The sequence below is a fragment of the Streptomyces ardesiacus genome (assembly GCF_003112575.1).
Taxonomy (GTDB): Bacteria; Actinomycetota; Actinomycetes; order Streptomycetales; family Streptomycetaceae; genus Streptomyces; species Streptomyces ardesiacus.
Map to the genome: position 1 here is coordinate 1 of NZ_BEWC01000013.1, position 54,606 is coordinate 54,606.

The following is a 54,606-nucleotide window of genomic DNA, read 5'->3' on the forward strand; positions in this document are numbered from 1 at the left end:
GAGCAACGTGGTCGGTCCTCACGGGGGTTGGCCACCACGGTGACAGGGGGACCACCATGCCGCTCATCGCCATCGTCGTCGCGGCTCTGGCCATAGGGTTCGAGCAGCTCGTGCAGTGGAAGTACGGACCGATGGGCATCATCGCGTTCGTCGCGCTGTCCGTCGGCATCAAGGCGAAGAACACCATGATCGGCGGTGTGGGCGCGGTGATCCTCGTGATGCTGCTCGCCCAGTCCGGCTGAACCGACGTACCGCGGACCGGGCCCCGTTCCGGAGGGGAGCCAGGAGCCCGGCCGGCGGTTGCACCACGCACGACGCACCACGCACAACAACCACAACCACAACTGAAGAGCACGTCACACGCACGTCGACGTGCACGCGCTACGGATGCGCACGTCCACCGTCACCGGCGGAAGGGAGTCACCTCAGAACATGTCCGGGCACCAAGGCCGCCTGGACGTACGCAGCAGGGCGTCGACCACACGGGCGGCGCCCGCTCGTTCTTCCCGCACCCTGCCGAGCGCGGCCAGCCGTACGGCCGACGCGTCGCCGAGCCACAGCGCCCCCAACTCGCCCACGTCGAGCACGAGGTCGGCGCTCTCGGCGCTCGGCGCGCAGGACGCCCCGTCCGGTCCCGCCTCCAGCCGCCACCGCCCGCCGGTGAGCCCTCCCCGGTCCACCACCTCGAGCACGACCGAGCCCCGCCCGTCGTAGGTCCGCGCCTCCAGCGCCGCCGCGACGTCCAGGATCCGCACCCACAGCCAGTCGGCCTGCGTGGTGATGCGGGCCGCACGCGGGTCCGGCAGGAGGTGCGGGAGCAGGTCGTCGGGGGAGCGCCAGCCGCTCTTCACCGTCTGGACCCAGTCGATCGAGCACAGGTAGTGCCACAGCGCGCGCTCGGCGGCCGGGGTCACGCCGATCAGCCAGTCCACGGTCGCCGTGTTCAGCGGCTGCTTGGCGTCGCCCCAGTGCGTGTCGGCCCGGTACGAGGCCAGCCCCTCGACCTCGCCGTCCGCCGAGCGGTACAGGGCGTAGTACGGCTCGGTCCAGGGCGTGCCGTTGGTGTTCACGACGCCGGTGCGGGCCTGCCACCACAGCTCGGTCCGGCTGACCGCGCCCGGCTGGGCCCGGCGCAGCCGCTCGTGCAGATCGGGGCCGAGCTTGCGGACGTCCTCGCCGTCCACGAGGTCGATCCGGCCGCCGTCCTCCGGGGCCGCCCAGCGCGGGTCGAGACCGGCGCGGGGCACGTCGACGGCCCACTCGGTCATGGTGGTGGCGGGGCCGAAGCCGTACCGGCCGTAGATCGGGTACTCCGCCGCGATCAGCGTGGCGACGACGTCCCCGCGCTCCTTGGCCGCGGCCAGGTCCTGCGCCATCATCCGGGTGAGCAGGCCCCGGCGGCGGTGGGTCGCGGTGACGGTGACGTTGGAGATCGCGTCCGCGCGCACGGGGCGGCCACCGACGGCCGTCAGCTCCTGGTCGAAGGAGCGGAAGGTCGCCACGCACCGGTCCCCGTCGAAGGCGCCCAGCGACCGGCCGGGCACGAACATCCGGCGCCGGGCCTCCACCTGCTCCCGGGCCACCAGGGGCGGCATCAGGAACCCGGTGTTCAGGGCCCGGTTCCAGTCGGGGAACTCGTCGTCGGTGAGGGGGCGTACGTCTATGTCGGTGCGGCTGCTCATGCGCTCACGGTAGGACGGTGCCCCCGCCCGCGTCGCGGGGATTACCGGGGGCCGGGGCTCAGAACGACGCCCGGATCTCCCCCACCTCGCGGCCGCCGCCCAGCAGGGGCGCGCGGCCGATGCGCCCGACGACCGGGCCCTCGACCCCCAGCAGCGTCAGGGCGCGGGCCAGGACCGGGCCGAGCGCCCGGGTCGCGCCGTCCTCGATCTTGAAGGCGAGGGCGCGTCCGTCCGGCAGGGCCACCGCCTGCACGGCCTCGGCGCCCATCTTGGACAGCGTGCCGGGCACCTCGCGCATCAGCCAGGTGTCCGCGCGGCGGCTGCCCGCGACGTACTCGGGGTGGGCGCGCATCGCGTCGGCGACCCGGCGCTCGGGCGAGCCGGGCTCGGCGGCGACGAAGGACCGGAAGGCGCGGGCCAGGCCGACCAGGCTGATCGCCATGAGCGGCGCCCCGCACCCGTCCGTGCCGACGGAAGCCACCGGTTCGCCCGCCGCGTCCTCCACGACCTTGTGGATGGTCCGCTGGAGCGGGTGCTCCGGGTCGAGGTAGGTCTCCAGCGGCCAGCCCCGCTGCGCGCAGACCGCCAGCATCGCGGTGTGCTTGCCGGAGCAGTTCATGGTGACGCGGTCGGGTACGGCGCCCGACGCCAGGTACGTGTCGCGCTCCTCGGCGTCCAGCGGCAGGTCGGGCGGGCACTGGAGCTGGGCCGCGTCGAGGCCGTACTCGTCCAGCATCTTGCGGACCAGGTCGCGGTGAAACGGTTCTCCGGAGTGGCTCGCGGCGGCCAGCGCCAGCCGCTCCCCCGCGAGGTCGAGACCGGCCCGCAGGACGCCGGCCGCCTGCATCGGCTTGTTGGCGGAACGCGGGAAGACCGGTGCGGTCACCTCCCCCAGGGCCAGCTCCACGGCCCCGTCGGCGCCCAGGACGACCAGGCTGCCCCGGTGCCGTCCCTCGACGAAGCCGGACCGGACGACCTCGGCGAGGACGGGCGGCACGACGGGCGAGAGCGCGGACGTGGGCGCCTGGTTCTCGTACGACGGCTGCGACGACTGGGGCGGCTGCGGCTGCTGCGACGACTGGGGCGGCTGCGGCTGCTGCGGCTGCTGCGACGACTGGGGCGGCTGCGGCGACTGGGGCGCGGGCATCGGCGGTGGCCTTCCGGAACGGGCGACCCCCCGGCTGCGACGGCCCGGGATCACCGGGCCCCGGGAGCGGCGCGGAAGGCCGCCCCCGCGTCACACCAGCAGGTCGTCGACGTGTGCTTCCCCTTCACGGTACCGGCGGGCGATCTCCGCGCCGCAGCCGTCCGCCGTGCGCTGGAGCCGTTGCCGGCTGCGGGAGACCTGCTGTTCGTAGCGCACGAGCCGCCCCATCCCGGCGGTCAGCTCGCCGTCGGTGCGGGCCGTCAGGTCGGACAGCTCCACCTCGCCCAGCATCTCGGCGGCCAGCCGCCGGCACTCCTCGCTGCGCGGTGTGGCCAGCGTCACGTGACGGGCCGAGGAGCGCTGCCGCGCCGGCGCGTCGGCGAGGATCTCCGACAGCCGCTCGACCACGGACCCCGTCGCCGCGGTGGTCACCACGGACGACGAGGCGGTCGACCCGCGCTCCGCCAGCTCCGCGCGCAGGATGTCGATACGGCCCTGCAGCAGCCGCCGCACGTAGCTGAGGTCGGCCTCCTCGCGCTGGGCGTCCCGGCGCAGCGCGCGCAGCTCCGGCAGGCTCAGCCCGGTCAGGTCCCGCTCCGGGGGATCCACCGGCAGCTCCGGGCTGTCCGTGCGCTGCACGGGCGCCCGGGGCGCGTCCGGGCCACCGGACCCGCCCGGACATGTCAACGCGGCGGTCCCGAAGGACTGCCCCGTACTCGGTGTGCTCATGTGCCTCAACCGTCCCCTCGCCCGGCGTCTGGGAGCATCGTGCCACCCCGCGTGGCCACTTTGTGACCGAGTGCCCCCGATCAGCCCCGATCGGCCCCGGATGGGGGGTTGGGGAGGGAAAACCGGGCCCCTGCGGGCCCGCCCGTCCCCACCCCGGGGGCGCACGGCATCATGACGGGATGCGTGCAGTGGTGCAGAGGGTGGACGGCGCGAGCGTCGTCGTGGACGGCGAGACCGTGGGCGCGATCGACGGCGAGGGACTGTGCGTCCTGGTCGGGGTCACCCACGAGGACACCAAGGAGAAGGCGGCCCAGCTCGCCCGCAAGCTCTGGACGGTGCGGATGCTGCACGACGAGAAGTCGTGCAGCGACCTCGACGCCCCGCTGCTGGTGATCAGCCAGTTCACCCTGTACGGCGACGCCCGCAAGGGCCGCCGCCCCACCTGGAACGCCGCCGCGCCCGGCGACGTCGCCGAACCGCTGGTCGACGAGGTCGTCGCGCGGCTGCGCGCACTGGGCGCGACGGTGGCGACGGGACGTTTCGGCGCCCGGATGCGGGTGTCGCTGACCAACGACGGCCCGTTCACGATCCTCGTGGAGGTCTGAGGCGGCCCCTACGGCTCGACGACCGTCTCCTGCGCGGCCGCCGTGTCCTCGGCCGTCAGCCGGGCGTCCACCGGTACGTTCCGCTTGACCAGGGCGAGGGCGACCGGGCCCAGCTCGTGGTGGCGCACGGACGTGGTGACGAAGCCGATCTTCCGGCCGTCGGGACCGTCGTCGGCGAGGCGGATCTCCGCGCCGTGCGGCGGCAGGTGGACCTCGCTGCCGTCCAGGTGCAGGAAGACCAGCCGGCGCGGCGGCTTGCCGAGGTTCTGCACCCGGGCGACGGTCTCCTGCCCCCGGTAGCAGCCCTTCTGGAGGTGCACGGCGGTGCCGATCCAGCCCAGCTCGTGCGGGATGGTCCGGTGGTCGGTCTCGAAGCCGAGGCGCGGGCGGTGCTGCTCGACGCGCAGCGCCTCGTGCGCGAGGATCCCCGCCGCGGGCCCGGCCTCGGCGGCGAACGCCTCCAGCTCCTCCCGGGGCAGGAACAGGTCACGGCCGTACGGCGTCTCGCGGACGGCGGCGGAGGCGGGGGCCCGGGTGATCGACCCGGCCGGCAGGTGCACGACGGCGGTGTCGGCGGTGCGGTCGGCGACCTCGACCCGGTAGAAGAACTTCATCGACTCCAGGTAGGCGATCAACGCCTCCTGGGTGCCGGGCTCGACGTGCGCCCAGACGGTCGTGCCGTCGTCGACGAGGTACAGGGCGTGCTCGATGTGGCCATTCGCCGAGAGGATCAGGGCCTCGGTGGCCTGGCCGGCCGGCAGGTCGCTGACGTGCTGGGTGAGCAGCAGGTGCAGCCAGCTCAGCCGGTCCTCGCCGGTGACCGTGACGACGCCGCGGTGGGAGAGGTCGACGAAGCCGGTGCCGTCGGCGAGGGCACGCTGCTCGCGGAACAGGTCGCCGTAGTGGGCGGCGACGCCTTCGTCCACGCCCTCGGCGGGAACGGCGCCGGGCAGGGACAGCAGGGGGCTCTTCATACGCCCAGCCTACGACTCGCTCACACCGCGTCAGCCGCGCCCTTCGCGGAACAGCTCTCGCACCGGCCGAAGATCGCGAAGTGCTTCATGTCGGTGTCGAAGCCGAACTGCTCGCGCAGCTTCGCGGTGAAGTCGGCGGCCACCGACAGGTCGGCCTCGATCACGTGGGAGCAGTCCCGGCAGACCAGGTGGATGTGGTGGTGCCGGTCGGCCAGGTGGTAGGTGGGCGCCCCGTGCCCGAGGTGGGCATGGCTCACCAGGCCCAGCTCCTCCAGCAGCTCCAGGGTGCGGTAGACGGTGGAGATGTTGACCCCCGACGCCGTCTTGCGCACCTCGCCGAGGATGTCGTCCGGGGTCGCGTGCTCCAGGGTGTCCACGGCTTCGAGCACGAGCTGCCGCTGCGGGGTCAGCCGGTAGCCACGCTGCCTGAGGTCGCTCTTCCAGTCGGTGCTCACCACAGGGCCAGTGTAGGAGTGCGGACCACCGTCATGGGCGCGGAGGGCTGAGGGGGAGGCGATCGGACAGGAGCAGATCCGCCAGGGTCTCGCGCAGATCCGCGGTCGCGCGGACGACCTCCTCGTGGGCCCTGATCTTTTCGTCCACCGCACGCAACGCCGCCCCGATCTCCTTCTGCCGGTCGGCGGTCGGCACAGGCACCGGCAGATCCTGCAGGGTGCGCAGGGTGATCGAGCGCATGCCGGTGGTGCCCGCGGCACGGCGCTCCAGCCAGTCCCGGGAGCTGTGGTGCGAGAGGCGGGCGAGCAGGTAGGGGGCTCGCAGCGGGTCCTTCACACGTACGCGGAACAGGTGGGTGTTGTACAGCCACCCGCTCTCCCGCCCGGTCACCAGAGCGACGCGGCCCACCGTGCCGGTGCGCGTCACGAGGATGTCGTCGGCGAGCAACCGGTACTTGCCCCACCCACGTGCCCGCTCGGGGTCGACAAAGGTCATCGCCGGCCCGGCGGAGATCCTCTGGTGCCGGAGATCGGCCGGGCGGACCAGCGGGACGCCCTCCGGCACCTGCTCGGCGGCGCGAACGGCAGGGCCGCCTCCCTGGACGTCGCAGATATCCCCGAGGCGCACCCGGCCCCAGTCCCCGGGGCGGTCCGGCGCAGGGCCCCGCTCCTCGACGGATTCCGCAGTCTCACCACTCACAGTCCGTACTCCTCCAGCATGCGCTCGACCGCGACGTCCGCTTCCCGGGCCCGCCTCTGTGCCTCGGCAAGGCGTCCTGCCCGAGCGGCCAGGACCGACGCACCCCCGGCCGGGACATCCGGTCGAACGCCCGGTACGTACAGGGCGGGGCTCAGCAGGTGGCCCTGTTCCCTGATCCGGTCGAGGGACACGGCTTCACTCAGCCCCTCGGTGCCCGAGAAGGGGCGTCCCCCGGCCCGGTCCGCCAGCCAGCGCCGGTACTCCGCGAGGAGGCGCTGCGCGTTCGGGGGGGTCAGCTCTTGGCGCACTCGCGAGACCGGCGTGCCGAGCCCGCGGGCATCGATGAGGAGCACTTCGTCGCACCGGCCCTCCGGATACCGCAGCAGCCAGACCGTGACCGAGATCCCGGTGGAGGTGAAGAGCTGCGCGGGCAGCGCGACCAACGCCTCCACCGCTCCGTCCTCCACCATCGCGGTCCGGATCCGCTGTTCCCTCGGATTGGCGGAGAACGCCGCGATGTCCGGCATGACGACGGCGGCCCGCCCGCCGGGCTTCAGGCTGGTCACCGCGTACTGGAGCCACGCGAAGTTGGCGTTGTGCCGGGGCGGTGGACCGTAGCGCCACCGCCGGTCGTCGACGGATCCCGTGAACTTCATGTTGAACGGGGGATTCGTCACGACACGGTCGTACCCGCGATCCTCTTCCGGACCGGGACCGGTCGCGTCCGACGGCGCGGCGCTTCCGGTGTGCAGAGCGGCGCCGGGCACCCCGTGCAGAGCGAGGTTCATCCCCGCCAGCATCAGCGGGTGCTCACCCACACCCGCACCGCTGGCCCCGACCCGTTCCCGCCCCTCGGTCGCCGCTACGGCACTCCATGATGCCGACAGCAGCTCGCCCGCGCGGACGAACGGGTCGTGCACGTGCCGGACGCCACGACCGTTCTCGGCCACCAGATCCGCGACGACGTCGACAACCGCCCGGGGGGTGAAGAAGTCGCCCGCTCTCTTGCCCACCAGGTCGCCGTAACGGGTCAGCAGCCTTTCGCAGGCTTCGGCGTGCTCCTTCAGGTCGACGGGACCCGTGTCGTCCAGCTCCCGTACGGTGTCGGCCAGCGGGACGTCCCGCACATTGCGGGACAGGGCGTCGAGCAGGGCCCGGTGGGCGGCGCCCAGGCTGCCCCCCACCGCTTCCGCCACCAGCCGCACGATGAGCGCGCCGGTGTGCGGGAAGCCCTTCCGGACCTCCGCCCTGATCTGCTGCCACGCGTCGGGGAGGCCGGCCCGGACGTAGAGCAGGGACAGCAGCAGGGTGATGTAGTCGGTGGGGGACAGCTCACCGCGGAATCGTTCCGCTTCCCTGTCCAGCAGCCGGTCCACCGTCTTGACCAGGAGCCGTGACCGCGTCCCGCCGAGCGAGGCGCGGAACCGGTCGCCGTAGGTGGTGCCCTCGGGCTCCTCGGGCTGTCTGGCGTTCGCCGGAACGGTGCGGAGGTCCAGCCAGGCCAGTACGTCCGCCGCCGAGAAGACCTCGACGTCTCCCGGCAGACCGGCCGGCCGTTCCACGGGAACGGGAAAGTCCGTGTGGCGGCGTTCCCAGTTCGTCACCGCAGGCCGTTTCACCCCGGCGGACCGCGCGATGTCGGCCCGGGTGACGAGGACGCCCTCGAAGTCGCTCACCGTTCCCCCCACACGTCAGAACCGGGGCGTGCGGGCGCCGCGCAGTGCGTCCGGCCTGCTTGCGAGAACGCTCGGGAAGCGGTCCATGGACCGGGCCTCCTTCGCCAACTCGGGATCGATGTATCCGAGCATGCGGTAGATCTTGGCATGGTCGGCGGCCAGGTCCCGGTGGTGGACCGGTTCGTGGTGCATGATCCGGTTGCGCAGCAGCACCAGCGACCACAGACCGTCGTACAGGGTGTCGCGCCGCCCCGAGTAACACGGAAACGCCTTGTGCGCCGTGGGCACCCAGAACAGCCGGTCGTATCCGGATCCCCCGCTCACCAACGACGCCCAGAAACCGAACGACAACTCGGCCACGATGTCGTCCGGCGGCGCCGGGACGGGCCGACGTCGTTCGCACTTGGCGCGTGCCTTGGCCACGAGCCGCTGCCCGTTCGGATTCAGCGGAGCCACGGCCCACCAGTCTCCGCGGCCGTAAGCCCAGGAGAGCTGCCGGTGCAGCGCGTTGCGCAGAGCGAGTTCCAGGCAGTGCAGCGGGCCGTACAGCGCGGCCGAGGCCTCCACGTTCCACCAGTACAGCCGCTCCGCCGCCAAGGCGTTGCCCCGCGCCGCGCGCAGGTAGCGAGCAAGGCGGAGCCTGGAAAAGGCGCGGACCATCCACTCGGGCAGCTTCTCGGACATACCAGTCCCCCCACAGTGACCGTGATAAAGTCGTAAGCGAACGCTCCGGCCCGCCTCTGCGTAGCACGCCACCCGGAGCACGGCTTGGAAACCCCCGCCGCCCGTCAGGGCGCCGGGGGTTTCTGTTTCCCTGCGCCCACAGTAGCCACGAGAACCACCGACTGCAACCGCAGTGCACTGCGCTATGAATCTGTTAACCCCACTCGGAGCATGAAACAGGGCCCCGCGGACACGCCGCGAGGCCCACTGTGGTCGGGCCGGCCCTACTTGAAGAAAGCGATCCCGTCGTCCGGCATGTCGTCCGGCAGGGCCTTGGCCCAGCGCTCGACGTCCTCGGGGGTGACGACCTTCTTCAGGTGCGCCGACATGTACGGGCGCAGCTCGACCTCGGGGGTCTGCTTCTCGCCGACCCACATCAGGTCGCTCTTGACGTAGCCGTACAGCCGCTTGCCGCCGGTGTACGGCCGGGAGGCCGCCGTGCGGGCGACCGCGTCCGTGACCAGGTCGATCTGGGGCTTCTGGTCGGCCATCTCGCCGTACCAGATCTCGATGACGCCGTCGTCGCGGGTCATCGTGACCTCGACCTTGCGGTTCGCGTCGATGCGCCAGAAGCCGTGCTCCGACTCCAGCGGGCGGACCTTGTTGCCGTCGCTGTCCAGCACCCAGGTGTGCGACTGGTACTCCAGGAAGTCCCGGCCGTCGTGGGTGAAGGAGACCTCCTGGCCGAAGTTGCACTTCTCGGCACCGGGGAAGTCGTGCACGCCCGCGCCCGCCCAGTTCCCGAGGAGGAAGGCGAGGGGGACGAGGTCCTTGTGCAGGTCGGACGGGATCTCGATCATGAGCGGACTTACTTCCTGGCGTCGGTGATCAGCGCTGGCCCTGGTACAGCTTCTTCACGGTCAGACCGGCGAAGGCGAGGACGCCGACGCAGACCAGGACCAGCAGGGCTTCGAAGAAGATCTCCACGGGGTGCTCCTTGAGCGGGGGGCATAAACAGGGCCGACCTCAGCTTACGCGGCCCTCCCCGGCTCTTCTCGCCGGACTCCGTCCAGGAAGGCGGCCCACACGGGAGCGGCGAACAGGAGGGCGCCGCGAGCGGGGTCCTTGCTGTCGCGGACCGGGACGAGGGAGGGGAGGTTGGGGGCGACCTCGACGCACTCGCCGCCGCTCGTGTTGCTGTAGCTGCTCTTGCGCCAGTCGGCGGCGCGGAGGAGATCGTCGGAGACCTCAACGCACTCGCCGCCGTCCTGGTTGCTGTAGCTGCTCTTGCGCCAGGTGACCGTGCTCAGATCGATGGCTCGCATGGCGCTTCCTCCAGCATCCGCTCGATGAACTCCCGCGACGCGCCCGGAGACAGGGCCATGTCGCGCACCCGATCGTATCGGAGCTGAAGCTGGTCGACTGCCGTGGATTCCTGGACCAGTTCGCCCGAGTAGCCCGTCTCGACCCAGGCGACGATCCGTCCCGCGCCGTGCAGAAACATGGTGTGGGTGTTGGTCAACGCGTGCAGCCCCGCCGCCCAGGGGACCACCTGAATGCTGATGTTGGGGCGCTCGCCCATCGCGACGAGATGGCGCAACTGCCCACGCCACTCAGCCGCGCTCCGCAGCGAACTGTGCAGCACCGTCTCCGAGAGGATGGCCCGAAACTGCGGCCCGCCCTCGGCCAGCAGCGGTTCACGGCGGCCCATGCGCGCCGCCACCTGCTTCTCCAGCTCCACCCCCGTCAGTCCACCCTGGCTGAGCAGCTCCGGCGTCTGGAGCAGGCCCGGCACGATGCTCGGCGAGTACTGCCACATACTCACCGCCTCGGCCTCAAGAACCATGTACCGGCGATACCGCTCCTTGAACTGCGTCGGATCCGCCACCGCCAACTCCCACAGCGTGAGCAGCATGCCGCCCGTGCCGTAGTACTGGTCCAGCGCCTCGACGATCTCCGGGCCGCCCAGCGTGTGGCCGTTCTCCATCTTGCCGAACTGGGAGGCGTCCCAGCCCACCACCTCCGCGACGCCCCGCAGGGACACGCCCCGCCCGTGCCGGAGCAGCCGCAGCTCCTCCGCGAACCGCGCCCTCGGTTCCTGACTGCGACCGGTGATCGCCCTCCGCTGCGGCACCGCACCCCTCCCGGCTGTGGAATGTGTGGAATTTGGAGCGCCCCTTGTGGCACTAGCGGCCGTTCCGGGCTTGGCGACCCCCGTCGTGGGTCATGCTCGCACTGCCCACCACTACGCAGAGTAGGGCAACTGTCGCATTCCGTACAGACGTTGACGTAAGGGAGCGGACCCGTGAGAACAGAACCGGCCACCTACGAGCCCGGCACCGTGCTCTACGACACCGCCGCCGCGAAGGTCGGCGAGTACCGGGGCCGCAGCGGAGCGCGCGTGATGCTCCGACCCCTCGGCGGCGGCCGGGAATGGGAGGCGGAGCCGGCCGCGCTGCGCCCGGCGACCGACCGCGAGCGCCTCGGGGCGAGCCTGCGCGCCGCGAACGCGCGCACGTTCGCCACGCCCGCGGCGCCCGGCGAACCGGACCGGCCGCCCCTGCCGGTGCCGGGCTGCGACGCGTGCGCCTGGCTGGCCGACCGGCGGGAGGCCGCGCGGGCGGCGTTCGACCACAGCGCGGTGACGGACGCGAACGTCCTGCTGCGCCAGCACCGGCGCAAGGAGCACGAGGGATGACGTACGACGGCGGACTGCCCTACGAGGAGTGCCGGCGGGCGCAGCGGCTCGCGCCGCGACGGGACCGCACTCCCCTCTCCCCCGGCTTCGCGATGCCGCCGTTCCACCCGGACCATCCGCCGGGGCCCGCGCCGAAGCACAAGGCCCGGTCCCGGCGGCGGGCCAGGCTGGACGGGGCCGCGGTCAGCGGCCTGCTCACCGTCCTGTGTGTCGCGACGCTGCTGGCGACGATCGCCGTCGCGTACTGACGCCGCCCCCGCGGGCTACGCTTCCGGCATGGCGAAGAAGCTCGTGATCAAGGTGACGGCGGGGGCCGATGCCCCCGAGCGGTGCTCGCAGGCGTTCACCGTGGCGGCGGTGGCCGTGGCCAGCGGGGTCGACGTGTCGCTGTGGCTGACCGGGGAGTCGGCCTGGTTCGCGGTGCCGGGGCGCGCGGCCGAGTTCGAGCTGCCGCACGCCGCGCCGCTGCCCGACCTGCTGGACTCGCTCCTGGCGGGCGGCCGGGTGACGCTGTGCACCCAGTGCGCGGCCCGGCGCGAGCTGACCGAGAAGGACGTCATCGAGGGCGTGCGCATCGCGGGCGCGCAGGTCTTCGTGCAGGAGGCGCTGGCCGACGACACGCAGGCCCTCGTCTACTGACGGCGGCGGCCGGCGGGGCTCACTGCCCCATGACGTAGGCCACGGTCGGGCCGGTGGTCCAGCCGCCGTCGACGGCGAGTTCGGCACCGGTGACGTAGGACGCGGCGTCCGAGAGAAGGAAGACGACCGCGCCGGCGATCTCACCGGGTTCGCCGACCCGGCCCATGGGCGTGTTGGGGTACTTGCCCTCGCCGCGTTCGATGCCGGTGGCCGCGGTCATCGGGGTGTACGTCATCCCGGGGTGCACGGAGTTCACGCGGATGCGGGCGGTGCCCAGCTCCACGGCGCCGATCTTCGTGAGCCCGCGCACGCCCCACTTGGAGGCGCCGTACCCGGCCGTGAGGGCGAGGCCCGTCAGCCCGGCCGCGGACGAGATGTTGACGATGGATCCGCCGCCGGCCTCCTTCAGGGCGGGGATCACGGTCTTCATGCCGATGAAGACGCCCGTGAGGTTGATGTCGAGGACCTTGCGGAAGTGCGCGACGGACTCGGACTCCAGCAGGCTGCCGGTCGAGATGCCGGCGTTGTTCACCAGGCCGTGCAGCGCCCCGAACTCGGTGACGGCGAAGTCGGCGACCCGCCGCCAGTCCTCCTCGGAGGTCACGTCGTGGTGCAGGAAGCGGGCGCGGTCGCCGAGTTCGCGGGCCGTGCGCCCGCCGTCGTCGTCCAGGACGTCGGTGATCAGGACGTGGGCTCCGGCGGCGACCGCCTGCCGGGCCGCCTCGGCGCCCAGGCCCCGGGCGCCGCCGGTGATGATCAGGTTCTTGCCGGTCAGGTCGTGGGGGGCGGACTCGTGCATGGGGTGCTCCTCTCCAGGGGCGGGTGGGTGGCCGGGGATCAGAAGTGGGTGCCGCCGTCGACGCGGATCTCGGTGCCGGTGATGAACCGGCCGTCCTCCGAGGCCAGCATCGCGACGACCGACGCGACCGTCTCCGGACCGGCGAAGCCCTCGCCGAGCGCCGGGGAGAGCTTCGCGAACAGGGACATGTCGGCGTCCTCGGGCAGGCCGGGGCCGACGCTCTGCCCGCTGGCCCCGCTGCCGTCGGTCATGCCCGAGGAGATGGAGCCGGGCTGCACGGCGGTGAAGCGGATGCCGCGTCCCGCGTACTCGGCGGCCAGGGCGTGGGTCATGGACTGGATGCCGCCCTTGCTCGCCGCGTAGGCCGCCATGTAGGGGTGCGCGAACGCCGCCGAGGTCGAGCTGAAGTTGACGACGGCCGCGTCCTTGCCCTCCAGGAGCGCCGGGATCACCTCGCGGATCACCAGGAACGTGCCGACGAGGTTCACCGTGAGGACCCGCGTGAAGTCGGCGAGGGCGGTCTCCTCGGTGTGCGAGGAACGCAGGATGCCGGCGGCGTTGACGAGGACGTCCAGTCCGCCCAGGGCGTCGGTCGCGGCGCGGACGCCCTCGCGCACCGAGGTCTCGTCCGCGATGTCGACGACGAGCGTGGTGAGCCGGTCCGCGTGGGCGCCCGCCTTGTCCCGGGTGTCCTTGAGGCCCGGCTCGCTGACGTCCGCCGCCACGACGGTGCCGCCCTCCGCGAGCAGCCGCAGCACGGTGGCCTGGCCTATGCCCGAGCCACCGCCGGTGACCAGGGCGCGGCGGCCGTCGTAGCGGAGGGAGGGGTGGGGGTGGGTGCTGTGGGTCATGTGCGCTCTCCTACTCGGCCCGCCGACGGCGCCGGCCGGGCGACTTCCCCTTCACCGTACGCCTGGGTGGCACGTTTTGCCATCACGTCACGCCGTGCCGCCGGGTGGTCGCAGGCCGTACGCTTCTGGGGTGAGCACCGAGCCACCGCCCCCGTCGTTGACCGAACGCCGCAAGGCCGCCACTCAGCTCGACATCGCGCACGCAGCGGCAGAGCTCTTCGCCACCCGGGGCCCGGAGGCCACGACGGCGGAGGAGATCGCCCGGCGGGCCGGAGTCGCACTGCGCACCTTCTACCGGTACTTCCGCTCCAAGCAGGACGCCGTCGGACCGCTGCTGACGGTCGGCGCCGACCGCTGGCGGGCACTGCTGGCACAGGCGCCGCCCGGTGCCGCTCCGGGCCCGGCCCTGCGGGAGGCGGTGGAACAGGCGCTGGCGACGCCGGACCCGCAGGCCGTCGAGGCACTCCTGCAGACCCGCGGCCTGCTGCGCGCCGCCGCGGACGACCCCGCGCTGCGCGCCGTCTGGTACCGCGTGAACCAGGAGTCGGAGGAGCTGCTCGTCCCGGTCATCGCCCGGCTGACGGACGGCCGCCGGGAGCCGCTGGAGGTGCGGCTGATCGCCGCCGCGGCCACGGACGCCATCCGGATCGCCCTGGAGACCTGGTCCGGCACCGAGGCGGCGACCGAGGGCCCCGGCTCCCCCGCCGACCTGGCGGTGCGCTGCCTGCGGCACCTGCTCGGCACCGCGGGCGACACCCCTTAGCGGCGCTCCTTCAGCGGCGCCTCTTTCCGCTCTTCCCGTCGAGCTCGTCCCACCACTCGTCGGACTGGGAGTCGCCCGACGGGTCGTCCCACCAACGGTCGTCCGGGCCGCGCCGGTTGGCGACCATCGCGGCCACCGGGGGGATGAGCATCGCGAAGACACACAGGCCCACGGCCGCCGGGACGGACCAGAGGCGCACGACTCCCCAGGCCAGGACGAAGAGCACGATGCACGTGCCCATCATGGCGAAGTAGACGTGCCGCCGCCTCGCGTACATACGTCCAGAGTAGGCCGAAATCGGGCCCGACCATCTCTTTGTCGTAACGAAGCGGGCAGCATCGCGCTAGCAAATAGCAAATATATGCGCACGCAGGCGGGCGCGAATGATCATCTTCTCGACAAAGCGTCCGTCTGACATGTCGGTCACCTGACGAGAACGGCCACAAGTCCGTTGACGGGACACGCTCCGCACCCCTCGGCGCACACTCATGACGGCTCAAAAGAGCTGTACGGTGCCAAACGTTTGCAGGCTCAAATGGCCTGCCTCTCAGTGAACGCTCCCGGCCCGGTGACGAGCCGGCACCGGGACGGAGCCGAGGGTCGCCGTGCCGGCCGGCATGGCGGAGGCCGCCCGCGACGCCCGGCTCCACGAGTGGAAGGAGGTGGCGCGTGTGAACGGAATGGAGACAGCCCAGTTCAGCGCCCTTGTAGTCGTGGGTCTGTTGGTCTTCTTCTACGGAGGGACCTTCCTGATATCGACCCGCATCGGCAAGAAGGAGGAGAACGCCGACGGGTACATGACCGCCGGCAACAACATCGGTTTCGGAATCTCCGCGGCCAGCATGACGGCGACCTGGATCTGGGCGTCCTCGATGTACGCGTCGGCGACGTCCGGCTACACCTACGGCATCTCCGGCCCCATCCACTACGGGCTCTGGGGCGCCCTGATGATCCTCTTCATCTACCCCTTCGGGAAGCGGATCCGTGCCGTCGCGCCGAAGGCGCACACGCTCGCCGAGGTCATGTACGTCCGGCACGGGCGCTCCAGCCAGTTGATGCTGGCCGGCTCGAACATCGTCGGCAGCCTGATCAGCCTGATGTCGAACTTCATCGCCGGTGGCGTGCTGATCTCGCTGCTGTCGCCGTTCACGTTCACCCAGGGCGTCTTCGCCGTCGCCGCCGGCGTCCTGCTCTACACGCTGTGGTCCGGCTTCCGCGCCTCCGTGCTCACCGACTTCGTGCAGGTCGTGGCGATGCTCGGCGCGGTGGCCGTCATCATCCCGGTCATCTTCTTCGCCGCCGACTTCCCGGCCGCCTTCGAGTCCGGCGCGGGCAACCTGACCGCGCAGCAGGGCGACTTCTTCTCCAGCACGGCCTTCATGGAACAGGGCGCCCCGTACATCGCGGCGGTGCTCGCCTACGCGATCGGCAACCAGACCATCGCGCAGCGGCTGTTCGCGGTGAAGGAGAACCTGATCAAGCCCACCTTCATCACCGCGACCGTCGGCTACGGCGCGATGGTCATCGGTGTCGGCATGCTCGGTGTGCTCGCCCTCTACCTCGGCCACGAGCCCGCAGGCGGCGACCTGAACAACATCATCCCGGGCATGGCGGCCGAGTACCTGCCGCCCGTGCTGCTGGCCCTCTTCTTCGTCATGATCGTCGGCGCGCTCTCCTCGACGGCCGACTCGGACCTCGCCGCCCTCTCCTCGATCATGATGGCCGACGTGTACGGCCAGAACGTGGCCGGGAAGGGGAAGGCCGACCCGAAGACCATGCTGCTCGTGGGCCGCATCACGATGGTGGTGGCGACCGCGGCGGCCGTGGCCTTCGCCAGCCTGCAACTGAACATCCTCGACCTGCTGGTGTTCGTCGGCGCGCTGTGGGGCGCCCTCGTCTTCCCCGTCCTGGCCAGTTTCTACTGGGACAAGGTCACCGGAAGGGCGTTCACCACCTCGGTGCTCGCGGCGCTCGCCGTGTTCCTGCCGGTCCGCTTCTCCTGGATCCCGGTGGACGGCTTCTTCGGCATCGTCGTGGACGTGCTGGCGGTCGTCGGTGTCGGCGTCGTGCTCGGCCTGATGGTCTTCGGCTTCCTCGGCGCCCGCGCCGCAAAGATCGCCGGTGCGGTCGCGGTCGTGGCGACCGCGCCGTTCGCCGTCGGCTCCCTGCACGAGTACGCCACGCTGTGCGGCTCGCTGGTCGCCTACTCGGTGTCCACCGTCATCTGCTGGGCCATGTCCGTGCGCCAGAGCGAGGGCTTCGACTTCGCCGTCATCGCGCGCCGCACCGGTGACTTCGACAGCGGTCCGACGGCGGCCGCCGACACGGACGGCACGGACGGCACGGACCCGCAGGACACCGGCCACGGGCCGGACAGCCGAACCGGCTCCGGCACCGTCACCGTCGCCAAGTGACCCCCGAGGAGGCATCGTGAGCACCGCAGCCCTGACCGTGTACGTCCTGATGTGGCCGGCGATCGTGGCCGTCGTCCTGTTCGTGATCAGCCGCGGCTTCTACCGCGAGTGGGCTCAGGCCCGCCGCGACGGGCAGGACATCATCTGACCCGGCGCCGCCCGTCCGCGGACGACGGCAGAGGGGCCGCACCCCAGGTGTCCAACCCGGTGGGTGCGGCCCCTCGGCCGTGCTGTCCGCCGTCAGACGGCGATCGCGACCTCCGCCAGGCCGCCCTGCTGGGCGACGACCGTGCGGTCGGCGGAGCCGCCCGGGACGAGCGCGCGTACGGTCCAGGTGCCCTCGGCCGCGTAGAAGCGGAACTGGCCCGTCGCGGAGGTCGGGACCTCCGCCGTGAACTCGCCGGTGGCGTCCAGCAGACGGACGTAGCCCGTCACCGGCTCGCCGTCGCGGGTCACGTGGCCCTGGATGGTGGTCTCACCGGGCTTGATCGTCGAGGCGTCGGGGCCGCCGGCCTTCGCTCCGCACATGTCGTTACTCCTGAGGTGTAGGGAAAGGTCGGCCGGATGCCGTACCCGTGTCGCTTACTTCGCGGCGCCGAGCTCGATCGGCACGCCGACGAGGGAGCCGTACTCGGTCCAGGAGCCGTCGTAGTTCTTGACGTTCTCCACACCCAGCAGCTCGTGCAGGACGAACCAGGTCAGGGCCGAGCGCTCACCGATGCGGCAGTAGGCGATGGTGTCCTTGGCCAGGTCGACCTGCTCGTCGGTGTAGAGCTGCTTCAGCTCGTCGTCCGACTTGAAGGTGCCGTCGTCGTTGGCGTTCTTCGACCACGGGATGTTGCGGGCGGACGGGACGTGGCCCGGACGCTGCGACTGCTCCTGCGGGAGGTGGGCCGGGGCGAGCAGCTTGCCGGAGAACTCGTCGGGCGAGCGGACGTCGACCAGGTTCTGCGTGCCGATCGCCTGGACCACGTCGTCGCGGAAGGCGCGGATCGCGGTGTTCTGCGGCTTGGCCTTGTAGTCGGTGGCGGCGCGCTCGGGCACGTCGTCGCCGGGGACCAGCTCGCGGGCGTCCAGCTCCCACTTCTTGCGGCCGCCGTCGAGGAGCTTGACGTTGTCGTGGCCGTACAGCTTGAAGTACCAGTAGGCGTAGGACGCGAACCAGTTGTTGTTGCCGCCGTAGAGGACCACGGTGTGGTCGTTGGAGATGCCCTTGGCCGACAGGAGCTTCTCGAAGCCCTCCTGGTCGACGAAGTCGCGGCGGACCGGGTCCTGGAGGTCCTGGGTCCAGTCGATCCGGATCGCGTTCTTGATGTGGTTCTTCTCGTAGGCGGACGTGTCCTCGTCCACCTCGACGATCGCGATGGTCGGGTCGTCCAGGTGGTCCTGCAGCCAGTCGGCGTCGACCAGGACGTCGCTGCGGCTCATGATTTCTCCTCCGGGGCAGTTGGCGGCGGGGCGTGCGGTGAGAGGGCGGGCGCGCTCGGGCCGTGCGGCGGCGCGCGGGTGCCCGGGGCAGGCCGGGGGGGACGAGGGGGACACGGACGGCGACGTCGCCGTCCGCCTCAGAAGGTGCGACAGAGCATGGCGGCAACGCGGCACAGGTCCACTGCCCGCCGCTTGGTGAGATCCGCCTGTTGCTTCATAGGTCCCGATCGTAGGGATTGAGGGCGGGCCGTGTCACCGGCGTGTCGCATGATGAGACGTCATCATCCGGAATGTGGGATGAACAGCCTCGTCGCCCTGACCCGCGGGCCGGGCGGGCACGGCACGGCCGCCCGCGCATCTGCGGTACGGACAGCGGCGTCTCGCCAGTCGGACGAGGACGCTCGCGTCACCGGTGCGCGGGGCCGCGCCGCCCCTCGTCCTACCCGGCCAGCTTGACGTTCGAACCCTTCACCGTGATCTCGACGCCGTCCTTCGCCGCCTCGACCTTGTCGAGCCTGATGCCGCCCGGCAGCTCGTCGATGGTCTGCTGGAAGTCGGTGATGGCCCGGATCCGGGACTCGGCGAGCTGCCGGCCGGCGATCTCCGGCAGGCCGTCGGCGACGACCTCGACGTCGTCGTTCTTGACCTTGACCGAGCTGAGCACCTCGATCGGCCCGGGCACCTGCACGCCGAGCACCGTGGCCTGCAGCGACACCTTGATCTTTCCGTCGCCGCCGTCGGCGAGGCCGACGACCTTGGCGGAGATGCCGGGCGCGATGTCGGTGGGCTGGGACTTGGTGGCCTTCATCAGCTCGTCGTAGCCGACGGTCGCCGTGCCGGTGGCGGAGGCCGCGGTGGCGGAGGCGTAGTCGCCGGAGAACTCGACGCCCTTCAAGCGCGCGTGCAGCTCGGCGATGCGGATTTTCTCGTCGCCCTTGCCGGTGGACGCCTCGTAGTCGTCGATGCCGACCTCCACGTCGTCCAGCTCCTCGGCGGCGGCCTGGGTGAGGAAGGGGAAGCCGTTGATGGAGACGTCCGGCGTCGAGGACAGGTTCTCGCTGCTGCGCAGTTCGTCCGCCGCCCGGTCCTCGGCGTAGTTCACGGCGACACGGTCGGCGATCACGAAGAGGCCGCCCAGGATCACGACGACGATCAACAGTATTCGCAGGGCGCGCATACGGTGCTTCACCAACCCGGACACTCGACGGCGGCGGACCCGACGACCGGCGGCCGTCCAGCGCGAGCGTAACGCGGGGTCCGGACGCCCCCCGGGTTTTGTCGAACACCTGTGACAGGGGGCACCGGCACCTGTGACAGCGCGCCGCCGGGGCTCAGGCCAGGGCCCGGCCCAGGACGTACACGGCCGGGGCCGCCGCCGCCAGCGGCAGGGCCACGCCCGCCGTGAAGTGGACGAAGCGGGAGGGGTAGTCGTAGGCCGCGACCCGCAGGCCGATCAGCGCGCAGACCGCGGCGCCCGCGCCCAGCAGCGCTCCCGACGCCCCGAAGTCCGTCACCGAGCCCACCGCGGCACCCGCCCCGGCCGCGGCCAGCAGCGCGACGACGACGGACGCCGGGGTCGGCAGCGGCAGCGCGCGGGCCACGGCGGCCACGGCCACCGCGATCCCGCCGACCGCCACCGCGTCCGCGTCGGCGGCGAGGTACCCGCCCGCGACGACGGCCAGGGCCGCCGCGGCGACAGTCGCCATCAGGCCGTACATCCGCTCGTCCGGGTCGGCGTGCGAGCGGAGCTGCAGGACCAGGGAGAGCAGCACCCACACGCCGAGCGTGCCGAGGATCGCCGCCGGGGAGCGGTCCGACACGAGCAGCGCCACGTCGGCGGCGAGCGCGCCCAGGAAGCCCAGCGCGATGCCCTGCCGGGCGGGCCACATGCCGTTCAGCCGGAACCAGCCCGCCGCGGTGACCGCCTGGAGGACGACGAGCGGGACGAGGAGGGCGTACGTGCCGAGCACCGCCGCGCCGGACAGCAGCAGCCCGAGCAGCGCGGTGAGACCGGCCGGCTGCATGCCCGGGTCGATGATCGGCGAACGCCCCTCGGCCCGGGCCCGCTGCGCGTCGGTGATCCGCGTGTTCCCGGCGACGGTCGCGGGGCCGTAGCCCGGCTCGTCGGCGGCGGCGGGCGCGGGGGCAGGAGCGGGAGCGGGAGCCGAGGGGGCGGGGGGCTCGTACGGCTGCGGCTGGGGCTGGGGCTGTGAGGCGTACGGCTGGGGCTGGTACGGCTGGGCCTGGTACGGCTGGGGCTGGGGCTGCGGGGTGTGCGGCGGCAGGTACGCCGTCTCCTCCGCGGAGACCGGCGGCTGCACCTGCGTCTCCCAGGTCTGGCCCTGCCACTGCTGCGTGTACGGACCGGCGTCCGCGCCGGGCTGCTCGTCGTACCCCGCGTACGGCTGCTGCCCGGGCCACGCCTGCGCGTCGTACCCCTCGTACTGCTGATTCTGGGCGTACTGCTGGTTCTGGCCGTACTGCTGGTACGGCTGGTGCGGCTGGTTGGTCATCGCTCACCCTCCTGCGAACGGCGGGAGCACCTCGACCGTGCCGCCCTCGGCCAGCCGTACCGTCTCATGCCCGCGCGTGCCCACGGGGTCTCCGTCGACGAGGAACGAGCAGCGCAGCAGCACGCGCGTGAGTTCGCCGGGGTGCCGCTCGCGCACCGCGTCGAGCGCGTCGGCGAGCGTCGCCGCGTCGTACGGCTCCTCGGCCACTCCCGCGGCGGCCTTCGCGGCGGCCCAGTAGCGCACCGTGACCTTTGCCATCTCGTTCCTTCGTCGTCGGCGATGAACAACGTCAGGCTAGCCCGCCCGCGCCACGGCCCAGTCGCCGATGCGGTGCAGCAGCGCCTCGTCCGAGGCGTTCTCGGCGTGGCCCATGCCGGGTTCCAGCCAGAGTTCGCCGTGGTCCCCGGCCGCCTCGGCCAGCATCCGGGGGTGGTCGAGCGGGAAGTAGCCGTCCCGGTCGCCGTGCACGACCAGCAGCGGCGTCGGCGCGATCCGCCCGGCCGCCTCCACCGGCGACAGCGGCACCGGGTCCCAGTCGCGGTGGTGGATGCGGGTGCGCAGGCCGTAGCGGCCCACCAGGCGTCCGGCGGGGCGCATCACCAGCCAGTGCAGCCTGCGCATGGGGGCCGTGCCCCGGTAGTACCACCGGGCGGGGGAACTGACCGACACGACGGCGTCCGTGCCCGCCGCGTCGTCGCCGGCGTACAGGGCCGCGTGCCGCAGGACCACCGAGCCGCCCATGGAGAAGCCGACGGTCACCACGCGCCGGTGCCCGAAGCCGCGCGCCCACGCGACGGCCGCTGCCAGGTCGAGCACCTCGCGGTCCCCGACGGTGGACCGTCCGCCGGAGGCCCCGTGGCCCCGGAAGGAGAACGTGACGACGGCACCGTGCCGCGCGAGGGCCGCCGCGATCCGCCGTACGTGCGGCCGGTCGGCGTCGCCGGTGAACCCGTGCGCGACGACGAACACCAGGTCAGCGGCGGCTCCCGGGGCCGCTCCCGGCTCGTGCACGGCGTCGACGAGGACGCCGTCGGCCGTACGGAGGAAGGTGCGCGCGGGCCCGCGGCGCGGCGCTCCCCGGGGTGTCTCGGGATGCGGACGATGGTCTGGACGGTGGGTGGAACGCGCCACACGACCCCCCGGTCGGTTGCTCATGTCGGCTATTCTGCTGGGCAGAGGACTCGGGCAACGTAGCCCCCGGGTCCTTTTGTGCTTTCGGGAGCGGTGCCGGGCGGTCGTCCGGCGTTCACCTCCCGGACGCACGGCGGGCCCCACGGGCACGGGGTCCGCACCTGTACGAAGCAGTGCCACAGACGTCCTCGCAGGGACCCAGGAGGAACCAGACGTTATGGGCGAGCGAACCGGGCACGACCACAAACCGTCCCAGGCAGGTGGGGCGCGATGAGTTCTCTGCTGCTCCTGACCAACGCCCTCCAGCCGTCGACGGAGGTGCTTCCCGCCCTCGGCCTGCTGCTGCACAACGTACGCGTCGCCCCCGCCGAGGGCCCCGCGCTCGTCGACACCCCGGGCGCCGACATCATCCTCGTCGACGGCCGTCGCGACCTCCCCCAGATCCGCAGCCTGTGCCAGTTGCTGCGCTCCACGGGCCTGAGCTGCCCGCTGGTCCTCATCGTCACCGAGGGCGGCCTGGCCGCCGTCACCGCCGACTGGGGCATCGACGACGTACTCCTGGACACCGCCGGTCCGGCGGAGGTCGAGGCGCGGCTGCGGCTGGCCACCGGCCGCCGGCAGCTCGGCGGCGACGACTCCCCGATGGAGATCCGCAACGGCGACCTGTCGGTGGACGAGGCGACGTACTCCGCCAAGCTCAAGGGCCGGGTCCTGGACCTGACCTTCAAGGAGTTCGAGCTGCTGAAGTACCTCGCCCAGCACCCGGGCCGCGTGTTCACCCGCGCGCAGCTCCTCCAGGAGGTGTGGGGCTACGACTACTTCGGCGGCACCCGCACCGTCGACGTGCACGTACGGCGGCTGCGCGCCAAGCTCGGCCCCGAGCACGAGTCGCTGATCGGCACCGTCCGCAACGTCGGCTACCGCTTCGTGACGCCGGAGAAGCCCGAGAAGGGCGAGAAGAGCGAGACGGCCGAGAAGCAGGAGAAGGCCGCGGAGCCCCGGACGGCGGCGGCGGAGCACGACGAGGCGGCCGGCGCAAGGTCATCCAAGGTGTGATACGCCCTGCCCGGGGCGGGTCCATCCGCGTAGACTCCGCGCGTGGCCAAGGTGACTCGGGACGATGTGGCGCGGCTGGCGGGGACTTCCACCGCCGTCGTCAGCTACGTCATCAACAACGGACCCCGGCCGGTCGCCCCGGCCACGCGCGAGCGCGTCCTCGCCGCGATCAAGGAACTGGGGTACCGGCCGGACCGGGTCGCCCAGGCCATGGCGTCGCGGCGGACGGACCTCATAGGGCTGATCGTGCCGGACGCGCGCCAGCCGTTCTTCGCGGAGATGGCGCACGCGGTCGAGTGGGCCGCCTCCGAGCGCGGCAAGATGGTGCTCGTCGGCAACAGCGACTACGTCGGCGAGCGCGAGGTCCACTACCTGCGCGCGTTCCTCGGGATGCGCGTCTCGGGCCTGATCCTGGTCAGCCACGCCCTGAACGACCTGGCCGCCGCCGAGATCGACGCCTGGGACGCCCGGGTGGTGCTGCTGCACGAGCGCCCCGAGGCCATCGACGACGTCGCCGTCGTCACCGACGACCTGGGCGGCGCCCAGCTCGCCGTACGCCACCTGCTGGAGCACGGGTACGCGTACGTGGCCTGCATGGGCGGCACCGCCGAGACCCCGTCCGTCGGCGACCCGGTCTCCGACCACGTCGAGGGCTGGCGGCGCGCGATGAAGGAGGCCGGGCTCTCCACCGAGGGCCGGCTCTTCGAGGCGCCGTACAACCGCTACGACGCCTACCGGGTGGGCCTGGAGCTGCTCTCCGGGCCGCAGCGCCCGCCCGCGATCTTCTGCTCCACCGACGACCAGGCGATCGGCCTGCTGCGCGCCGCCCGCGAGCTGCGCATCGACGTCCCCGGCGAGCTGGCGGTGGCCGGGTTCGACGACATCAAGGAGGCCGCGCTGGCCGACCCGCCGCTGACGACGGTCGCCTCGGACCGCTCGGCGATGGCGCGGGCCGCCGTGGACCTGGTCCTCGACGACGGCCTGCGGGTGGCGGGCTCCCGGCGCGAGCGGCTGAAGGTGTTCCCCTCGCAGCTCGTCGTGCGGCAGTCCTGCGGCTGCGCGTAGGCCACCGCCCCGGCGCCCGCGTCCGGCGTCTTTACATCGGGCATACGAGGTTCTGCCGGGCTTCTCAGGCGGCACTCAGCGCGCTCTCATCCGCGGACGGGAAGCTCATGGACATGACCGAGAGCCTGCGCCCGAACGGCGAGTACGAGCACGCGAACCCGTACCAGGGAACCCACCAGCACGCCTCCTCTCCCGGCAGCCCCGTCAACCCCGAGTGGCCGCCCCCGCCGGCGCAGCCGCCCCAGGCCCCCGCGCAGCCCCTGCCCGAACCGCCGCACGGCCGGCGCGCGGCCCGGCGGCGCGGCCCCGCCGCCCTCCTCGCGGCCGTGGCGATCGTCGCGGCGGCCGTCGGCGGCGGCACCGCGTACGGCATCCAGGAGCTGACCGGCGGCGACACCGTCGCCTCCACCTCCACCAGCACCACCGTGGTGCCGTCCAGCCAGAAGGGCACGGTCTCCGGGGTCGCCAAGGCGGTCAGTCCGAGCATCGTCGAGATCAACGCCACCTCGACCGCCGGCTCCTCCACCGGTTCCGGCGTGATCGTCACGAGCGACGGCGAGATCGTCACCAACAACCACGTCGTCTCGGGCGCCTCGTCCGTCAAGGTGACGACGAACGACGGCAAGCAGTACACGGCCCGGGTGGTCGGCACCGACAGCAAGAAGGACCTCGCGCTGATCAAGCTGGAGAACGCCTCCGGCCTGACGGCCGCGACCCTCGGCGACTCCGACGCCCTGGCGGTCGGGCAGCAGGTCGTGGCGATCGGCTCCCCCGAGGGCCTGACCGGCACCGTGACCAGCGGCATCGTCTCCGCGCTCGACCGGGACGTGACCGTCTCGACGGACGAGGGCCAGCAGCAACAGCAGCAGCGCGGCGACCAGTGGCCCTTCGAGTTCGGCGGCCGGCAGTTCAACGGCGACACCGGCTCGTCCACGACGACGTACAAGGCGATCCAGACCGACGCCTCCCTCAACCCGGGCAACTCCGGCGGCGCCCTGATCGACATGAACGGCAACATCATCGGCATCAACTCCGCGATGTACTCCGCGACCGACTCCTCCTCGAGCGCGGGCAGCGTGGGCCTCGGCTTCGCCATCCCGGTCAACACGGTCAAGGCGGACCTGGCGCAGCTGCGGGCGGGTGCGAGCGGCTGACGGGGTACGAAGACGTGCGACGCTGAAAGCGTCCGTTGACCGACCCGTTCCCCCACCGCACCCGAGGACCCGAGCCCATGAGCCCCGCAGACGGCGACCGCGACCGTGAGACCCAGCGCATCCTGATCGTCGACGACGAACCGGCCGTACGCGAGGCCCTCCGGCGCAGCCTCGCCTTCGAGGGGTACGACACCGAGGTCGCCGTCGACGGCGCCGACGCCCTGGACAAGGCCGCCGCCTACCGCCCCGACCTCGTCGTCCTCGACATCCAGATGCCCCGCATGGACGGCCTGACCGCCGCCCGCCGCATCCGCGGTGCCGGGGACACGACCCCGATCTTGATGCTGACGGCCCGCGACACCGTCGGCGACCGGGTGACCGGCCTGGACGCGGGCGCGGACGACTACCTCGTCAAGCCGTTCGAGCTGGACGAGCTGTTCGCCCGCATCCGCGCGCTGCTGCGCCGCAGCTCCTACGCGGCCGCCGTGGACGCCGTCGCCGAGGACGACGACACCCTCTCCTTCGCCGACCTGACCATGAACCTGGCGACCCGGGAGGTCACCCGGGCCGGACGCCCGGTGGAACTGACCCGCACCGAGTTCACCCTGCTGGAGATGTTCATGGCGCACCCGCGCCAGGTCCTCACCCGGGAACAGATCCTGAAGGCCGTGTGGGGCTTCGACTTCGAGCCGTCCTCGAACTCCCTCGACGTGTACGTCATGTACCTGCGCCGCAAGACCGAGGCGGGCGGCGAGCCGCGCCTCGTGCACACCGTCCGCGGCGTCGGCTACGTCCTGCGGCAGGGCGGCGCGGAGTGACAGGCCTCGTCCGCCGGGTCCGGGCGCTGCCCATCCGGGCGCGGCTGTCGCTGCTGGTGGCGGCGGCGGTGGCGTTCGCGGTGGCGGCGGCGGCCCTCGCGTGCTGGTTCGTGGTCAAGAGCGTGCTGGTCAGCTCGCTGGACGAGGCGCTGAAGGCCAACCGCATGGACAGGACCCAGGTCGGCCAGTACCTCGACCTGCGCACCGGCCTGTGCGCCCACGAACCCGTCACCCACGAACAGAACCCCTTCGGCTCCTCGGTGCAGCTCGTGGACCGGCAGGGCGGAAGCTGCCTGATCATCGGCACGCAGGAGGTCCCGCTCACCGGCGCCGACCGCGCCGTCGCCGAGGGCACCTCCGCCAGCGCGCTGCACGACGCCACCGGCGGCGACGGGGACCAGTACCGCGTCTTCACCTACACCGTGCCCGGGCTGTCCGGGGTGGCCGTCTCCGCCGCGCGTCCGCTGAGCGAGGTCAACAGCTCCCTCAGCAACCTCGCCCTGGTGCTCGTCTTCGTCGCGGGCGCGGGGGTCGTCGGGGCGGGCGCGGCCGGCCTGTGGGTGGCCCGGACCGCGCTGCGGCCGGTCGACGAGCTGACGCGGGCCGTCGAGCACGTGGCCCGCACCGAGGACCTGACCGTCCGTATCCCGGTCGAGGAGGACAGCGACGACGAGATCGCCCGCCTGTCCCGCTCCTTCAACACCATGACCTCGTCGCTGGCCAGCTCCCGCGAACTGCAGCAGCAGCTCATCGCCGACGCCGGCCACGAACTGCGCACCCCCCTCACCTCGCTGCGCACCAACATCGAGCTGCTCACCCGCAGCGAGGAGACGGGCCGTCCGATCCCGGAGGCCGACCGCAAGGCACTCCTGGCCTCGGTCAAGGCCCAGATGACGGAGCTGGCGGCGCTCATCGGCGACCTCCAGGAACTCTCCCGCCCCGACACCGGCCAGCAGGAGGGCCGCACCCGCATCCTGGCCTGGCACGACGTCGTGGAGTCGGCGCTGCGCCGGGCGCGGCTGCGCGGCCCGGAGCTGACGATCGCGGCCGACGTGCACCCCTGGTACGTGCGGGCGGAGCCGGCCGCGCTGGAACGCGCGGTGGTCAACATCCTGGACAACGCGGTGAAGTTCAGCCCGGACGGCGGCACCGTCGACGTGCGCCTCGCCGACGGGGTCCTCACCGTCCGCGACCACGGTCCGGGCATCCCCGCCGACGAACTCCCCCACGTCTTCGACCGCTTCTGGCGCTCCCCGAGCGCCCGCGCCCTGCCCGGCTCGGGCCTGGGGCTGTCCATCGTGGCGCGGACGGTGCAGCAGGCGGGCGGCGAGGTGGCACTGGCCCCGGCGGACGGAGGGGGCACGACAGCGGTGGTCCGACTGCCGGGGGCGCCCACTCCGCCGCCGGAGGTGCCGTAGGACGGCGGCCGGCTACCGCACGACGGTGATCCGGTCGGCGGCCGGCGGTGCGAGCGGGCTGCCGGCCGAGGAGTTGGCCGTCAGGTACTGCTCGAAGGCCGCGAGGTCGTCCGCGCCGACGCTCTCGTTGGTGCCCTCGCCCAGCGTGGTGAAGCCGTCGCCGCCGCCCGCCAGGAAGCTGTTGGAGGCGACGCGGTAGGTGGCGTTCTCGTCGACGGGGGCGCCGTTCAGGCGGATGGAGTCCGTGACGACGCGGTCCGCGCCCGACTTGGTCAGGTCCAGGGTGTAGGTGAGGCCGGAGGAGACCTGGAGGATCTTCGGGGCCGCCTCGTTCGGGCCGCTCACCTGCTCCTTGAGGACCTGGATGAGCTGCGCGCCCGTGTAGTCCTTGAGGTTCACCGTGTTGGCGAAGGGCTGGACGGTGAACGCCTCGGCGTAGGTGACGACACCGTCGCCCTCCGCGCCCGAGGCCGCGTAGGTCAGCGGGGCGCGGATGCCGCCCGGGTTCATCAGGGCCAGGTCGGTCTCAGGGTCCTGTTCCTTGCCGTACGCGAGCTGCGCGTCGGCGATCAGGTCGCCGAGCGGGGACTCGGTGCCGTCGCGGTTGATGTCGGCGGTGACGTAGCCGACGGGGCGGTTGCCGATCGGGGCGGCCAGGGTGTTCCACCGGTCGATCAGCCGGGTCATGTCCGGCGCCTTCGGGACGTCCCGCGTCACCACGTGGTTCGCGGACTTCACCGAGGTACGGGCGATGTCACCCGTGGCACGGTCGTAGGTCAGCGTCGTGTCCGTGTACAGGCGGCCGAAGGACGAGGCCGAGGTCACCGTGCGGGGGTTGCCCGCCGGGTCGGGGATCGTGCAGACGTAGGCGTTGTGCGTGTGGCCGGTGACCAGCGCGTCGACCTGCGGGGTGATGTTCCTGGCGATGTCCACGATCGGGCCGGAGACGCCGTCGCCCGCGCCCGGGGAGTCGCAGTCGTAGTTGTAGGAGGACGACGCCGGGAAGCCGCCCTCGTGGATGAGCGCGACGATCGACTTCACGCCCTGGCGCTGCAGCTCCTTGGCGTACTTGTTGATCGTCTCGACCTCGTCCTTGAACGTCAGGCCCTTCACGCCCTCCGCCGAGACGATGCCCGGGGTGCCCTCCAGGGTGACGCCGATGAAGCCGACCTTGACGCCGTTCTGCTTCCAGACCCAGTAGGGCTTGAGGATCGGCTTCTTCGTCTTCTCGTCGAGGACGTTGGCCGCGAGGTAGGGGAAGTCGGCGCCCTTGAACGTCTTGTCGGTGTAGCAGCCCTCGGTGGGGTGGCAGCCGCCGTTCTGCAGGCGGGCCAGTTCCCGGGCGCCCTCGTCGAACTCGTGGTTGCCGACGCTCGTCACGTCCAGGTCGAGCTGGTTCAGCGCCTCGATCGTCGGCTCGTCGTGGAAGAGGCCGGACAGGAGGGGGGAGGCGCCGACCATGTCGCCGCCCGCGGCGGTGATGGAGTAACGGTTCCCCTTGCGGGCCTCGCGCAGGTGGGTGGCCAGGTACTCGACGCCGCCCGCGTCGACCGTCTCCGTCGTGCCGTCCGGCTGGACCTCGGTGACACGGCCGGAGGAGCCGGCGGGCGGCTCCAGGTTGCCGTGCAGGTCGTTGAAGGAGAGGAGCTGGATGTCCTGGTAGCGGCCCTGGCCGTGGCCCTGGCCGTGGCCGTCGTTGCCCCGGCCGTTCCCGCCGGTGCTCGCCGAGGCCGGGAGCGCCGCCGCGGCGAGTGCCCCGGCGGTGACGACGGTGGCCGCAGCGACGAGGAGACGGCTCGTACGGCGTCTGCGGCGCGGCTGGTGCGAAGGTGCTGTGGCTGGCATGCGCCCCCCTGTGGGTGTGCGTGGCGCGAGCCGCTGAGGAGACGGCTCGTCGGCGCAGAGCCTAAGGTCAACGCGCGTAGCGCGACAGGGGCTTCCGGGTTACAGCCTGGTTTAACTTCGTCTTCGCCCGCTGCCGCCGCATTGCGCCGCCCGCCCTTTACTCTCGTACGCATGACCAGCGACGACACCGTGCGGCCCGGCCGCCCCCGCTCGATCGAGACCCTCGCCGAACTCACGCCGGAGCAGACCGACGCCGTCCTCGCCCTGCTCACCGAGGCGGCCCGCAACGACGGGCAGCACGCCGTGTCCGAGCAGGGCCGGCTGCAGCTGCGCGGCCCCGCGCGGGAGGGCGTCGCCCACCTCCTGCTCACCGTCGACGGCGGTGAACTGGTCGGCTACGCCCAGTTGGAGGGCACCGACCCGGTCGAGCCGCCGGCCGCCGAGCTGGTCGTCCACCCCTCGTACCGGGGTCAGGGGCACGGGCGGGCGCTGGGCTCCGCCCTGCTCGCCGCGTCCGGCAAGCGGCTGCGGGTCTGGGCGCACGGCGGCCACTCCGCCGCCCGGCACCTCGCGCAGGTGCTCGGGCTCTCCCTCTTCCGCGAACTGCGGCAGATGCGGCGCCCGTTGGCCGGCCTCGACCTGCCGGAACCGCGGCTTCCCGAGGGCGTGGGCGTGCGCACCTTCGTGCCCGGCCGGGACGACGCGGCCTGGCTCGCGGTGAACGCGGCCGCCTTCGCCCACCATCCCGAACAGGGCTCGCTCACCCAGCGCGACCTCGACGACCGCAAGGCCGAGGCGTGGTTCGACCCGGCGGGCTTCTTCCTCGCCGAGCGGGACGGCGAGCTGATCGGCTTCCACTGGACCAAGGTGCACGCCGAGGAGGGGCTCGGCGAGGTGTACGTCCTCGGCATCCGCCCCGACACGCAGGGCGGCGGCCTGGGCAAGGCCCTCACCACGATCGGCCTGCGGCACCTGGAGGGTCGGGGTCTGCCCACGGCGATGCTGTACGTCGACGCCGACAACAAGGCGGCGGTGTCCGTCTACGAACGTCTCGGGTTCACCACCCACGAGACGGACCTGATGTACCGCACGGAGACGTGAGCCGCGGGGCCGTTCCGACGCGGTCGGCAGCCCTTGCTCGCCGGACGTCCTCTCACCGGCCCTTCCCTCACCGGCCCTTCCCTCACCGCCCGGCCCTCCGGCCCAGCGGCTCCGGCCCGCACCCCGCCGCCGCCGCGGTCAGTGCCGCCGCCAGCACCGCCCACCGCTCGTGCGCGGCGGGCCAGCGCGGGTCGTCCGCCTGGACGAACAGCGCCCAGTCCTCCGGTGCCAGCAGCGGCACGAGCACGGCCGCGACCAGCAGGGCCGCCGCGACGAGCGGCCCGGGACGCGCCTCGTCCGTCAGCCGTACGGCCAGCGCGGCGGCGGCGAGGGCGAAGGCACCCGCCGTCACCGCCTCCAGGCTGACTTCGCCGGCCGGGGGCCGGGACGCCGAGGGGACCAGGAGCAGTACCGCCGTCCACCACAGCGCGGCGAGCGGCGCGACCAGGGCCACCCGCAGCGCCTGCCGGAGAAGCCTCGGCGTCGGCACGGGTCCGGTGAGATGGCGGGCCGGGTCGTCCAGCAGGAAGGCCAGACCGAGCGCACCGGCCAGGGCGGCGCCCCGCAGCAGCAACAGCGTCTGCCAGGGCGCCGGTTCGGCGCCGGTGGCGGCCGGGGTGCCGACGACCAGCAGGCCGAGGGCCCCCGCCGCGGCCAGGGGGCGCCAGGGAAGCGTGCGCCACAGCGGGCCGACCAGCTCCACCGCAGCCGCCCCTCGCAGCACCGTCAGTCCTCGCACGAGTCGGCCTTCTCCGGCTTGGCCACGCCCAGCACCTCGGCGACGTGGGCGGTCGTGACCCCGGGCGCGGTCAGTTCGGCCCAGTGCTTCTTGACCCGGGCGCCGGTCCCGGCCGGCGGGTTCTCCAGCAGGCGGCGGACGACGTCCGTCTGGCCCTCCGTCATGGACAGCGGATTGGTGGGGGACAGCACGATCGCGGAGCCCGACACGCTGTCGTCGAGGCGGACCCGGCGCAGGGCGCCCATCGGGTCGTCCTGCCAGCTCAGCGAGAGCCACATGACGGTGACCATCCGGCCGTCGCACAGCTCGCTCCCGGCCTCCTCGGTGCCCGCGACGAGGACGGCGGCGACGGCGGAGGAGAACTCGGGGATCCGGTTGCCGCCCCAGGCGGTGCCGACGGTGACCCGGTGCCGCTCGGTGGAGGCGGGTATCGCCGTGTCGGTGCCCGGCCCGTACCGGGCGTCGATCCGCTGCCGCACGACGAGGGCCTGGTCGTGCGCGGCGCCGCCGGCCACGGCCTGGACGCGGTCCACGATGCCGGCCCAGGTGCCGGTGCGCGGCCCCCACTCGGGGAAGGCGCAGTACGTCGAACCGCCGTGCTCGGTGCAGCGCAGGTCGGGGTGCGTCGAGGCGCGCTCACGGGCCGCGGTCAGCTCCGGCGACGGCTCCACGCCCCGGGCCTGGAGGACGCCGCCGGTCACCGCCGCGGCGAGGCTCAGGGCGAGGCCGGTCCGGACGAACGCGCCCCGCCCGCCGGAGAAGGCCATGGCGAGGAAGGCCAGGCACAGGGCCGCGCCCGCCAGATACAGGGCGTGCCAGGCGGCGGGGCGCCCCATCAGGTCGGAGGGCAGGGTGTCGGGGCCGGTGACGGAGACGACCGGTGCCAGCCAGGACAGCCCGCTCTCCTCGCTCGCCCCGGTGCCCAGGACGAACACGAACAGCAGCACGACCACCAGCAGCGGCGCGGCGAAGGCCGACCTCGTCAGGCGGCCGAGCAGCACCCCGAGCGTGCCGAACCCCAGCACCGTCAGCGGCCCCACGGCCAGCTCCGCCGGCGAACCGTGCCCGACCGCGCCCGGCTTGAGCGCCTCCCAGCCGAACTGCCCGGCCACGCACACGGCGGTGAGCAGGGCGGCCGGTGCGACGGACAGCGCGTGTCCCGCCGTGCGCTGCCAGGGGCGCAGGACCAGCACCCCGAAGTGGTGCTCGGTGCCGTGCCGTTCGGAGCGCACGACGGCCCGGGCGGCACCCAGCAGGACGGCGAGGCCGACGAGCATCGGCATGGACTGGGTGGCGCGGTCGACGTCCTGGAGGGCGGGATAGCCGTCCCAGGAGGACCGGGTGCGCCAGACGATCCACGCGACGTACGCCACAAAGGCGATGACGACCGGGACGGTCAGCAGCAGCTTGCGCGCCTCGAACCGGGCGAGGGCGAGCACGGCCCGCGCACCCCGGTCGGGGAGCTGCGCCCGCACGGGCGCGGCTTCCTCCGTCAGTACGGCGCTCACGCCGCCACCTCCGTGTCCGCGTCGTCGAGGACGAGCAGGTAGCCGTCCTCCAGGGTGGGCTCGGCGGGCTCGGCTCCCGGGGGCGGGTCCCCCACGTTCCGGAAGGAACCCGTCCCCGTGCGCCACCCGGCCTTCGCGCCCGGGTCCTTCTCCGTGCTGCTCCACACCCGCCCGGCGGCCCGTGCGGTCAGCTCGGCCGGGGTCCCCTCGAAGCGCACGGCGCCGTCCGCCATGACGATCACGCGGTGGCAGAGCATCGCCACGTCCTCGGTCTGGTGGGTGGACAGCAGCACGGTCCGCCCCTCTCCCGCCCCGGCGATCAGCTCCCTGAACCGCATCCGCTGCTCGGGGTCGAGACCGACGGTCGGCTCGTCCAGCACCAGGAATCCCGGGTCGCCGACCAGCGCGGCGGCCAGCGCGACCCGCTGCCGCATGCCCCCGGACAGCTTCTTGATCCGGCGTCCGCGCACGTCCGCGAGGTCGACCTCCTCCAGGACGCGTCGCACCTCGCGGTGGCGCTCCCGGCGGTCCGCCAGCTCCTTCAGGATCGCCACGTAGTCGACGAACTCGAAGGCGGTGAAGTCGGGGTGGAAACCGGGCGTCTGCGGCAGGTACCCCAGCCGCCGCCGCACCTCCTGCCGGCCGCGCGAGGTCCCGGGGTCGTGCCCGAGCACGGTGAAGGCGCCCCGGTCGGCGGGCACGGCGGTGGCGAGCACGCGCAGCAGCGTGGTCTTCCCGGCGCCGTTGGGCCCGAGCAGCCCGGTGACGCCCGGGGTGAGCCGCAGCGACACGTCGTCGAGGGCGCGGGTGCGCCCGTAGTGCAGGCTCAGCCCGGAGGCGGAGACGGTGGAGGTCATACGGCACTCCCGTACGTGATGGGGGTCAGGAAGAGAGGAGAGGTGGAAGGGGAGGGACGGAAGGGGAGAGGTGGAAGGAGAACGGTGGGGGCGCGCTCACACGGTGCCGCGCACGGAGACGTCGAACCGGTCCCGGAACAGGAACAGCAGCCCGGCGCCCACCGCCGCCACGAGCCCGGACACGCCCTGCCCGGCCGCGGTGAACGGCGCCAGCGGGCCGTCCGCGGAGGCGCGGGCCAGGTCCGCGGCCAGCAGCACGGCGGACCAGGCGCCCACGAGCAGCGACGGGGCGAGCACGGGCCCCAGCCGGGGCGTCAGCGCGAGCCCGGTCACGGTGAGGGCGAGCCCGGGCAGCAGCCAGGCCAGCGCGGCCGGCCCGAAACCGGGCAGCGCGAGGCTGGCCAGACCGCCCACCGCGAGCGCCACGACCAGCACGGCGGACGTGCGGATCATCAGCAGCCGGAAGCCGTGCATCGGCGAGACGACGGCCATCTCGTACGTCGGGTCCAGCGCGGGTCCGTAGGCGAGCGCCACCGAGACCAGCGGCAGCAGCGGGGCGCAGGCCAGGAACAGGGTGGGTCGGCCCGCGGCACCGGCCGAGACCGCCACCAGGAAGGTCACGAGCAGGACGGCGGCGAGCGCGCCGAACCAGGACCGGCGCAGTACGGGGGTGGCGGCGAGCAGCCGTGCCGTGCCGTCACTCGCGCCGCACCGCATCAGCAGCCGCTCGAACCGGCCCGGACGGGGCGCGTCCAGCTCGGCGTCGAGCCGCTCCCAGCCCGCGGCCAGCGCGGCGGCGTCGCTCACCTCGGAGAGCGTGCCCCGGCAGGCGGCGCAGGCGGTCAGGTGGGCGTCGGCGGACCAGAGCGCGGGGGCCGCCAACTCGCCCCGGGCGTAGGCCCGCAGGTCGTCCTCGTCCACGTGCCAGGCGTCCCGGTGACGGCTGTCCTCGATCCTCATGCCAGCGCCTCCCGCAGTTGCCGACGGGCCCGCATGGCCCGTGTCTTGACCGTGCCCGGCGGGATGCCGAGCAGGACGGCCGCCTCACGGGTGGTCAGCCCGTCGACGACGGTGGCCTGGAGCACCGCGCGCAGCTCCGGCGAGAGCCTTATGAGCGCACCGGCGAGGTCGCCGTGCTCGACCCCGGCGAGGACGCGCTCCTCCGCCGAGACCTCGTCCCGGTGCCGCAGGCGGGCCAGCGCCTGCCGCAGCCGGCCCCGGGCGCCGTCGCCGCGCAGCCCGTCGATCAGCCGCCGCGACCCGATCCGCCACAGCCACCCGGCCACGTCGCCCTCCTCCCGGTAGCGGGCGCTGCCGCGCCAGACCGCGAGGAACGTCTCCTGCACCACGTCGTCGACCATGGAGGCGTCGGCGCAGCGGCTGCGCATGCGGGCGGTCAGCCACGGCGCGTACCGGCGGTACAGCTCCTCGAAGGCACGCCGGTCGGCATCCGCGGCGACGGCCCGCAGCAGCTCTCCGTCGCTTCTCGTTTCGCTCACATCTCCTCATCGCACGAGCCCGGCCGACCGGTTCACACGATCTCAGGACCGTGCACGGGGACGTTTCGGAGACCCGCGGCTATCCCGCACGTCATGTCCCCGTAACCGTTGATTCAGACAGCCTTGCGAGGCTCACCGAATGAAGCCGAGCGAGCCGCAGCCTTCCGGGCTTCCCGGGTCTCCCGGGTCTTCGGGGTCTTCGGGGTCTTCCGGGTCTCCGGGGTCTTCCGGGTCTTCGGGATCTTCGGGGTCTTCCAACGCGCCCGACCGGCGCGCGGCGCGGAAGAATGGGTTCATGAGGCAGCCGAACACCCAGGCAGAGGTCCAGCACACGCAGCCCTCCGTGGGCTCCATCGCGGCGCACCGCCCCGACACCGTGGCCGCCACGGTCTCCGGCCTGGAGCCGGACATCGACGCCGACCTCGACGCGTACGAGGAGTCGGAGGATGCCCAGGACGGCGGCGACCGGCTGCCGCGGGGGCGCTTCCTGGACCGCGAGCGGAGCTGGCTCGCGTTCAACGAACGCGTGCTCGAACTGGCCGAGGACCCGAGCACGCCGCTGCTGGAGCGGGCCAACTTCCTCGCGATCTTCGCCAGCAACCTGGACGAGTTCTTCATGGTCCGCGTCGCCGGCCTCAAGCGCCGCATCGCGACCGGCGTCGCCACCCGCTCCGCCTCCGGCCTCCAGCCCCGCGAGGTGCTGGACATGATCTGGGCCCGCTCCCGCGAGCTGATGGCCCGGCACGCCGCCTGCTTCCACGAGGACGTCGCCCCCGCCCTCGCCGACGAGGGCATCCACCTGGTCCGCTGGAACGAGCTGGCGGAGAAGGAGCAGGCCCGCCTGTTCACCCTCTTCCGGCACCGGATCTTCCCGGTCCTCACGCCCCTCGCCGTGGACCCGGCGCACCCCTTCCCGTACATCTCGGGTCTCTCCCTCAACCTCGCGGTCGTCGTCCGCAACCCCGTCACCGGCCACCGCCACTTCGCCCGCGTCAAGGTCCCGCCGCTGCTCTCCCGCTTCCTGGAGGCGTCCCCGGGCCGCTACGTCCCCATCGAGGACGTCATCGCCGCCCACCTGGAGGAGCTGTTCCCGGGCATGGAGGTCCTGGAGCACCACACCTTCCGCCTCACCCGCAACGAGGATCTGGAGGTGGAGGAGGACGACGCGGAGAACCTGCTCCAGGCCCTGGAGAAGGAGCTGATGCGGCGGCGCCTGGGCCCGCCCGTGCGCCTGGAGGTCGAGGAGTCCGTCGACCGCGAGGTGCTGGACCTCCTCGTGCGCGAGCTGAAGATCGGCGAGGCCGAGGTCTACCCGCTGCCCGGCCCGCTGGACCTCACCGGCCTCTTCCGCATCCACAGCCTGGACCGGCCCGAGCTGAAGTACCCGAAGTTCGTCGCCGGCACCCACCGCGACCTCGCCGAGGTGGAGTCCGCGTCGGCGCCGGACATCTTCGCCGCCCTGCGCACCAAGGACGTCCTGCTCCACCACCCGTACGACTCCTTCTCCACCTCCGTGCAGGCGTTCCTGGAGCAGGCCGCCACCGACCCGGACGTCCTCGCGATCAAGCAGACGCTGTACCGGACGTCCGGCGACTCCCCCATAGTCGACGCGCTCATCGAGGCGGCCGAGTCCGGCAAGCAGGTCCTGGTCCTGGTCGAGATCAAGGCCCGCTTCGACGAGTCCGCCAACATCAAGTGGGCCCGCAAGCTGGAGGAGGCCGGCTGCCACGTCGTCTACGGCCTGGTGGGCCTGAAGACCCACTGCAAGCTCTCCCTGGTCGTACGGCAGGAGGGCGAGACCCTGCGCCGCTACAGCCACGTGGGCACCGGCAACTACCACCCGAAGACGGCCCGCCTCTACGAGGACCTCGGCCTGCTCACCGCGGACCCGCAGGTCGGCGCGGACCTCTCCGACCTGTTCAACCGCCTCTCCGGCTACTCCCGGCGCGAGACCTACCGCCGCCTGCTCGTCGCGCCGAAGTCGCTGCGCGACGGCCTGGTCTCCCGCATCCACAAGGAGATCCAGCACCACCGCGCCGGGCGTCCCGCCCATGTCCGCATCAAGGTCAACTCGATGGTCGACGAGGCCGTGGTCGACGCCTGCTACCGCGCCTCCCGGGCCGGAGTCCCGGTCGACGTGTGGGTGCGCGGGATCTGCGCGCTGCGCCCGGGGGTGCCGGGCCTGTCGGAGAACATCCGGGTCCGCTCCGTGCTCGGCCGCTTCCTGGAGCACTCGCGGGTCTTCGCCTTCGGCAACGGCGGCGAGCCCGAGGTGTGGCTCGGCAGCGCCGACATGATGCACCGCAACCTCGACCGCCGGATAGAGGCCCTGGTCCGGGTCACCGACCCGGCCCACCGGGCGGCCCTGAACCGGCTCCTCGAGAACGGCATGTCCGACACCACCGCCTCCTGGCACCTGGGGCCGGACGGCGAGTGGACCCGGCACGCGACCGACGCGGACGGCCAGCCCCTGCGCAACGTCCAGGAGATGCTCATAGACGCCCGGAGGCGCCGGCGTGGCACAGCGACACCTTGACCCGACCGATCCCACCGCGGCCACGGGACCGCCGCGACCGGCACCGCCCTCGCGCCCGGCGGGCGCGACCGGGGCCACGGACCCGGACACCCACGCCGGGACGGTCCCGGACACCCACGCCGGGACGGTCCCGGACACCCACGCCGGCACGGGCCCGGACACCCGCACCGGGACGGGCCCGGACGCGGACCCCAACGCCCTCGCGGACTACCTGCGCGCCCAGGCCACCGAGTTCCTGCGCGCACTGCGCCGGCACCGCGAGTCGGGGGCGGGGACGGGCACGCAATCGGGGCCGGGCGCCTCCGGTCCCGGCCGGACGGCCCCGCCCGCCGACGACGTGGACGCGGTCCGCGCCCTGCGCCGCGCGGCCCGCCGCATCAGCGGCACCCTGCACACCTTCCAGCCGCTGCTGGACGCGGCCTGGGCCGAGGAGATGCGCCCCGAGCTGGCCTGGCTGTCCGGCACGCTGGCGATGGAGCACGCGTACGCGTCCCGTCTGGAACGGCTGCTCCAGGCCCTGCACCGGCTGTCCGGCTCGTCGGCGTTCCCGGCCCCGCGCCCGGCGGACCGTACGGCGGCCGCCACCGCCACCACCACTGCTGCCGCCACCACCGCTGCCGCCGCCACGCCGGTCGGAGGCCCCGCCCCCGCCCGACCGGCGTCCCCGGACCGCGGCAGCCTCACCGTGGGCGCGGCCAAGGCGGGCGCGCTGCTCGACCGGCAGCTCACCCTGGCCCGTACACGGGCACACTCCACCGCCCTCCAGGCGCTGGGCAGCAGCCGCTTCCACGCCGTGGCGGACAAGATCGCCTTACTGGCCAGCGAGGTCCCGCTGCGCGCCCCCGGCCGCCCGGACCGCGCCGCCGCCCCCACGCCCGAGGCCACGCCCTCCTTCGACCTGCGCCCGCTGGCCGCCGCCGCCGAGGAGCGCCTCACCGACGCCGTGACCGCCCTGCCCCTGGTCGCGGCGGGCAGTCCGTACAACGCCCAGGCACTGGTCCACGGACTGTCGCCGGACCCGGCCCCGCACCCCCAGGACGCCCCCTGGCACCAGGTCCGCCTGCTGCTGCGCCTGCACCGCTACGCCCTGGAGGCCCTGGCCGGCGCAGGCGCCGGAAACGACGGAAACACCGGAAACGCCGGGAACACAGTGGACGTACGGCTCCTGGCGGCCGGGGAGGCCCTGGACCGCCACCGCGACGCCTCCGAGGCCGCCGCGGCCGCCGCCCAGGCCGCGCGCACCCCGCGCATCGCCCCGGCGACGGCGTACGCGCTCGGGGTGCTCCACGCCGACCAGCGGCATGAGGTGGAGGCGGCGAGGTACGCGTTCCAGCACTGCTGGCGCAAAGAGCCGATCAGGCTGCCGTAGGACGAGGGAGACGTGAGCGCGCCGTGAGCCCCCGGGACGACGAGACCACCACCGTCCGTGCGGCCGGCTGCGTCCTGTGGCGCCCCGCGCCCGCGCCCGCGTCCCCCCTGTCTCCTCTCCCCCTGTCTCCTCTCCCCCCGTCCCCATCCCCGTCCCCCGGCCTGGAGCTGTGCCTCGTGCACCGTCCGAAGTACGACGACTGGTCGCACCCGAAGGGCAAGCTGAAGCGGGGCGAGGACCCGCTCGCGGGCGCCCTGCGCGAGGTCGCCGAGGAGACGGGGTACGCCGCCGAACCGGGCGTCGAGCTGCCCACCGCGCGCTACCTCGCGAACGGCCGCCCCAAGGAGGTCCGCTACTGGGCCGCGGCGGCCGGCCCCGGCGCCTTCGCACCCTCCGACGAGGTCGACCGCATCCTGTGGCTGGCCCCCGACGCGGCCCGCGCCCGCCTCACCCGACCCCGGGACCGTGATCTCGTCGACGCGCTGCTCGCGACGCTCCCGCTGGGCGGGCCCCGGGCGTCCCGGTCCTCCTGAGCCTCCCGGTCCCGGGGCGCGCGAGGCGTCCCGGGACCGGCCCGTGTCCTCGACGTAAGCGTTCCGTGACCTCACCGCACCGTCCTCAGGGGTTCACCCCGCGTTCATTTACGCCCTTCGGCGCCTTCATCTCATCTGCCTAATTTCGGCCTTACCACTCCTCGCACGCCGCCGAATTCAGGACGGCGGCTCCTGGAAGGAACTCCCTCAAGTGAAGCTTCAGCGCATGAACCGGCGGGTCCTCGCTCTCGGTGCTCTCGCCGTCTCCGGCGCCCTGGCCCTCACGGCGTGCGGCTCCGACGACACCGGCGGAAACAGCGACGGCGGCGGCTCCAGCGCCCCGGCCGCCAACAGCAACATCAAGTGCGACGACGCCAAGGGCCAGCTCCAGGCCTCCGGCTCCTCCGCCCAGAAGAACGCGATCGACGCCTGGGTCAAGCAGTACGTCGCCGCCTGCAAGGGCGTGCAGATCAACTACAACCCGACCGGCTCCGGTGCGGGCATCACCGCGTTCACGCAGGGCCAGACCGCGTTCGCCGGTTCGGACTCCGCGCTGAAGCCCGAGGAGATCGAGGCCTCGAAGAAGGTCTGCACCGACGGCCAGGCCATCGACCTGCCGATGGTCGGCGGCCCGATCGCGGTCGGCTTCAACGTCCCGGGCGTCGACACCCTCGTCCTGGACGCCCCGACGATGGCCAAGATCTTCGACAGCAAGATCACCAACTGGAACGACGAGGCGATCAAGAAGCTCAACCCCGACGCCAAGCTGCCCGACCTGAAGATCCAGGCCTTCCACCGCTCGGACGAGTCCGGCACCACGGACAACTTCACCAAGTACCTCAAGGCCGCCGCGCCCGACGACTGGACCTACGAGGGCGGCAAGTCCTGGCAGGCCAAGGGCGGCCAGTCCGCGCAGGGCTCCGCCGGTCTGGCCGGCCAGGTCAAGCAGACCTCCGGCGCCATCTCGTACTTCGAGCTGTCCTACGCCAAGGACGGCATCAAGACCGTCGACGTCAAGACCGCGGCCGCCGAGCCGGTCAAGGCCACCGTCGAGAACGCCACCGCCGCCATCGGCGCGGCCAAGGTCGTCGGCACCGGCAAGGACCTCGCCCTGGAACTGGACTACACCCCGGACACCGCCGGCGCCTACCCGCTGGTCCTGGTGACGTACGAGATCGCCTGCGACAAGGGCAACAAGGCGGACACCCTGCCCGCCACCAAGTCCTTCCTGAACTACATGGCCTCGGAGGACGGCCAGGGCCTGCTGGCGGACGCCGGCTACGCCCCGATGCCCACCGAGATCATCACCAAGGTCCGCGAGACCATCTCGAGCCTGAGCTGACCCGAGTGCGGTCCGGTCCCCGCGGGGACCGGACCGCACCGTCCGGTGCACCGCCGCCAGGAGCCCCCGAGGGGCTCCGCCCGAGCCGCCGGCCACGACGGCTCCGCAGACCGGAGAACCCGATGGACATGACAACGGACACCCAGAAGCCAGCCCCCTCCCCCACGTCCCAGCCGCCCGCGCCCGTGGACAAGGGCGCCGCCCGCGCCGTCACGCGCCCCGGCGACCGGATCTTCGTCGGACTCTCCCGCGGGTCCGGCATCCTCGTGCTGGTCATCATGGCCGCCATCGCGGCCTTCCTCTCCTACCGCGCCTACCTCGCCATCAGCGAGGACGAGGCGAACTTCTTCACCAGCTTCGAATGGAACCCGACCGGCTCCCCGCCCGCGTTCGGCATCGCCGTCCTGGCCTACGGCACCGTCGTGTCGTCGATCATCGCCATGGCCATCGCCGTCCCGGTCTCGGTCGGCATCGCGCTGTTCATCACGCACTACGCCCCGCGCAAGCTGGGCGGCCTGATCGGCTACGTGATCGACCTGCTCGCCGCCGTGCCCTCGATCGTCTACGGCCTGTGGGGCGCCCTCGTCCTCGTGCCGCACCTGGACGGGCTCTACGGCTGGCTGGACGAGTACCTCGGCTGGACCGGCGTCTTCGAGTGGAACGGCGGCGCCGGGCGCTCGCTGTTCACCGTGGGCATCCTGCTCGCGATCATGATCCTGCCGATCATCACCAACGTCAGCCGTGAGGTCTTCCGGCAGGTCCCGCGCATGCACGAGGAGGCCGCCCTGGCCCTCGGCGCCACGCGCTGGGAGGTCATCCGGATGTCGGTGCTGCCCTTCGGCCGCTCCGGCGTCATCTCCGCCTCGATGCTCGGCCTCGGGCGCGCGCTCGGCGAGACGATGGCCGTGGCGATGGTGCTCTCCCCGACCTTCGACATCACCCCGAGCCTGCTCGACCCGGGCGGCGGCACCTTCGCCCAGAACATCGCCAGCAAGTTCAACGAGGCCACCCAGATGGGCCGCGACGCCCTGATCGCCTCCGGTCTGGTCCTGTTCGTCATCACCCTGCTGGTCAACGGCGGCGCCCGCATGATCATCGCCCGCCGCAAGGAGTACTCGGGGGCCAACGCATGAGCAACGCAACCCTGACCCCCGCCCCCAAGAACCGCAGCTCCCTGCGCGCGGCCACCCTGCCCACGTGGTTCCCCTGGGCGGTCGCCGCCGGCTCGGTCCTCGCCGGCCTCGGCATCAGCACGGCCGCCGGCCTGAACAGCAGCATCCAGTGGGCCCTGATCGCCGCGGTCCTCTTCGTCGCCGGCTCGTACGGCATCTCCGCCCGCGTCGAGGGCGGACGGCAGGCCAAGGACCGGGTCGCGACCAGCATGGTGTGGGTCGCGTTCCTGATGGCGCTGATCCCGCTGCTCTCCCTGATCTGGGAGACCGTGAAGCAGGGCGTGAAGGTCCTCGACGGCTACTTCCTCACCCACTCGATGGGCGTCGTCGCCGACAGCGAACCCGGCGGCGGCATCTACCACGCCATCCTCGGCACCCTGGAGCAGGTCGGCCTCGCCACGCTGTTCTCCGTGCCGATCGGCGTGCTCACCGCCATCTACCTGGTCGAGTACGGCCGGGGCAGGCTCGCCAAGGCCGTCACCTTCTTCGTGGACGTCATGACGGGCATCCCGTCGATCGTCGCCGGCCTGTTCGTCCTCAGCCTGTGGGTGCTGATCCTGGACATGGGCCCGTCCGGCATCGCCGGCTCCTTCGCCCTGTGCATCCTGATGATCCCGGTGGTCGTCCGCTCCACCGAGGAGATGCTCAAGCTCGTCCCGAACGAGCTGCGCGAGGCCTCCCTCGCCCTGGGCGTGCCGAAGTGGCGCACGATCCTCAAGGTGGTCCTGCCGACCTCCGTCGGCGGCATCGTCACCGGCGTGATGCTGGCCGTCGCCCGCATCACCGGCGAGACGGCCCCCGTACTGCTGCTGGTCTGGGGCACCGACTTCATCAACGCGAACCCCTTCCAGGACCCGCAGGAGTCGCTGCCGATGTACATCTACCTGCAGTACGGCGCGGGCTCCGACGCGGCCCACGACCGTGCGTGGGCGGCGGCCCTGACGCTCATCGCGTTCATCATGATCCTCAACCTCGCGGCCCGCGGCATCGCCCGCTGGAAGGCCCCGAAGACCGGTCGCTGACGCGACCCGCCGAAGCACCGTCCGCGACCGGACCCCGAAAGAAGCAGTGATACCCATGGCCAAGCGCATAGATGTCAGCGGCCTCAACGCCTACTACGGCTCCTTCCTGGCCATCGAGGACATCTCGATGACCGTCGAGCCCCGCTCCGTGACTGCCTTCATCGGCCCCTCCGGCTGCGGCAAGTCCACCTTCCTGCGCACGCTCAACCGCATGCACGAGGTCACGCCCGGCGGCCGCGTCGACGGCAAGGTGATGCTGGACGACGAGAACCTCTACGGCGCGGGCATCGACCCGGTGGCCGTGCGCCGCGAGGTCGGCATGGTCTTCCAGCGCCCGAACCCGTTCCCGACCATGTCGGTCTACGACAACGTGGCGGCGGGCCTGCGCCTGAACGGCAAGTACAAGAAGTCCGAGATGGACGGCATCGTCGAGAAGTCCCTGCGCGGCGCCAACCTCTGGAACGAGGTCAAGGACCGCCTGAACAAGCCCGGCTCCGGTCTCTCCGGCGGCCAGCAGCAGCGCCTGTGCATCGCCAGGGCGATCGCGGTCGAGCCGAACGTGCTGCTCATGGACGAGCCCTGCTCCGCCCTGGACCCGATCTCCACCCTGGCCATCGAGGACCTGATCGGCGAGCTGAAGGAGCGCTTCACGATCGTCATCGTGACGCACAACATGCAGCAGGCGGCGCGCGTCTCGGACCGCACGGCGTTCTTCAACCTCGCGGCGGTCGGCCAGCCCGGCAAGCTGATCGAGATCGACGAGACGGAGCGCATCTTCTCCAACCCGTCGGTCCAGGCCACGGAGGACTACATCTCCGGCCGCTTCGGCTAGACCCCCCGACTCCTCGCGGTGCTGCATGGCGGTGCCACCGCGAGGCGCACAAGGGCCCGCCCCCGTTCCGGGGGCGGGCCCGTTCGCGCATCCTGCGCCGGGTACAGACGCAGCCCGGCGTCTAGAGGAAGGCGAGGTTCACGATCCAGAACGACACCGCGGCCACCACCGCGGCGGCCGGCATCGTGATGAACCACCCCATGATGATGTTCTTCGCGACCCCCCACCGCACGGCGTTGACCCGCTTCGTCGCCCCCACACCCATGATCGCCGAAGTGATCACATGCGTCGTCGAGATCGGCGCGTGGAAGATGAACGCCGACCCGAACATGATCGACGCCCCCGTCGTCTCCGCGGCGAACCCCTGCGGGGGGTCCAGCTCGATGATCTTCCGCCCCAGCGTCCGCATGATCCGCCAGCCGCCGGCGTACGTCCCGAGCGACAGCATCAGCGCACAGGCGAGCTTCACCCACACCGGGATCGGGTCGCCGTAGTCCTCGACGTCGGCGATGACCAGCGCCATCACCACGATGCCCATCGTCTTCTGCGCGTCCTGCAGACCGTGCCCCAGCGCCATGCCCGCCGCCGACACCGTCTGTGCGATGCGGAAGCCGCGCTTGGCCTTGTGCGGATTGGCCCGCCGGAAGATCCACATGATCACGGTCATCACCAGGTAACCGGCGAGCAGACCGATCACCGGCGACACGAACATGGGAACGACGATCTTGTCGACGACCCCGTGCCAGTACACGGTCGTGCTCCCGGCCAGCGCCGCGCCGACCATGCCGCCGAACAGCGCGTGCGAGGACGAGGACGGCAGCCCGAAGTACCAGGTGATGAGGTTCCACACGATGGCGCCGACGAGCGCCGCGAAGAGGATCCCCATCCCCTTCGAACCCTCGGGGGTCTGGATCACCCCCTCACTGACGGTCTTGGCGACCCCGGATCCCATGAACGCGCCGGCCAGGTTCATGACCGCGGCCATGGCGAGCGCCGCGCGGGGCGTCAGGGCCCGCGTCGACACGGAGGTGGCGATCGCGTTGGCCGAATCGTGGAAGCCGTTGGTGTACGTGAAGAAGAGCGCGACCCCGATGGTCACGACCAGAGCGAAGGTGTCCATGAACGGCTCAGGACTCCTTGACGGCGATGGTCTCCACCGTGTTCGCCACGTGCTCGAACGCGTCGGCCGCTTCCTCCAGCACGTCCACGATCTGCTTGAGCTTGAGCACCTCGATGGCCTCGTACTTGCCGTTGAAGAGGTGGGCGAGCAGCTTGCGGTGGATCTGGTCGGCCTGGTTCTCCAGGCGGTTGACCTCGATCCAGTACTCGGTGAGGTTGTCCATCGTGCGCAGGTTCGGCATGGCCTCGGCGGTCAGCTCGGCAGCCCGCGCCAGCACCTCGATCTGCTGCTCGACGCCCTTGGGCAGTTCCTCGATGTTGTAGAGGACGACCAGGTCGACGGCCTCCTCCATGAAGTCCATGATGTCGTCGAGGGACGAGGCGAGGTTGTAGATGTCCTCGCGGTCGAAGGGCGTGATGAACGAGGAGTTCAACTGGTGGAAGATCGCGTGCGTCGCGTCGTCACCCGCGTGTTCGGCGGCCCGCATACGCTCTGCGATCTCGGCCCGGGCGGATGCGTCCGCCCCGAGCAGTTCCATCAGGAGCTTGGAGCCCGTGACGATGTTGTCCGCGGATGCGGCGAACATGTCGTAGAAGCTCGTCTCCCTGGGGGTCAGACGAAAGCGCACGTGGGGTCCTCGGGGTGCATCGGTTTCGGTCAGGCTGATGCTAGGCGCATCATCCGGCCACTGCTAACGGGCCGTCCCCCAGTGTCGCGCATCGGGCAGAGTGATGAGCAGGGGGGCGACGTCGGCCACTGCGGCAAGGCTCCCTTACCCGGGAAAGTTCGTTACCATATACCCACCAGGGGTATATGTCCGCTATCTCTCGAATCCTGCAGGAGGACGCGATGACGACCACCGAGGCCGGCGCGGGTGCGCCCTCCTCCACGACGGACCAGCCGGCGCTCCCGGTCGAGACGGACGGCACGGACGTCGTGACCGACCACGACCGCGGGGTGCACGGGTACCACAAGCAGAAGGACGAGCACCTCAAGCGCCTGCGCCGCATCGAGGGCCAGATCCGCGGCCTGCAGCGCATGGTCGACGAGGACGTCTACTGCATCGACATACTGACCCAGGTCTCCGCCTCCACGAAGGCCCTGCAGTCCTTCGCGCTGCAGCTCCTGGAGGAACACCTGCGCCACTGCGTCGCGGACGCGGCCCTCAAGGGCGGCACCGAGATCGACGCCAAGGTGGAAGAGGCGACGAAGGCCATCGGCCGCCTACTGCGCACGTGAGCGCTCCTCGGCCACGCGCAGCACCTTGTCGATGCTCTCCAGGCTGAGCCGCTCCCGGGCGGCCGACGCCGCGATGATCAGCTCGCCGCACAGCTCGATCTCGGCGAGGGCCACGTGGTCCTGAACCGCCGTACCGCCGACCGGAGCCACTCGCGTCACCTCGTCCTTGCCGTCACCGACTTCCTAGAGTAGGGAGCGGCCTACGCACCGCGCATGGCACGGAAGGGCTAGTTCTTGCCGTCCACCGCCGCACCGCCCGGCTCCTCGGCGATCCGGCCGGCGTAGATGTCCCGGTCCTCGGGCAGCCGTACGCGGACGGCGGCGCCGAAGTCGTAGAGCAGCGTCGTCGAGGCGACGTCCACGGTGCCGCTGCCGTCCTCGTGCCCGTTGGCGAAGCTGAAGCGGTGCCGGACCTTGCGGATACGGCCCTCGTCGTCGAGGTAGGCGTCGAAGGGCACCTCGGCGGTGGCGAACCCCTCGGCGGCCGCCGCCAGCGCCTTCTTGTTCGCCCGGGAGGCACCGCGCGCGGCCTGCGCGAGATCGGCCGTGCCCCGGTAGTGCCGCACCTCGGTCCCGGCCAGCTCGGTGCGCCCCACGTACGTGGCCGTCCGCGTCCCCCGCAGCACCTCGGCGGCGGCGAACGGATCCGTGGCCCCGCCGGTCACCAGGTTCCCGTCGGACAGCGAGGCGGTCTCCACCCGCACCCACTTGTCGTCGGGGACACCGGCCCCCCGGTTCTTCATGAACAGGGCGCCCGGGGCGAGCAGTTCGGTGATCGGCCGGTGCTCGCTCGCCCCCGCCGGGTCCTGCGGCAGCCGCACCTTCAACTGCCCGAGCCGCTCCTCGAAGTCGTACACGCCCTCGCCCCGGATGGTCACCCGCGTCCCGCCGCTGGCCATCTGCATCGCGGTACGCGCCTTGGCGCTCCCGGCGGCCACCAGGCGGTCGGCGGCCCGGTGCAGCACGGCGACCGGATCGCCCCCGCCGGCGCCCTCGACGGAGGCCCCCCGGCCGACACCGGAACACCCGGCGCCTGCCAGACAGAGGCAGACCACACCGCCGGCGAGGGCGAGGCCGCCGCCCCTCCTCCTGCTCCGCAGCTCCTGCTCCCGCCCGACCATCGCCACCTGCTATCCCAGCCGTCACGCCCGTTCCGGACCCCCTGCCGTCCCGCTTAACGAGGGGCAGGCGACCCCGGTAACGTTGTGGGCGTGGCGCAGCAGGACGGTCCAGAAGCCCCCGGGGACGCCCCGGAACACCTCACGACAACGGTCGAACAAGGCCCCTTCTGCCTGGCCCGCTGCACCTGCGGCTGGCGCGGCCCCGCCAGGAGAGCCAGAAGCCAGGCCCGCACCGACGCGAAGTCCCACACCCCGGCCTGAGCGGCGGGCAGTCGTGCCTCCCCCGCACCCGCCCCGGCCCGGGAGGCACCTCGACCCCGGGGCCGCACGGTGGGCACGGACGGGCACCTCGCCGGCGCCCCAACCCCCGCCGCAACCGCCGCCGACGCCGTACACCTGTACAGCCGACGCCCGGGGAACCCCACCCCCCGCACCCCCGTCTCCCCCCAAGACCCCCCCACGGGACCGCGGAGGCGACATGCACCGGCGCACATTCCTGACCACCACCACAGCCGCAGCCCTCACGGCAGCCACCACCGCCTGCACGGGCAACGACCGCCCGACCGGCACGGACCCCAAGGCCCCACTCGCCACCACGACGACCACCACAACCACCACGGCGAGCAGAACCACGCGCACCCCCGCCACACCCCTCACCTCCACCCCCGCCCCCACCACCTGGACCACCCTCGCCACGTCCCTGGACGGCCAGCTCGTCCGCCCGGGCGACCCGGCCTGGAGATCCGCCCATCAGCTCTACAACACCCGCTTCGACACCCTCCGCCCCACCGCCGTCGTCTACGCCGCCCACTCCGACGACATCCGCACCGCCCTCGCCCACGCCCGCGCCCACCACGTCCCCGTGGCGATCCGCAACGGCGGTCACAGCTACGCCGGCTGGTCCTCCGGCAACGGCCGCCTCGTCATCGACGTATCGAGACTCAACCGCGTCCGCGCCTCCGCCGGCGAGGCGGTCGTCGGCGCCGGCGCCCAACTGATCGACGTCTACCGCGCCCTCGCCGCGAAGGGCGTGACCGTCCCCGCCGGCTCCTGCCCCACCGTCGGCATCTCCGGCCTCACCCTCGGCGGCGGCCACGGCGTCGTCTCCCGCGCCTACGGCCTGACCTGCGACAGCCTCACCCGGGCCACCCTGATCACGGCCGACGGCAAGAAGATCACCGCCGACGCGACAGGCCCCCACAAGGACCTCTTCTGGGCCCTGCGCGGCGCGGGCAACGGCAACTTCGGCGTCGTCACGGAGCTCCACTTCCGCACCCATCCCGCCCCCAGGGCCGTGTCGGCGTATCTCGGCTGGCCCTGGCGAAGGGCGGCCGCGGTCGTCCGTGCCTGGCAGGAGTGGGGCCCGGACCAGCCCGACGAGATCTGGTCCTCCCTCCACCTGGCCGCCGCCCCCGGCCACACCCCCACCGTCTCGGTCGCCGCCTTCTCCCTCGGCACCTACGGCGCACTGCAGAACGCCGTCGACCGCCTCGCCGACCGCGTCGGCGCACCCGCGAGCCACGTCTCCCTCAGGCGCCGTACGTACCAGGAGTCGATGGAGATGTACGCGGGCTGCTCGTCCTTCTCGACCGACGCCCGCTGCCACCTCCCGGGCTCCGCGCCCGGCCACTCGCCGGAGGGTTCACTCGGCCGCGAGACGTACGCGGCCCGCTCGGACTTCTTCGACCGCTCCGTCCCGCCGGCCGGCGTCAAGGCCCTGCTGGCCCGGCTCCCCGAGGTGCGCGGCGGCGCCGGCAGCATCGCGTTCACGGCCCTCGGCGGTGCGGTGAACCGGGTCTCCCCGACGGCGACCGCGTTCGTGCACCGGCGCTCCCGGACACTGGCCCAGTACCTCGTCTCCTGGCGGCCGGGCACGAGCGGTACGGCGGCGCGCTCGTGGCTGGATTCCGCCTATGCCGCGATGCGGCCGTACGCCTCGGGCGCCGCCTACCAGAACTACACGGACCCGGATCTGACGGACTGGCGGAAGGCCTACTACCAAGACGCGGCCCCGCGTCTGGCGCGTCTGAAGCACCAGTACGACCCGGACCGCGTCTTCACCTTCCCGCAGGCACTGTGAGCGTCAGGCGGCGAGATCCCGCTCGCCCGCCGCCCCGGCGCCGCTCTCCTTGCGCGTGCCCGGAATCACGGCACCGCGTCCGGCGGCACCCGCCCGTCCTCGCGCGCTGACCAGCCACCCCGCCTTCGGCGAGCGCTCGACGGCCCGGGTGAGCGGCGTCAGCAGCGCCATGGCGACCGGCGACAGCAGCAGCGCCACCGCCGTACCGAGGGCGAACCCGCCCACGACGTCCGTCGGATAGTGCACGCCCATGTAGACGCGGATGAAGCCGCCGAAGAGCGCCAGCACGATGGCGGCGATCCCGAACTTCCGGTTGGCGACGAACAGCGCGACGGCCAGGGCCATGCAGAGCGTGGCGTGGTCGCTCACGAAGGAGAAGTCGTCCTTCCCCTGCACCAGAACCTCCAGCCCCTCATGGGACTTGAAGGGCCGGGGCCGCTCGACGAATCCCCGTATCGGTACGTTGACGAGCACGGCGACTCCGGCCGCGAGCGGCGCCCACACCAGGGCGGCCACGTTCGACGCCGCGTCCTCGCCGCCCCGCCGCCGGACACCCCACCAGCACCACAGCACCAGCAGCACGATCGCGAACAGCAGTCCGTACTCACCGACGAACTCCATGACCCGGTCGAACCAGTGCGGTGCATCCTTGGCCAGGCCGTTGATGTCGTAGAGCAGCTCGACGTCGGGGTTCGACCCGGATTCGGCGAGTCCAGCCATGGTGCTGCGGCCCCTTCGTCATGTCCTGAGGCGCACCGGTCGCACGCCTGTTCTGCCACCCCCGTGGTCAGCCACACGTCAACAGGAACGCACGGTCCCCGTCGATACGTTCCACACTCCACTGAATGATCACGCAGACGTTATCGAAGAGAGACACGTCGCCGCAGCTCAGGGCAGGGGTTCACGCGGTGTTCACACCTTCCCATTCACGCGGTGGTGGGCAGCGCTTTCGCGCCATCCTCGGTGACCCGGGTGGCCCCGAAATAGTCGGGGGTGTCGATCGGGTCGAACCGGATCACCGCACCCGTCCGGGGCGCGTCGATCATGTATCCGCCGCCCACGTAGATGCCCACGTGCCGGATGGCCCGCGAGTTGGTGAGGTCGTCCGAGAAGAACACCAGGTCCCCCGGGAGCAACTCCTCCCGCGCCGGGTGCGGCCCCGCGTTGTACTGGTCGTTGGCGACCCGCGGCAGCTCGATCCCCACACTCTCGTAGGCGGCCTTGGTCAGCCCCGAGCAGTCGAACCGCCCGCCCTGCTCGGCCGTCCCGTTCCCGCCCCACAGATACGGCGTCCCGAGCTTCTTCTGCGCGTAGGCGATGGCCCCGGCGGCCTGCTCGGACGGATCGACCCGCCCGGTGGGAGCGGCGAAGCTCTTCTCCAGCGTGGTGATGATCCTGACGTAGTTCTGCGTCTCCTTGTACGGCGGCACACCCTGGTACTTGATCACCGCGTAGGCGCCCGCGTTGTAGGAGGCCAGCATGTTCTCGGTCGGATCGCCGGGCACGTCCTTCACGTACGAGGCCAGGGAGCAGTCGTACGACGCCGCCGAGGGAATCGCGTCCGCCGGATCCCAGACGTCGCGGTCCCCGTCCCCGTCCCCGTCGATGCCGTGGGTGGCCCACGTCCCGGGGATGAACTGCGCTATCCCCTGCGCCGCCGCCGCGCTCTGCGCCCTCGGGTTGAACCCGCTCTCCTGGTACAACTGGGCGGCCAGCAGCGCCGGGTTGATGGCGGGACAGAGGTTCCCCCATTTCTGCACGAGCGGCTGGTACGCCGCGGGCACGGTCCCCTTGGCGAGCTTCTTGGCGCCGCCCGCGCCGGAAGCGCCGGCCAGGTTCCCGGCGACGAGGTAGACCCCCACGACGAGCAGCATCACGAAGCCCATCCCCAGGGCAACCGCCACACCGGCACCGACCCACAACTTGCGCATGGTCCAACCATCCCCCATGGACGCGCGGTTCAGTGGCGTTTCCCGGCCATGTCGCAGCGTCCCGCCCGGCCCTGGACCGTGCTCGTCCGGATTCCTCCGGATTCCCCTCGCCCACCGCCGGACCACGTGCCACGCGACCACCCGGACTGACACCATCGTCTCCGACCGGCCGTCAGGAAAGAGCGACAAGGGGGGCGTCGTGGAGCAGGGCACGCCAGGAATGCTCGTGGGCGGCCGGTACCGGCTCGAACGGGTCCTCGGCGCCGGTGGGTTCGGGCGCGTGTGGGCCGCCCGGGACGAGACCCTCCAGACCGAGGTCGCGGTCAAGGAGCTCCTGCTGGAGCCCCACCTGCCCGAGACCGAGCGTCTCGACCGCCTGCACCGCGCGGGACGCGAGGCCCGCAACGCCGCCAAGCTGCGCGATCACCCGCACATCGTCAGCGTCCACGACGTGGTCGTCGTCGACGGGACGCCGTGGATCGTCATGCAGCTCGTGTCCGGCGGCACCCTCCAGGACCGCCTGGCCGGACCGGGCCGGCTGTCCGTCACCGAGGCCACCCGGCTCGCCGGGGCCCTCCTGCGCGCCCTCGGCGCCGCCCACGAGCAGGGCATCATCCATCGCGACGTCAAACCGGCCAACGTGATGCTCACCGACGACCACCAGATCCTGCTCACCGACTTCGGCATCGCCGTCAACGGAACCGAGACCCGGCTGACCCGGACCGGCCTGGTCATCGGCTCCCTCCCCTACCTCTCCCCCGAACGGGCCCGGGGCAATGAGGCGGGCCCCGCGAGCGACCTGTTCTCCTTGGGCACCACGCTGTACGAGGCCGTGGAGGGCACCTGCCCGTTCCACCGCGAGGACCCTCTCGGCTCCCTGCACGCGGTGGCGTACGAGGAGGCTCCCCCGATGCGGCGGGCGGGATCCCTCGAGCCCCTCATCGCGGCCCTCCTGGCCAAGAACCCGGCCGACCGCCCCTCCGTTCCCCGGGCGTTGGAGCTGCTCGAAACCCCGTCGCAGAAGAAGAAGCAGGAGAAGCCGACGGCGCGGGCGACGCCCACGCAGGCCGCGAGCAGCGGTTCCTCCCGGGCCACCCTGGAGATCGACAACCGGACGGGCGGCCGGCTCGACGTCGTCCTCGACGACGTGCACCGCCACACCCTCGCCCCGGAAGCGACGGGCACCTACCCGCTCGCCCCGGGTGTCCGCAAGGTCGCGGTGAAGAGCGACGGACACACGAGCGCCCCGTGCGTACTCCACCTCAAGGCCGGCACCACCGAGCGCATCCCCGCCCGCAACCGGGGCAGGGACGTACTGCTCGGCAGCCAGCAGAGGCCCGTGGAAACCCCGCCCAAGGTGCCCACGGCGGCACGCGCGCTCCTCTGGGCCCTCGCCCTCGCCGCGGCGCTGACCATCCTGTACGCGGCGAACAACGCTTTCGCCGGTTGAAGGAGGCCCCGCCGCGCAAGCAGCGCCCGCCCCCCTGACGCCCAATCAGGGCCTAACGACCGAACCGCGTCCCAGGTTTCGCTTACACATCGTTGCCAGCCCTGCCCCGCCGTGATACACAGAGTGACGATACGACCACCAGGAGCCGTCTCGGCGCCGACCGACCAGCCGGCGCCGGGCGGTGGCAAGCTGTTCGCATAAAACCCGCCAAACAATGACGCCAAGGCGACATGCCAAGGCCTCATCGTCGGCGACAATGAGGCTTGACCTCTGCACGTCCGCAGAGGGCGCGGAACTACCCAACAGGGGCGGTGACTTACATGCTCTTTGCGGCCGACGAGGGAGACATCAACACCATCATCGGGGGGATCGCTCCGGACTGGGGCCCCTTCGGCAGCCTGGGCAACGAGGCCAAGGTGATGATCGAGGTGGTGATGGCCGTCGCCATCCTGCTCTGCCTCGGCATCGCCATCTGGGGCGCCGCCAAGCAGCGCATCGGTGCCACCGCACTCCGGGACACCTTCAGCGCGGAGCAGGGCAAGGGCCTGATCATCGCGGGGCTGACGGGCGTGTTCATCATCGGCTCACTCGGCACGCTCTTCACCATCGTGTACGGGATGGCCGTCTAGCCCGACGCCTGTCCGTCCCTTCCCCTCCACCCCACCCGCCCGTCGTGCCAACCGGCTGAGGTTGCGTTTCCCTGATGTCGAGTCACCACACCGCGCCCGAGCGGGACCCAGCACGGCTACCGTCGTACGTACACGGCCGACCCGACGTCGAGGGGGCGTACGCGGCATGAGTCTCGGAGACGATCACCAGTCGTCCGGCGATTACGACGGCCCCGGCCCGACCCGGCTCCGCCTCCCGGAGGAGGACACCGGCCCCCGACGGGGCGGCCGCTCCTCCTCTCGGAGCCTGGTCACCGTGGTCGGCGTCGTCGTCCTGCTCATCGCCGCGATCGCCTTCGCGAACCGTGGAGGGGACGGCTCCGCATCCGCGAAGGGCGACTCCGCCGACAGACCGAAGACCTCGGCGACGGCACCCTCGGGCACGCGCCCGGTCCAGTCGGGCTTCGCCCACGACGAGCAGGGGGCGCAGAGCGCGGCGGCGAACTATGCGGTGGCGCTGGGTTCTGACGGGATGTTCGACACGGCCAGACGGCACGAGATCGTGCAATCCCTTGCCGACCCCGGCTGGGTCGACCGCCTCCAGTCCGGCTTCGACGCCGACTACTCGGAAGCCTTTCTGGAGAAGATCGGTCTCGACAAGAACGGCAAGGCGCCTGCGGGAGTCACCTTCGTCAATCGGACAGTGCCGATCGGCACCAAGGTGACGTCGTTCAAGGACAGCGCCGCCACCGTCGAGGTGTGGTGCAACGGACTGTTCGGACTCACCGGTGAGAAGACGACCAATCCGGTGACGAGCAGCTGGTTCACGGTGACGATGCGGCTGAGCTGGGCCGGCAACGACTGGAAGGTCACCGAGACCAGCCAGAAGAACGGGCCGACCCCTGTGCCGGGCGACAACCCCGTCTCCGGTGCGGATGAGATGAGCAAGGCGGTCGAGGAGTTCGGAGGCTTCACCTATGCCCGGTAGCCAGCACCGCGCGCTCAAACTCACCGCCTTGGTGACCGCTGCTCAGACAGCCGCCGTCCTGTTCTCCACACGCGCCTTCGCCGAGCCCAGTCCGACACCGTCGAAGGACGATCCCTGCTCTCTCATCGCGGGCCCGGCCAAGAAGTACTGCGAACGAGGCGAGGGCAGCCGCTCCGGAGGCGGTGGGTCCTCCCCCGATGCCGTCCCCTCCACCCTCGACCCCCTCTCCTCCCTCGCCAAGGGCTGTGCCGACGCCGCCGCCTGGACCGTCGACACGCTCAGCAAGGCCGTGAAGAACACCGCCGACGTCGACTTCACCAACGGCACCTTCCTCAA

The 54,606-nt window shown here is 72.1% G+C and carries 62 protein-coding genes (1 of these 62 only partly in view); 28 read left to right on the plus strand and 34 right to left on the minus strand.

Annotated elements, in window-relative coordinates; all coding sequences use genetic code 11:
* The first annotated feature begins 56 nt into the window (after positions 1-56).
* Complete coding sequence (locus tag Sdi02f_RS33875) at positions 57-242, plus strand: hypothetical protein (protein WP_030403580.1); 186 nt, start codon at positions 57-59, stop codon at positions 240-242.
* Positions 243-425: 183 nt separating this feature from the next.
* On the opposite strand, the gene Sdi02f_RS33880 is transcribed toward Sdi02f_RS33875, so the two are convergent.
* The 3 genes from Sdi02f_RS33880 to Sdi02f_RS33890 all read right to left on the minus strand — a co-directional run bounded on the left by Sdi02f_RS33880 (position 426) and on the right by Sdi02f_RS33890 (position 3,558).
* Positions 426-1,682, minus strand: coding sequence for a GNAT family N-acetyltransferase (locus Sdi02f_RS33880; RefSeq protein WP_031086052.1), 1,257 nt, complete (start codon positions 1,680-1,682; stop codon positions 426-428).
* Between the two features lie 58 nt (positions 1,683-1,740).
* A complete protein-coding gene (locus tag Sdi02f_RS33885) occupies positions 1,741-2,829 on the minus strand; it encodes an asparaginase (RefSeq protein ID WP_245962276.1) in 1,089 nt (362 codons plus the stop codon).
* A 90-nt stretch (positions 2,830-2,919) separates the two neighbouring features.
* Positions 2,920-3,558, minus strand: a complete 639-nt coding sequence (locus Sdi02f_RS33890; RefSeq protein ID WP_031186177.1) for an RsiG family protein — start codon at positions 3,556-3,558, stop codon at positions 2,920-2,922.
* A 179-nt stretch (positions 3,559-3,737) separates the two neighbouring features.
* Between Sdi02f_RS33890 and dtd the strand changes: the two genes are divergently transcribed.
* The gene (dtd, locus tag Sdi02f_RS33895; protein ID WP_030403584.1) at positions 3,738-4,163 is read left to right on the plus strand and encodes a D-aminoacyl-tRNA deacylase; all 426 of its coding nucleotides are present in this window, start codon (positions 3,738-3,740) and stop codon (positions 4,161-4,163) included.
* An 8-nt stretch (positions 4,164-4,171) separates the two neighbouring features.
* Here the strand turns inward: dtd and ygfZ are convergent, their stop codons facing one another.
* From ygfZ to Sdi02f_RS33940, 8 genes are all read right to left on the minus strand, one after another.
* Entirely contained in the window at positions 4,172-5,137 is a 966-nt protein-coding gene (gene ygfZ / locus Sdi02f_RS33900) for a CAF17-like 4Fe-4S cluster assembly/insertion protein YgfZ (protein WP_031186176.1), read from the minus strand.
* 20 nt (positions 5,138-5,157) lie between these two features.
* Entirely contained in the window at positions 5,158-5,595 is a 438-nt protein-coding gene (locus tag Sdi02f_RS33905) for a Fur family transcriptional regulator (protein ID WP_030403586.1), read from the minus strand.
* A 28-nt stretch (positions 5,596-5,623) separates the two neighbouring features.
* The gene (locus Sdi02f_RS33910) at positions 5,624-6,292 is read right to left on the minus strand and encodes a restriction endonuclease subunit S (protein ID WP_078886577.1); all 669 of its coding nucleotides are present in this window, start codon (positions 6,290-6,292) and stop codon (positions 5,624-5,626) included.
* Positions 6,289-7,968 carry an N-6 DNA methylase gene (locus Sdi02f_RS33915; protein WP_030403588.1) on the minus strand — a complete coding sequence of 560 codons (1,680 nt, stop codon included), beginning with the start codon at positions 7,966-7,968 and terminating at the stop codon, positions 6,289-6,291. Before Sdi02f_RS33915 ends, Sdi02f_RS33910 begins: the two co-directional genes overlap by 4 nt.
* Positions 7,969-7,983: 15 nt before the next feature.
* Entirely contained in the window at positions 7,984-8,652 is a 669-nt protein-coding gene (locus Sdi02f_RS33920; RefSeq protein ID WP_030403589.1) for a hypothetical protein, read from the minus strand.
* 263 nt (positions 8,653-8,915) lie between these two features.
* Complete coding sequence (locus Sdi02f_RS33925; protein ID WP_030403590.1) at positions 8,916-9,491, minus strand: heme-binding beta-barrel domain-containing protein; 576 nt, start codon at positions 9,489-9,491, stop codon at positions 8,916-8,918.
* A 171-nt stretch (positions 9,492-9,662) separates the two neighbouring features.
* On the minus strand, positions 9,663-9,956 hold the full coding sequence (locus Sdi02f_RS33935; RefSeq protein WP_030403591.1) for a DUF397 domain-containing protein: 294 nt from the start codon (positions 9,954-9,956) through the stop codon (positions 9,663-9,665).
* On the minus strand, positions 9,938-10,765 hold the full coding sequence (locus Sdi02f_RS33940; protein WP_108934710.1) for a helix-turn-helix domain-containing protein: 828 nt from the start codon (positions 10,763-10,765) through the stop codon (positions 9,938-9,940). Before Sdi02f_RS33940 ends, Sdi02f_RS33935 begins: the two co-directional genes overlap by 19 nt.
* A gap of 171 nt (positions 10,766-10,936) precedes the next feature.
* Here Sdi02f_RS33940 and Sdi02f_RS33945 point away from each other — a divergent pair, with 171 nt between their 5' ends.
* From Sdi02f_RS33945 to Sdi02f_RS33955, 3 genes are read left to right on the plus strand one after another with little or no spacing between them, the layout of a single operon-like run.
* The gene (locus Sdi02f_RS33945) at positions 10,937-11,329 is read left to right on the plus strand and encodes a hypothetical protein (RefSeq protein WP_055469859.1); all 393 of its coding nucleotides are present in this window, start codon (positions 10,937-10,939) and stop codon (positions 11,327-11,329) included.
* Entirely contained in the window at positions 11,326-11,577 is a 252-nt protein-coding gene (locus tag Sdi02f_RS33950; protein WP_031086063.1) for a hypothetical protein, read from the plus strand. Before Sdi02f_RS33945 ends, Sdi02f_RS33950 begins: the two co-directional genes overlap by 4 nt.
* A 28-nt stretch (positions 11,578-11,605) precedes the next feature.
* On the plus strand, positions 11,606-11,968 hold the full coding sequence (locus tag Sdi02f_RS33955) for a DsrE family protein (RefSeq protein WP_030403595.1): 363 nt from the start codon (positions 11,606-11,608) through the stop codon (positions 11,966-11,968).
* A gap of 19 nt (positions 11,969-11,987) precedes the next feature.
* Here the strand turns inward: Sdi02f_RS33955 and Sdi02f_RS33960 are convergent, their stop codons facing one another.
* A complete protein-coding gene (locus tag Sdi02f_RS33960) occupies positions 11,988-12,767 on the minus strand; it encodes a glucose 1-dehydrogenase (RefSeq protein ID WP_030403596.1) in 780 nt (259 codons plus the stop codon).
* Between the two features lie 38 nt (positions 12,768-12,805).
* Entirely contained in the window at positions 12,806-13,618 is an 813-nt protein-coding gene (locus Sdi02f_RS33965) for an SDR family NAD(P)-dependent oxidoreductase (protein ID WP_108934711.1), read from the minus strand.
* Between the two features lie 130 nt (positions 13,619-13,748).
* Between Sdi02f_RS33965 and Sdi02f_RS33970 the strand changes: the two genes are divergently transcribed.
* Positions 13,749-14,381, plus strand: a complete 633-nt coding sequence (locus Sdi02f_RS33970; RefSeq protein ID WP_053663795.1) for a TetR/AcrR family transcriptional regulator — start codon at positions 13,749-13,751, stop codon at positions 14,379-14,381.
* Positions 14,382-14,391: 10 nt separating this feature from the next.
* Here the strand turns inward: Sdi02f_RS33970 and Sdi02f_RS33975 are convergent, their stop codons facing one another.
* A complete protein-coding gene (locus Sdi02f_RS33975) occupies positions 14,392-14,658 on the minus strand; it encodes a DUF3099 domain-containing protein (RefSeq protein WP_030403599.1) in 267 nt (88 codons plus the stop codon).
* Positions 14,659-14,986: 328 nt separating this feature from the next.
* Between Sdi02f_RS33975 and Sdi02f_RS33980 the strand changes: the two genes are divergently transcribed.
* Together Sdi02f_RS33980 and Sdi02f_RS36140 are read left to right on the plus strand one after the other, a co-directional pair.
* A complete protein-coding gene (locus Sdi02f_RS33980) occupies positions 14,987-16,795 on the plus strand; it encodes a sodium:solute symporter family protein (RefSeq protein ID WP_234334123.1) in 1,809 nt (602 codons plus the stop codon).
* A gap of 16 nt (positions 16,796-16,811) precedes the next feature.
* On the plus strand, positions 16,812-16,943 hold the full coding sequence (locus Sdi02f_RS36140) for a putative transporter small subunit (RefSeq protein ID WP_030403629.1): 132 nt from the start codon (positions 16,812-16,814) through the stop codon (positions 16,941-16,943).
* A gap of 92 nt (positions 16,944-17,035) precedes the next feature.
* On the opposite strand, the gene Sdi02f_RS33985 is transcribed toward Sdi02f_RS36140, so the two are convergent.
* The 7 genes from Sdi02f_RS33985 to Sdi02f_RS34015 all read right to left on the minus strand — a co-directional run bounded on the left by Sdi02f_RS33985 (position 17,036) and on the right by Sdi02f_RS34015 (position 21,891).
* Positions 17,036-17,323 carry a DUF1416 domain-containing protein gene (locus Sdi02f_RS33985; protein ID WP_030403601.1) on the minus strand — a complete coding sequence of 96 codons (288 nt, stop codon included), beginning with the start codon at positions 17,321-17,323 and terminating at the stop codon, positions 17,036-17,038.
* 54 nt (positions 17,324-17,377) lie between these two features.
* Positions 17,378-18,223, minus strand: coding sequence for a sulfurtransferase (locus Sdi02f_RS33990; RefSeq protein WP_030403602.1), 846 nt, complete (start codon positions 18,221-18,223; stop codon positions 17,378-17,380).
* A gap of 137 nt (positions 18,224-18,360) precedes the next feature.
* On the minus strand, positions 18,361-18,492 hold the full coding sequence (locus Sdi02f_RS36925) for a putative leader peptide (protein ID WP_354807226.1): 132 nt from the start codon (positions 18,490-18,492) through the stop codon (positions 18,361-18,363).
* A gap of 170 nt (positions 18,493-18,662) precedes the next feature.
* Entirely contained in the window at positions 18,663-19,400 is a 738-nt protein-coding gene (locus tag Sdi02f_RS34000) for an LmeA family phospholipid-binding protein (protein WP_030403603.1), read from the minus strand.
* A gap of 154 nt (positions 19,401-19,554) precedes the next feature.
* Complete coding sequence (locus Sdi02f_RS34005) at positions 19,555-20,736, minus strand: hypothetical protein (RefSeq protein WP_108934712.1); 1,182 nt, start codon at positions 20,734-20,736, stop codon at positions 19,555-19,557.
* 3 nt (positions 20,737-20,739) lie between these two features.
* Entirely contained in the window at positions 20,740-20,994 is a 255-nt protein-coding gene (locus tag Sdi02f_RS34010) for a MoaD/ThiS family protein (protein ID WP_030403605.1), read from the minus strand.
* Positions 20,995-21,030: 36 nt separating this feature from the next.
* Positions 21,031-21,891: an alpha/beta hydrolase gene (locus Sdi02f_RS34015; protein WP_030403606.1), complete on the minus strand. Its 861-nt coding sequence runs from the start codon at positions 21,889-21,891 to the stop codon at positions 21,031-21,033.
* A 246-nt stretch (positions 21,892-22,137) separates the two neighbouring features.
* Between Sdi02f_RS34015 and Sdi02f_RS34020 the strand changes: the two genes are divergently transcribed.
* The 5 genes from Sdi02f_RS34020 to Sdi02f_RS34040 all read left to right on the plus strand — a co-directional run bounded on the left by Sdi02f_RS34020 (position 22,138) and on the right by Sdi02f_RS34040 (position 27,378).
* A complete protein-coding gene (locus tag Sdi02f_RS34020; protein WP_031186172.1) occupies positions 22,138-22,923 on the plus strand; it encodes a response regulator transcription factor in 786 nt (261 codons plus the stop codon).
* 42 nt (positions 22,924-22,965) lie between these two features.
* On the plus strand, positions 22,966-23,988 hold the full coding sequence (locus Sdi02f_RS34025; protein ID WP_030403608.1) for a LacI family DNA-binding transcriptional regulator: 1,023 nt from the start codon (positions 22,966-22,968) through the stop codon (positions 23,986-23,988).
* A 113-nt stretch (positions 23,989-24,101) separates the two neighbouring features.
* Complete coding sequence (locus Sdi02f_RS34030; RefSeq protein ID WP_031086068.1) at positions 24,102-25,142, plus strand: S1C family serine protease; 1,041 nt, start codon at positions 24,102-24,104, stop codon at positions 25,140-25,142.
* A gap of 77 nt (positions 25,143-25,219) precedes the next feature.
* Positions 25,220-25,960, plus strand: a complete 741-nt coding sequence (locus Sdi02f_RS34035) for a response regulator transcription factor (protein WP_031086070.1) — start codon at positions 25,220-25,222, stop codon at positions 25,958-25,960.
* On the plus strand, positions 25,957-27,378 hold the full coding sequence (locus tag Sdi02f_RS34040) for a sensor histidine kinase (protein ID WP_031086071.1): 1,422 nt from the start codon (positions 25,957-25,959) through the stop codon (positions 27,376-27,378). Before Sdi02f_RS34035 ends, Sdi02f_RS34040 begins: the two co-directional genes overlap by 4 nt.
* 12 nt (positions 27,379-27,390) lie before the next feature.
* Here Sdi02f_RS34040 and Sdi02f_RS34045 read toward each other — a convergent pair whose 3' ends face one another.
* Positions 27,391-29,223, minus strand: a complete 1,833-nt coding sequence (locus Sdi02f_RS34045; RefSeq protein ID WP_108934713.1) for a bifunctional metallophosphatase/5'-nucleotidase — start codon at positions 29,221-29,223, stop codon at positions 27,391-27,393.
* A 171-nt stretch (positions 29,224-29,394) separates the two neighbouring features.
* Between Sdi02f_RS34045 and mshD the strand changes: the two genes are divergently transcribed.
* Positions 29,395-30,324 carry a mycothiol synthase gene (gene mshD / locus Sdi02f_RS34050; protein WP_108934714.1) on the plus strand — a complete coding sequence of 310 codons (930 nt, stop codon included), beginning with the start codon at positions 29,395-29,397 and terminating at the stop codon, positions 30,322-30,324.
* Positions 30,325-30,406: 82 nt separating this feature from the next.
* On the opposite strand, the gene Sdi02f_RS34055 is transcribed toward mshD, so the two are convergent.
* The 6 genes from Sdi02f_RS34055 to Sdi02f_RS36075 form a co-directional block, all read right to left on the minus strand.
* Complete coding sequence (locus Sdi02f_RS34055; RefSeq protein WP_167458294.1) at positions 30,407-31,063, minus strand: ABC transporter; 657 nt, start codon at positions 31,061-31,063, stop codon at positions 30,407-30,409.
* Positions 31,051-32,571 carry a hypothetical protein gene (locus tag Sdi02f_RS34060; protein ID WP_031086075.1) on the minus strand — a complete coding sequence of 507 codons (1,521 nt, stop codon included), beginning with the start codon at positions 32,569-32,571 and terminating at the stop codon, positions 31,051-31,053. Before Sdi02f_RS34060 ends, Sdi02f_RS34055 begins: the two co-directional genes overlap by 13 nt.
* Positions 32,568-33,428 carry an ABC transporter ATP-binding protein gene (locus Sdi02f_RS34065; RefSeq protein ID WP_108934716.1) on the minus strand — a complete coding sequence of 287 codons (861 nt, stop codon included), beginning with the start codon at positions 33,426-33,428 and terminating at the stop codon, positions 32,568-32,570. Before Sdi02f_RS34065 ends, Sdi02f_RS34060 begins: the two co-directional genes overlap by 4 nt.
* Before the next feature lie 96 nt (positions 33,429-33,524).
* Positions 33,525-34,388, minus strand: coding sequence for a hypothetical protein (locus Sdi02f_RS34070; protein WP_031086077.1), 864 nt, complete (start codon positions 34,386-34,388; stop codon positions 33,525-33,527).
* The gene (locus Sdi02f_RS34075; RefSeq protein WP_030403618.1) at positions 34,385-34,927 is read right to left on the minus strand and encodes an RNA polymerase sigma factor; all 543 of its coding nucleotides are present in this window, start codon (positions 34,925-34,927) and stop codon (positions 34,385-34,387) included. The genes Sdi02f_RS34070 and Sdi02f_RS34075 overlap by 4 nt, the downstream gene beginning before the upstream one ends.
* Before the next feature lie 132 nt (positions 34,928-35,059).
* The gene (locus Sdi02f_RS36075) at positions 35,060-35,224 is read right to left on the minus strand and encodes a hypothetical protein (RefSeq protein WP_176589868.1); all 165 of its coding nucleotides are present in this window, start codon (positions 35,222-35,224) and stop codon (positions 35,060-35,062) included.
* Between Sdi02f_RS36075 and Sdi02f_RS34085 the strand changes: the two genes are divergently transcribed.
* From Sdi02f_RS34085 to pstB, 7 genes are all read left to right on the plus strand, one after another.
* A complete protein-coding gene (locus tag Sdi02f_RS34085; RefSeq protein WP_108934717.1) occupies positions 35,223-37,463 on the plus strand; it encodes an RNA degradosome polyphosphate kinase in 2,241 nt (746 codons plus the stop codon). The two genes, Sdi02f_RS36075 and Sdi02f_RS34085, sit on opposite strands and share 2 nt — an antisense overlap.
* Positions 37,444-38,832 (plus strand): CHAD domain-containing protein, encoded by a 1,389-nt coding sequence (locus Sdi02f_RS34090; RefSeq protein WP_438363756.1) that lies wholly within the window; start codon positions 37,444-37,446, stop codon positions 38,830-38,832. Before Sdi02f_RS34085 ends, Sdi02f_RS34090 begins: the two co-directional genes overlap by 20 nt.
* 23 nt (positions 38,833-38,855) lie before the next feature.
* The gene (locus Sdi02f_RS34095; protein ID WP_030403621.1) at positions 38,856-39,365 is read left to right on the plus strand and encodes an NUDIX hydrolase; all 510 of its coding nucleotides are present in this window, start codon (positions 38,856-38,858) and stop codon (positions 39,363-39,365) included.
* A 211-nt stretch (positions 39,366-39,576) separates the two neighbouring features.
* Positions 39,577-40,707 carry a phosphate ABC transporter substrate-binding protein PstS gene (gene pstS / locus Sdi02f_RS34100; protein ID WP_030403622.1) on the plus strand — a complete coding sequence of 377 codons (1,131 nt, stop codon included), beginning with the start codon at positions 39,577-39,579 and terminating at the stop codon, positions 40,705-40,707.
* 122 nt (positions 40,708-40,829) lie between these two features.
* Complete coding sequence (gene pstC, locus Sdi02f_RS34105) at positions 40,830-41,840, plus strand: phosphate ABC transporter permease subunit PstC (protein ID WP_030403623.1); 1,011 nt, start codon at positions 40,830-40,832, stop codon at positions 41,838-41,840.
* A complete protein-coding gene (gene pstA, locus Sdi02f_RS34110) occupies positions 41,837-42,901 on the plus strand; it encodes a phosphate ABC transporter permease PstA (protein WP_108934718.1) in 1,065 nt (354 codons plus the stop codon). Before pstC ends, pstA begins: the two co-directional genes overlap by 4 nt.
* A gap of 55 nt (positions 42,902-42,956) precedes the next feature.
* The gene (gene pstB, locus Sdi02f_RS34115) at positions 42,957-43,733 is read left to right on the plus strand and encodes a phosphate ABC transporter ATP-binding protein PstB (protein ID WP_007451062.1); all 777 of its coding nucleotides are present in this window, start codon (positions 42,957-42,959) and stop codon (positions 43,731-43,733) included.
* Positions 43,734-43,854: 121 nt separating this feature from the next.
* Here pstB and pitH read toward each other — a convergent pair whose 3' ends face one another.
* Together pitH and Sdi02f_RS34125 are read right to left on the minus strand one after the other, a co-directional pair.
* Entirely contained in the window at positions 43,855-44,853 is a 999-nt protein-coding gene (gene pitH / locus Sdi02f_RS34120; protein WP_030403625.1) for a low-affinity phosphate transporter PitH, read from the minus strand.
* 7 nt (positions 44,854-44,860) lie between these two features.
* Positions 44,861-45,481: a DUF47 domain-containing protein gene (locus Sdi02f_RS34125; RefSeq protein ID WP_030403626.1), complete on the minus strand. Its 621-nt coding sequence runs from the start codon at positions 45,479-45,481 to the stop codon at positions 44,861-44,863.
* A 221-nt stretch (positions 45,482-45,702) separates the two neighbouring features.
* Here Sdi02f_RS34125 and Sdi02f_RS34130 point away from each other — a divergent pair, with 221 nt between their 5' ends.
* Positions 45,703-46,092, plus strand: coding sequence for a metal-sensitive transcriptional regulator (locus tag Sdi02f_RS34130; protein ID WP_030403627.1), 390 nt, complete (start codon positions 45,703-45,705; stop codon positions 46,090-46,092).
* On the opposite strand, the gene Sdi02f_RS35755 is transcribed toward Sdi02f_RS34130, so the two are convergent.
* Together Sdi02f_RS35755 and Sdi02f_RS34135 are read right to left on the minus strand one after the other, a co-directional pair.
* Positions 46,078-46,251, minus strand: a complete 174-nt coding sequence (locus Sdi02f_RS35755) for a hypothetical protein (protein ID WP_158716749.1) — start codon at positions 46,249-46,251, stop codon at positions 46,078-46,080. The two genes, Sdi02f_RS34130 and Sdi02f_RS35755, sit on opposite strands and share 15 nt — an antisense overlap.
* A gap of 68 nt (positions 46,252-46,319) precedes the next feature.
* A complete protein-coding gene (locus tag Sdi02f_RS34135) occupies positions 46,320-47,213 on the minus strand; it encodes an SCO4651 family lipoprotein (protein WP_030403628.1) in 894 nt (297 codons plus the stop codon).
* A 90-nt stretch (positions 47,214-47,303) separates the two neighbouring features.
* Here Sdi02f_RS34135 and Sdi02f_RS36010 point away from each other — a divergent pair, with 90 nt between their 5' ends.
* Both Sdi02f_RS36010 and Sdi02f_RS34140 read left to right on the plus strand, forming a co-directional pair.
* Positions 47,304-47,474 carry a hypothetical protein gene (locus Sdi02f_RS36010; protein WP_167458295.1) on the plus strand — a complete coding sequence of 57 codons (171 nt, stop codon included), beginning with the start codon at positions 47,304-47,306 and terminating at the stop codon, positions 47,472-47,474.
* A gap of 217 nt (positions 47,475-47,691) precedes the next feature.
* Positions 47,692-49,293: an FAD-binding oxidoreductase gene (locus Sdi02f_RS34140; RefSeq protein ID WP_108934719.1), complete on the plus strand. Its 1,602-nt coding sequence runs from the start codon at positions 47,692-47,694 to the stop codon at positions 49,291-49,293.
* 3 nt (positions 49,294-49,296) lie between these two features.
* Here the strand turns inward: Sdi02f_RS34140 and Sdi02f_RS34145 are convergent, their stop codons facing one another.
* Positions 49,297-50,013 carry a phosphatase PAP2 family protein gene (locus tag Sdi02f_RS34145; protein ID WP_030405142.1) on the minus strand — a complete coding sequence of 239 codons (717 nt, stop codon included), beginning with the start codon at positions 50,011-50,013 and terminating at the stop codon, positions 49,297-49,299.
* A 206-nt stretch (positions 50,014-50,219) separates the two neighbouring features.
* On the minus strand, positions 50,220-51,242 hold the full coding sequence (locus Sdi02f_RS34150; RefSeq protein WP_107064176.1) for a C40 family peptidase: 1,023 nt from the start codon (positions 51,240-51,242) through the stop codon (positions 50,220-50,222).
* A 181-nt stretch (positions 51,243-51,423) separates the two neighbouring features.
* Here Sdi02f_RS34150 and Sdi02f_RS34155 point away from each other — a divergent pair, with 181 nt between their 5' ends.
* From Sdi02f_RS34155 to Sdi02f_RS34170, 4 genes are all read left to right on the plus strand, one after another.
* Entirely contained in the window at positions 51,424-52,674 is a 1,251-nt protein-coding gene (locus Sdi02f_RS34155) for a serine/threonine-protein kinase (RefSeq protein WP_159107702.1), read from the plus strand.
* Between the two features lie 320 nt (positions 52,675-52,994).
* Positions 52,995-53,303, plus strand: a complete 309-nt coding sequence (locus Sdi02f_RS34160; RefSeq protein WP_019526682.1) for a DUF8827 family protein — start codon at positions 52,995-52,997, stop codon at positions 53,301-53,303.
* Positions 53,304-53,469: 166 nt separating this feature from the next.
* Entirely contained in the window at positions 53,470-54,270 is an 801-nt protein-coding gene (locus Sdi02f_RS34165; RefSeq protein WP_108934721.1) for a DUF8175 domain-containg protein, read from the plus strand.
* Positions 54,260-54,606 carry the 5' end (the start) of a hypothetical protein gene (locus Sdi02f_RS34170; protein WP_174843435.1) on the plus strand. Its footprint extends 991 nt past the window's final position, so only the first 347 of its 1,338 coding nucleotides appear in the window; it begins with the start codon at positions 54,260-54,262; its stop codon lies beyond the right edge, outside the window. The genes Sdi02f_RS34165 and Sdi02f_RS34170 overlap by 11 nt, the downstream gene beginning before the upstream one ends.

Coding starts and splice junctions, on each gene's coding strand:
- Sdi02f_RS33875 (WP_030403580.1), top strand. CDS start 57: ATGCCGCTCATCGCCATCGTCGTCGCGGCTCTGGCCATAGGGTTCGAG.
- Sdi02f_RS33880 (WP_031086052.1), bottom strand. CDS start 1,682: ATGAGCAGCCGCACCGACATAGACGTACGCCCCCTCACCGACGACGAG.
- Sdi02f_RS33885 (WP_245962276.1), bottom strand. CDS start 2,829: ATGCCCGCGCCCCAGTCGCCGCAGCCGCCCCAGTCGTCGCAGCAGCCG.
- Sdi02f_RS33890 (WP_031186177.1), bottom strand. CDS start 3,558: ATGAGCACACCGAGTACGGGGCAGTCCTTCGGGACCGCCGCGTTGACA.
- dtd (WP_030403584.1), top strand. CDS start 3,738: ATGCGTGCAGTGGTGCAGAGGGTGGACGGCGCGAGCGTCGTCGTGGAC.
- ygfZ (WP_031186176.1), bottom strand. CDS start 5,137: ATGAAGAGCCCCCTGCTGTCCCTGCCCGGCGCCGTTCCCGCCGAGGGC.
- Sdi02f_RS33920 (WP_030403589.1), bottom strand. CDS start 8,652: ATGTCCGAGAAGCTGCCCGAGTGGATGGTCCGCGCCTTTTCCAGGCTC.
- Sdi02f_RS33925 (WP_030403590.1), bottom strand. CDS start 9,491: ATGATCGAGATCCCGTCCGACCTGCACAAGGACCTCGTCCCCCTCGCC.
- Sdi02f_RS33935 (WP_030403591.1), bottom strand. CDS start 9,956: ATGCGAGCCATCGATCTGAGCACGGTCACCTGGCGCAAGAGCAGCTAC.
- Sdi02f_RS33950 (WP_031086063.1), top strand. CDS start 11,326: ATGACGTACGACGGCGGACTGCCCTACGAGGAGTGCCGGCGGGCGCAG.
- Sdi02f_RS33955 (WP_030403595.1), top strand. CDS start 11,606: ATGGCGAAGAAGCTCGTGATCAAGGTGACGGCGGGGGCCGATGCCCCC.
- Sdi02f_RS33960 (WP_030403596.1), bottom strand. CDS start 12,767: ATGCACGAGTCCGCCCCCCACGACCTGACCGGCAAGAACCTGATCATC.
- Sdi02f_RS33965 (WP_108934711.1), bottom strand. CDS start 13,618: ATGACCCACAGCACCCACCCCCACCCCTCCCTCCGCTACGACGGCCGC.
- Sdi02f_RS33975 (WP_030403599.1), bottom strand. CDS start 14,658: ATGTACGCGAGGCGGCGGCACGTCTACTTCGCCATGATGGGCACGTGC.
- Sdi02f_RS33985 (WP_030403601.1), bottom strand. CDS start 17,323: ATGTGCGGAGCGAAGGCCGGCGGCCCCGACGCCTCGACGATCAAGCCC.
- Sdi02f_RS33990 (WP_030403602.1), bottom strand. CDS start 18,223: ATGAGCCGCAGCGACGTCCTGGTCGACGCCGACTGGCTGCAGGACCAC.
- Sdi02f_RS36925 (WP_354807226.1), bottom strand. CDS start 18,492: ATGCGACACGCCGGTGACACGGCCCGCCCTCAATCCCTACGATCGGGA.
- Sdi02f_RS34000 (WP_030403603.1), bottom strand. CDS start 19,400: ATGCGCGCCCTGCGAATACTGTTGATCGTCGTCGTGATCCTGGGCGGC.
- Sdi02f_RS34005 (WP_108934712.1), bottom strand. CDS start 20,736: ATGACCAACCAGCCGCACCAGCCGTACCAGCAGTACGGCCAGAACCAG.
- Sdi02f_RS34010 (WP_030403605.1), bottom strand. CDS start 20,994: ATGGCAAAGGTCACGGTGCGCTACTGGGCCGCCGCGAAGGCCGCCGCG.
- Sdi02f_RS34015 (WP_030403606.1), bottom strand. CDS start 21,891: ATGAGCAACCGACCGGGGGGTCGTGTGGCGCGTTCCACCCACCGTCCA.
- Sdi02f_RS34020 (WP_031186172.1), top strand. CDS start 22,138: ATGAGTTCTCTGCTGCTCCTGACCAACGCCCTCCAGCCGTCGACGGAG.
- Sdi02f_RS34030 (WP_031086068.1), top strand. CDS start 24,102: ATGACCGAGAGCCTGCGCCCGAACGGCGAGTACGAGCACGCGAACCCG.
- Sdi02f_RS34035 (WP_031086070.1), top strand. CDS start 25,220: ATGAGCCCCGCAGACGGCGACCGCGACCGTGAGACCCAGCGCATCCTG.
- Sdi02f_RS34045 (WP_108934713.1), bottom strand. CDS start 29,223: ATGCCAGCCACAGCACCTTCGCACCAGCCGCGCCGCAGACGCCGTACG.
- mshD (WP_108934714.1), top strand. CDS start 29,395: ATGACCAGCGACGACACCGTGCGGCCCGGCCGCCCCCGCTCGATCGAG.
- Sdi02f_RS34065 (WP_108934716.1), bottom strand. CDS start 33,428: ATGACCTCCACCGTCTCCGCCTCCGGGCTGAGCCTGCACTACGGGCGC.
- Sdi02f_RS34070 (WP_031086077.1), bottom strand. CDS start 34,388: ATGAGGATCGAGGACAGCCGTCACCGGGACGCCTGGCACGTGGACGAG.
- Sdi02f_RS34085 (WP_108934717.1), top strand. CDS start 35,223: ATGAGGCAGCCGAACACCCAGGCAGAGGTCCAGCACACGCAGCCCTCC.
- Sdi02f_RS36075 (WP_176589868.1), bottom strand. CDS start 35,224: ATGAACCCATTCTTCCGCGCCGCGCGCCGGTCGGGCGCGTTGGAAGAC.
- pstC (WP_030403623.1), top strand. CDS start 40,830: ATGGACATGACAACGGACACCCAGAAGCCAGCCCCCTCCCCCACGTCC.
- pstA (WP_108934718.1), top strand. CDS start 41,837: ATGAGCAACGCAACCCTGACCCCCGCCCCCAAGAACCGCAGCTCCCTG.
- pstB (WP_007451062.1), top strand. CDS start 42,957: ATGGCCAAGCGCATAGATGTCAGCGGCCTCAACGCCTACTACGGCTCC.
- pitH (WP_030403625.1), bottom strand. CDS start 44,853: ATGGACACCTTCGCTCTGGTCGTGACCATCGGGGTCGCGCTCTTCTTC.
- Sdi02f_RS34130 (WP_030403627.1), top strand. CDS start 45,703: ATGACGACCACCGAGGCCGGCGCGGGTGCGCCCTCCTCCACGACGGAC.
- Sdi02f_RS34135 (WP_030403628.1), bottom strand. CDS start 47,213: ATGGTCGGGCGGGAGCAGGAGCTGCGGAGCAGGAGGAGGGGCGGCGGC.
- Sdi02f_RS34140 (WP_108934719.1), top strand. CDS start 47,692: ATGCACCGGCGCACATTCCTGACCACCACCACAGCCGCAGCCCTCACG.
- Sdi02f_RS34145 (WP_030405142.1), bottom strand. CDS start 50,013: ATGGCTGGACTCGCCGAATCCGGGTCGAACCCCGACGTCGAGCTGCTC.
- Sdi02f_RS34150 (WP_107064176.1), bottom strand. CDS start 51,242: ATGGGGGATGGTTGGACCATGCGCAAGTTGTGGGTCGGTGCCGGTGTG.
- Sdi02f_RS34160 (WP_019526682.1), top strand. CDS start 52,995: ATGCTCTTTGCGGCCGACGAGGGAGACATCAACACCATCATCGGGGGG.
- Sdi02f_RS34165 (WP_108934721.1), top strand. CDS start 53,470: ATGAGTCTCGGAGACGATCACCAGTCGTCCGGCGATTACGACGGCCCC.